This window comes from Flavobacterium sp. WG21 (assembly GCF_000335775.1).
GTDB lineage: Bacteria > Bacteroidota > Bacteroidia > Flavobacteriales > Flavobacteriaceae > Flavobacterium > Flavobacterium tructae.
This window is the reverse complement of record NZ_AMYW01000011.1, coordinates 1-57,671: the sequence shown is the minus strand read 5'-3', so window position 1 is coordinate 57,671 and position 57,671 is coordinate 1. Positions and strand designations below refer to the sequence as shown.

The 57,671-nt window shown below is 35.9% G+C and carries 50 protein-coding genes (1 of these 50 running past the window's edge); 34 read left to right on the top strand and 16 right to left on the bottom strand.

Annotated features, from left to right (window positions below; all coding sequences use genetic code 11):
* Positions 1-321, top strand: partial view of a hypothetical protein gene (locus C245_RS0110455; protein ID WP_017496546.1) — the 3' portion only. The gene continues 294 nt to the left of window position 1, outside the view; the window shows 321 of its 615 coding nt (coding positions 295-615); the start codon falls outside the window, past its left edge; the stop codon is at positions 319-321.
* 68 nt (positions 322-389) lie between these two features.
* Here the strand turns inward: C245_RS0110455 and C245_RS0110450 are convergent, their stop codons facing one another.
* Together C245_RS0110450 and C245_RS0110445 are read right to left on the bottom strand one after the other, a co-directional pair.
* Positions 390-1,433 carry an RluA family pseudouridine synthase gene (locus C245_RS0110450; RefSeq protein WP_017496545.1) on the bottom strand — a complete coding sequence of 348 codons (1,044 nt, stop codon included), beginning with the start codon at positions 1,431-1,433 and terminating at the stop codon, positions 390-392.
* A complete protein-coding gene (locus C245_RS0110445; RefSeq protein WP_017496544.1) occupies positions 1,423-2,046 on the bottom strand; it encodes a PASTA domain-containing protein in 624 nt (207 codons plus the stop codon). Before C245_RS0110445 ends, C245_RS0110450 begins: the two co-directional genes overlap by 11 nt.
* Positions 2,047-2,505: 459 nt before the next feature.
* Between C245_RS0110445 and C245_RS0110440 the strand changes: the two genes are divergently transcribed.
* The 4 genes from C245_RS0110440 (at position 2,506) to C245_RS0110425 (ending at position 5,493) form a co-directional block, all read left to right on the top strand.
* Positions 2,506-3,477 (top strand): D-alanine--D-alanine ligase, encoded by a 972-nt coding sequence (locus tag C245_RS0110440; protein ID WP_017496543.1) that lies wholly within the window; start codon positions 2,506-2,508, stop codon positions 3,475-3,477.
* Positions 3,478-3,607: 130 nt separating this feature from the next.
* A complete protein-coding gene (gene coaD / locus C245_RS0110435; RefSeq protein ID WP_017496542.1) occupies positions 3,608-4,066 on the top strand; it encodes a pantetheine-phosphate adenylyltransferase in 459 nt (152 codons plus the stop codon).
* A 32-nt stretch (positions 4,067-4,098) separates the two neighbouring features.
* Positions 4,099-4,818, top strand: coding sequence for a lipopolysaccharide core heptose(II) kinase RfaY (locus C245_RS0110430; RefSeq protein WP_017496541.1), 720 nt, complete (start codon positions 4,099-4,101; stop codon positions 4,816-4,818).
* Between the two features lie 96 nt (positions 4,819-4,914).
* Positions 4,915-5,493 carry an alkylphosphonate utilization protein gene (locus C245_RS0110425; RefSeq protein ID WP_017496540.1) on the top strand — a complete coding sequence of 193 codons (579 nt, stop codon included), beginning with the start codon at positions 4,915-4,917 and terminating at the stop codon, positions 5,491-5,493.
* A 312-nt stretch (positions 5,494-5,805) separates the two neighbouring features.
* Here C245_RS0110425 and C245_RS0110420 read toward each other — a convergent pair whose 3' ends face one another.
* From C245_RS0110420 to C245_RS0110405, 4 genes are all read right to left on the bottom strand, one after another.
* Positions 5,806-6,252, bottom strand: a complete 447-nt coding sequence (locus C245_RS0110420) for a hypothetical protein (protein ID WP_017496539.1) — start codon at positions 6,250-6,252, stop codon at positions 5,806-5,808.
* A gap of 309 nt (positions 6,253-6,561) precedes the next feature.
* On the bottom strand, positions 6,562-7,911 hold the full coding sequence (locus C245_RS0110415) for a DEAD/DEAH box helicase (RefSeq protein WP_017496538.1): 1,350 nt from the start codon (positions 7,909-7,911) through the stop codon (positions 6,562-6,564).
* A 218-nt stretch (positions 7,912-8,129) separates the two neighbouring features.
* The gene (locus C245_RS0110410) at positions 8,130-9,014 is read right to left on the bottom strand and encodes a dihydrodipicolinate synthase family protein (protein WP_017496537.1); all 885 of its coding nucleotides are present in this window, start codon (positions 9,012-9,014) and stop codon (positions 8,130-8,132) included.
* A 19-nt stretch (positions 9,015-9,033) separates the two neighbouring features.
* Positions 9,034-9,492, bottom strand: a complete 459-nt coding sequence (locus C245_RS0110405) for a cupin domain-containing protein (protein WP_230000545.1) — start codon at positions 9,490-9,492, stop codon at positions 9,034-9,036.
* Positions 9,493-9,591: 99 nt separating this feature from the next.
* Between C245_RS0110405 and C245_RS0110400 the strand changes: the two genes are divergently transcribed.
* From C245_RS0110400 to C245_RS0110380, 3 genes are all read left to right on the top strand, one after another.
* On the top strand, positions 9,592-11,004 hold the full coding sequence (locus C245_RS0110400; protein WP_017496535.1) for a PLP-dependent aminotransferase family protein: 1,413 nt from the start codon (positions 9,592-9,594) through the stop codon (positions 11,002-11,004).
* A gap of 266 nt (positions 11,005-11,270) precedes the next feature.
* Complete coding sequence (locus tag C245_RS0110395) at positions 11,271-12,998, top strand: M14 family metallopeptidase (protein WP_026109992.1); 1,728 nt, start codon at positions 11,271-11,273, stop codon at positions 12,996-12,998.
* Positions 12,999-13,818: 820 nt separating this feature from the next.
* Positions 13,819-14,313 carry a hypothetical protein gene (locus C245_RS0110380; RefSeq protein WP_017496533.1) on the top strand — a complete coding sequence of 165 codons (495 nt, stop codon included), beginning with the start codon at positions 13,819-13,821 and terminating at the stop codon, positions 14,311-14,313.
* A 123-nt stretch (positions 14,314-14,436) separates the two neighbouring features.
* Here the strand turns inward: C245_RS0110380 and C245_RS0110375 are convergent, their stop codons facing one another.
* Positions 14,437-14,667 carry a DUF4287 domain-containing protein gene (locus C245_RS0110375; protein WP_026109991.1) on the bottom strand — a complete coding sequence of 77 codons (231 nt, stop codon included), beginning with the start codon at positions 14,665-14,667 and terminating at the stop codon, positions 14,437-14,439.
* A gap of 261 nt (positions 14,668-14,928) precedes the next feature.
* Complete coding sequence (locus C245_RS0110370) at positions 14,929-15,537, bottom strand: NUDIX hydrolase (protein ID WP_017496531.1); 609 nt, start codon at positions 15,535-15,537, stop codon at positions 14,929-14,931.
* 7 nt (positions 15,538-15,544) lie between these two features.
* Here C245_RS0110370 and pyrE point away from each other — a divergent pair, with 7 nt between their 5' ends.
* Together pyrE and C245_RS0110360 are read left to right on the top strand one after the other, a co-directional pair.
* On the top strand, positions 15,545-16,195 hold the full coding sequence (gene pyrE, locus C245_RS0110365) for an orotate phosphoribosyltransferase (protein ID WP_017496530.1): 651 nt from the start codon (positions 15,545-15,547) through the stop codon (positions 16,193-16,195).
* A gap of 189 nt (positions 16,196-16,384) precedes the next feature.
* Entirely contained in the window at positions 16,385-16,777 is a 393-nt protein-coding gene (locus tag C245_RS0110360) for a hypothetical protein (protein ID WP_017496529.1), read from the top strand.
* 155 nt (positions 16,778-16,932) lie between these two features.
* Here the strand turns inward: C245_RS0110360 and C245_RS0110355 are convergent, their stop codons facing one another.
* Positions 16,933-17,661: a biotin--[acetyl-CoA-carboxylase] ligase gene (locus C245_RS0110355; protein ID WP_017496528.1), complete on the bottom strand. Its 729-nt coding sequence runs from the start codon at positions 17,659-17,661 to the stop codon at positions 16,933-16,935.
* 93 nt (positions 17,662-17,754) lie between these two features.
* On the opposite strand from C245_RS0110355, the gene rsfS reads away from it, so the two are divergent.
* From rsfS to C245_RS0110320, 7 genes are all read left to right on the top strand, one after another.
* On the top strand, positions 17,755-18,126 hold the full coding sequence (gene rsfS / locus C245_RS0110350; protein ID WP_017496527.1) for a ribosome silencing factor: 372 nt from the start codon (positions 17,755-17,757) through the stop codon (positions 18,124-18,126).
* Positions 18,127-18,141: 15 nt separating this feature from the next.
* Positions 18,142-20,067 (top strand): ATP-dependent zinc metalloprotease FtsH, encoded by a 1,926-nt coding sequence (gene ftsH / locus C245_RS0110345; protein WP_017496526.1) that lies wholly within the window; start codon positions 18,142-18,144, stop codon positions 20,065-20,067.
* A 115-nt stretch (positions 20,068-20,182) separates the two neighbouring features.
* Positions 20,183-20,788: a lactate utilization protein B/C gene (locus C245_RS0110340; protein ID WP_017496525.1), complete on the top strand. Its 606-nt coding sequence runs from the start codon at positions 20,183-20,185 to the stop codon at positions 20,786-20,788.
* Between the two features lies 1 nt (position 20,789).
* Entirely contained in the window at positions 20,790-21,677 is an 888-nt protein-coding gene (locus C245_RS0110335; protein ID WP_017496524.1) for a phosphatidate cytidylyltransferase, read from the top strand.
* Entirely contained in the window at positions 21,667-22,320 is a 654-nt protein-coding gene (locus tag C245_RS0110330; protein WP_017496523.1) for a phosphatidylserine decarboxylase family protein, read from the top strand. The genes C245_RS0110335 and C245_RS0110330 overlap by 11 nt, the downstream gene beginning before the upstream one ends.
* Positions 22,320-22,589: an acyl-CoA-binding protein gene (locus tag C245_RS0110325; RefSeq protein WP_017496522.1), complete on the top strand. Its 270-nt coding sequence runs from the start codon at positions 22,320-22,322 to the stop codon at positions 22,587-22,589. Before C245_RS0110330 ends, C245_RS0110325 begins: the two co-directional genes overlap by 1 nt.
* Before the next feature lie 8 nt (positions 22,590-22,597).
* A complete protein-coding gene (locus C245_RS0110320; RefSeq protein WP_026109990.1) occupies positions 22,598-23,395 on the top strand; it encodes a superoxide dismutase in 798 nt (265 codons plus the stop codon).
* 138 nt (positions 23,396-23,533) lie between these two features.
* On the opposite strand, the gene C245_RS0110315 is transcribed toward C245_RS0110320, so the two are convergent.
* Positions 23,534-25,327, bottom strand: coding sequence for an alpha-amylase family protein (locus C245_RS0110315; RefSeq protein WP_369770053.1), 1,794 nt, complete (start codon positions 25,325-25,327; stop codon positions 23,534-23,536).
* A gap of 409 nt (positions 25,328-25,736) precedes the next feature.
* Here C245_RS0110315 and C245_RS0110310 point away from each other — a divergent pair, with 409 nt between their 5' ends.
* The 6 genes from C245_RS0110310 (at position 25,737) to C245_RS0110285 (ending at position 34,182) form a co-directional block, all read left to right on the top strand.
* Positions 25,737-27,407, top strand: a complete 1,671-nt coding sequence (locus C245_RS0110310) for an OstA-like protein (RefSeq protein ID WP_123923505.1) — start codon at positions 25,737-25,739, stop codon at positions 27,405-27,407.
* A gap of 85 nt (positions 27,408-27,492) precedes the next feature.
* Positions 27,493-28,689 carry an aspartate aminotransferase family protein gene (locus tag C245_RS0110305; RefSeq protein ID WP_017496518.1) on the top strand — a complete coding sequence of 399 codons (1,197 nt, stop codon included), beginning with the start codon at positions 27,493-27,495 and terminating at the stop codon, positions 28,687-28,689.
* A gap of 208 nt (positions 28,690-28,897) precedes the next feature.
* On the top strand, positions 28,898-30,295 hold the full coding sequence (locus tag C245_RS0110300) for a tetratricopeptide repeat protein (RefSeq protein WP_017496517.1): 1,398 nt from the start codon (positions 28,898-28,900) through the stop codon (positions 30,293-30,295).
* Positions 30,295-31,044, top strand: a complete 750-nt coding sequence (locus C245_RS0110295; RefSeq protein WP_017496516.1) for a shikimate dehydrogenase — start codon at positions 30,295-30,297, stop codon at positions 31,042-31,044. Before C245_RS0110300 ends, C245_RS0110295 begins: the two co-directional genes overlap by 1 nt.
* A gap of 352 nt (positions 31,045-31,396) precedes the next feature.
* Entirely contained in the window at positions 31,397-33,388 is a 1,992-nt protein-coding gene (locus C245_RS0110290; protein WP_017496515.1) for a DUF349 domain-containing protein, read from the top strand.
* 374 nt (positions 33,389-33,762) lie between these two features.
* Positions 33,763-34,182 carry an OsmC family protein gene (locus C245_RS0110285; protein WP_017496514.1) on the top strand — a complete coding sequence of 140 codons (420 nt, stop codon included), beginning with the start codon at positions 33,763-33,765 and terminating at the stop codon, positions 34,180-34,182.
* 172 nt (positions 34,183-34,354) lie between these two features.
* On the opposite strand, the gene C245_RS0110280 is transcribed toward C245_RS0110285, so the two are convergent.
* Positions 34,355-35,623, bottom strand: a complete 1,269-nt coding sequence (locus C245_RS0110280) for a lipopolysaccharide assembly protein LapB (RefSeq protein ID WP_017496513.1) — start codon at positions 35,621-35,623, stop codon at positions 34,355-34,357.
* Between the two features lie 43 nt (positions 35,624-35,666).
* Complete coding sequence (gene gyrA / locus C245_RS0110275; RefSeq protein ID WP_017496512.1) at positions 35,667-38,315, bottom strand: DNA gyrase subunit A; 2,649 nt, start codon at positions 38,313-38,315, stop codon at positions 35,667-35,669.
* 257 nt (positions 38,316-38,572) lie between these two features.
* On the opposite strand from gyrA, the gene C245_RS0110270 reads away from it, so the two are divergent.
* The 6 genes from C245_RS0110270 (at position 38,573) to C245_RS0110245 (ending at position 45,947) form a co-directional block, all read left to right on the top strand.
* Complete coding sequence (locus tag C245_RS0110270; RefSeq protein ID WP_017496511.1) at positions 38,573-41,119, top strand: ATP-dependent Clp protease ATP-binding subunit; 2,547 nt, start codon at positions 38,573-38,575, stop codon at positions 41,117-41,119.
* Positions 41,120-41,259: 140 nt separating this feature from the next.
* Positions 41,260-42,627, top strand: coding sequence for a 30S ribosomal protein S6--L-glutamate ligase (gene rimK / locus C245_RS0110265; protein ID WP_017496510.1), 1,368 nt, complete (start codon positions 41,260-41,262; stop codon positions 42,625-42,627).
* Positions 42,628-42,744: 117 nt separating this feature from the next.
* A complete protein-coding gene (locus C245_RS0110260; protein WP_026109988.1) occupies positions 42,745-43,263 on the top strand; it encodes a DUF421 domain-containing protein in 519 nt (172 codons plus the stop codon).
* Positions 43,264-43,684: 421 nt separating this feature from the next.
* Positions 43,685-44,020 (top strand): PadR family transcriptional regulator, encoded by a 336-nt coding sequence (locus C245_RS0110255; protein ID WP_017496508.1) that lies wholly within the window; start codon positions 43,685-43,687, stop codon positions 44,018-44,020.
* Positions 44,017-44,634 (top strand): HAAS domain-containing protein, encoded by a 618-nt coding sequence (locus C245_RS0110250; RefSeq protein ID WP_017496507.1) that lies wholly within the window; start codon positions 44,017-44,019, stop codon positions 44,632-44,634. Before C245_RS0110255 ends, C245_RS0110250 begins: the two co-directional genes overlap by 4 nt.
* Positions 44,631-45,947: a serine hydrolase gene (locus C245_RS0110245; RefSeq protein WP_017496506.1), complete on the top strand. Its 1,317-nt coding sequence runs from the start codon at positions 44,631-44,633 to the stop codon at positions 45,945-45,947. Before C245_RS0110250 ends, C245_RS0110245 begins: the two co-directional genes overlap by 4 nt.
* A gap of 104 nt (positions 45,948-46,051) precedes the next feature.
* On the opposite strand, the gene C245_RS0110240 is transcribed toward C245_RS0110245, so the two are convergent.
* The 4 genes from C245_RS0110240 to hutH form a co-directional block, all read right to left on the bottom strand.
* The gene (locus C245_RS0110240) at positions 46,052-47,419 is read right to left on the bottom strand and encodes an SMI1/KNR4 family protein (protein WP_017496505.1); all 1,368 of its coding nucleotides are present in this window, start codon (positions 47,417-47,419) and stop codon (positions 46,052-46,054) included.
* A gap of 161 nt (positions 47,420-47,580) precedes the next feature.
* On the bottom strand, positions 47,581-48,921 hold the full coding sequence (locus C245_RS0110235; protein WP_017496504.1) for an inorganic phosphate transporter: 1,341 nt from the start codon (positions 48,919-48,921) through the stop codon (positions 47,581-47,583).
* 31 nt (positions 48,922-48,952) lie between these two features.
* Positions 48,953-49,597 carry a DUF47 domain-containing protein gene (locus C245_RS0110230; RefSeq protein WP_017496503.1) on the bottom strand — a complete coding sequence of 215 codons (645 nt, stop codon included), beginning with the start codon at positions 49,595-49,597 and terminating at the stop codon, positions 48,953-48,955.
* A gap of 48 nt (positions 49,598-49,645) precedes the next feature.
* On the bottom strand, positions 49,646-51,160 hold the full coding sequence (hutH, locus tag C245_RS0110225) for a histidine ammonia-lyase (RefSeq protein ID WP_017496502.1): 1,515 nt from the start codon (positions 51,158-51,160) through the stop codon (positions 49,646-49,648).
* A gap of 728 nt (positions 51,161-51,888) precedes the next feature.
* Between hutH and thrA the strand changes: the two genes are divergently transcribed.
* The 5 genes from thrA to C245_RS22915 all read left to right on the top strand — a co-directional run.
* On the top strand, positions 51,889-54,336 hold the full coding sequence (thrA, locus tag C245_RS0110215) for a bifunctional aspartate kinase/homoserine dehydrogenase I (protein ID WP_017496500.1): 2,448 nt from the start codon (positions 51,889-51,891) through the stop codon (positions 54,334-54,336).
* A gap of 135 nt (positions 54,337-54,471) precedes the next feature.
* A complete protein-coding gene (locus tag C245_RS0110210; RefSeq protein WP_017496499.1) occupies positions 54,472-55,392 on the top strand; it encodes a homoserine kinase in 921 nt (306 codons plus the stop codon).
* Positions 55,393-55,403: 11 nt separating this feature from the next.
* The gene (locus C245_RS0110205) at positions 55,404-55,871 is read left to right on the top strand and encodes a hypothetical protein (RefSeq protein ID WP_017496498.1); all 468 of its coding nucleotides are present in this window, start codon (positions 55,404-55,406) and stop codon (positions 55,869-55,871) included.
* A gap of 146 nt (positions 55,872-56,017) precedes the next feature.
* Entirely contained in the window at positions 56,018-57,307 is a 1,290-nt protein-coding gene (thrC, locus tag C245_RS0110200) for a threonine synthase (RefSeq protein ID WP_017496497.1), read from the top strand.
* Between the two features lie 135 nt (positions 57,308-57,442).
* Positions 57,443-57,671, top strand: a 229-nt coding sequence (locus tag C245_RS22915; RefSeq protein ID WP_035746507.1) for a hypothetical protein, incomplete at its 3' end; no start/stop codon positions are given.

Here is a 57,671-nt window from a genome sequence, read left to right as displayed (position 1 = left end):
CGGGAAAATTACATTCGGGCTTATCTGTACACAATTGATAAAAATATCATTATCGGAAGAGGTGTTTATCATAAAAACAATGATGAATATGGCAAACGCGGCGGTCCATCCCTATTTAAGAAACCAATGCAACTGGAAAACAACAAATGGTATACGGTGAAAATCAGAGTTTCAAACAATCAGTTGTACTTTGCTGTCAACAATCAAACGTTCTTAGAGTGTTCCGTCGAAAAAAGCAATCTAAATCAGCAAGGCCAACTAGGTTTCATAACCAACGGACAAGCCAAAATAACCGATTTAACGATTAAAACAATTCCATAAAAAAAGCTCCATTAGGAGCTTTCTTTTTATAATAAATTATCTAATTTTCTAATCGACAAATTATCCAATTAATTTTCTTCATCATCTACATTGTGCGATTTCACATAATTACGCCATTTCTCGATACAATCCTGAAAATCCTGAGGCAGTTCCGTATCAAAACGCATCATTTCACCTGTATTTGGATGTACAAAACCAAGTGTTTTAGCATGCAGCGCCTGACGTGGTAATGCTTTAAAACAGTTTTCGATAAACTGTTTGTATTTGGTAAATGTAGTTCCTTTTAAAATTAAATGACCTCCGTAACGTTCATCATTAAACAACGGATGCCCAATATGCTTCATATGAGCACGAATCTGGTGTGTTCTTCCGGTTTCCAGTTTACAGGAAATCAAAGTCACATAACCAAAACGTTCCAGTACTTTATAATGCGTAATGGCAGGCTTTCCTATTTCAGGATCTGCGAAAACAGCCATTTGCATGCGGTCTTTTAAATGTCTGGCAAGGTTTCCTTCTATCGTTCCGAATTCTTCCGCTACATTCCCCCAAACAAGAGCAATATACTCGCGTTCTGAGGTTTTGGCTTCAAATTGTTTGGCCAAATGTGTCATTGCCGCTTCGGTTTTTGCCACTACCAAAAGTCCGGACGTATCCTTATCAATTCGGTGTACCAAGCCCGGGCGTTCACTACTGTTCATTGGCAAATTATCAAAATGATGTGCCAGCGCATTCACTAGTGTTCCGGTATAATTCCCGTGCCCCGGATGCACCACCATTCCCGGCTCTTTGTTGATTAACAACAAAGCATCGTCTTCATATACAATGTTCAACGGAATATCTTCCGGCAAAACATGGTTTTCAAAAGGAGGATGCGACAACATCACCGTCACCACATCAAACGGTTTTACTTTATAATTTGATTTAACCGGAATATCATTCACAAAAATGTTTCCTTCAGTAGCGGCGTTCTGAATTTTATTTCGTGTCGCATTCTGAATCAAATTCATTAAATATTTGTCAATACGCAAAAGCGCCTGACCTTTAGGGACTTCAAATCTGAAGTGTTCGAACAATTCGTCTTCCAGATCTAAATTTTCAGTATTATTGCTCATCATTAGTTTTTTCAGTAGTTGGCGCAGCTACACTGTCTACAGCCTGCCCTTCATCTTCATAAGTTGCTTTTCCATCTCCTAAAACCAAGTCAATTTTAGAAGCTTTCAACACGCGATCTCCTACTTTTAAGTTTCTTCCTTTATAACGCATCTCCAAAACCATATCTTTCCCTAAGTTTGGAATATAAGTAATAGTTCCTGCTTCAAGCCCTAAAGCTTTTAGCGTTGGAACCGCCTCACGATAAGTTTTCTCAATTAAATCAGGTATTTTAACCGATGAGAATCCTGATGCATTAATTTTAATATATATTTTTCTTCCCACTTTTACTTTTGTTCCTGGCAGAGGATCCTGCTCAACAACACTGTATTTTGGGAATTCACTTCGATAATCAACGCTGTCCAAAAGTACATAATCCAGGTCCAGTTCATCCAGTTTTGACTCTACTTGCTCCTCAGTCAGTTTAGCTAAATTCGGAACAGTAACCTCATTACCATGATCAGTTGTAAAAGTCAACCAATGCATAAACAAATAGCCTAAAACGGCAATTATAGCAGCCGCACTTAATACTTGCACAAAAAATACCCGGCTCGTTAAATACTTACGTAAACTCATAAATTTATTTTTATTAGTCGCAAAGATAAAGCTATTTCGTTTCAAAAAAAATGATAATTTTGTTTTAGACAAGAAAGTCGTTTGATTGCCATTCTTATGGAAAATAAAGCGCTTTGCAATTTTAATTTTTAGAAGCTCTTTCCTGCTGTCCGCTGTATCTTTTGCGTCCGCTATCGCGTACACAAAAGGATGCCGCTCCCATCAGGGCTAGGGTTTTAGGTTCTGCCACTGGTGTCAAACTAAGTAGAGTCGAAGTTCAACAAACAGGGCTTCGACTCCGCTCAGCCCGACAAACAAACGAACAAAACAAACTGTCAGACTGAGCGAAGTCGAAGTTCAGCCCGACAAACAAACGAATAAAACAAACTGTCAGACTGAGCGAAGTCGAAGTTCAGCCCGACAAAAAACAACGATTAAACAAATACACAAATAAACGGTTAAACACATAAACATCACAAAATGAAAAACATAGCCATTATCATGGGCGGGTATTCAAGCGAATATAAAATTTCGTTAATCAGCGGAAACGTGGTACATCAATATCTTGACAAAACAAAATACAACGGATTCCGTATTCATATTTTCAAAGAAAAATGGGTTTATGTAGACGAAAACAACGCCGAATTTACCATTGATAAAAACGATTTTTCAGTAACCGTAAACGATCAAAAAATTACTTTCGACTGTGTTTTCAATGCCATTCACGGAACTCCGGGCGAAGACGGTTTAATGCAGGCTTATTTTGAGTTACTAGGGATTCCACAATCTTCCTGCGACTACTATCAGGCTGCATTAACCTTCAATAAACGTGATTTATTATCGGTTTTAAAACCATACGGAATCAAAACGGCAATTTCGTATTACCTAAATAAAGGCGATGTAATCCATACTGACGAAATCGTTAAGAAAGTAGGTTTACCATGTTTTGTTAAACCAAACAAAGCAGGTTCCAGCTTCGGAATTTCAAAAGTAAAAACAGAGGCCGAACTTCCAATTGCAATCGAAGTAGCATACAAAGAAGACAACGAAATCATCATCGAAAGTTTCCTTGACGGAACCGAAGTTTCAGTAGGAGTAATCAATTATCAGGGAGAAATTAAAGTTTTACCTATTACCGAAATTGTATCTGATAATGACTTCTTCGATTACGAGGCCAAATACGAAGGAAAATCACAGGAAATTACTCCTGCCCGAATTTCTGACGAATTAACTCAAAAAGTAAGCGAAACAGCAAAACGTGCCTACGAAGTCTTAAAAATGAAAGGTTTCTCCAGAAGCGAATTCATTATTGTAGACAACGAACCTTATATGCTCGAAATGAATACCATTCCGGGTTTAACCACCGAAAGTTTGATTCCACAGCAAGCCCACGCAGCAGGAATTTCACTGGAAGATTTATTTACCAATGCGATTGAGTTAGCTTTAAAATAGTCACAAAGAAGCAAAGGTACAAAGGTACAAAGGTTTACTTGCTACTTCAATTAATGAAGTTTTTTTAATCAAAAGACAAAGCCTCTGATCCTTTGCACCTTTGAATCTATGCCCCTCAAAAACAAAAAAAATGCGAAAAGCCCTATTCCCCGGATCATTTGACCCCATTACACTGGGACACGAAGACATCATCAAAAGAGGAATTCCTTTATTTGATGAAATCGTTATTGCCATTGGTGTCAACGCCGAAAAAAAATACATGTTTTCACTCGAAGAAAGAAAACGTTTTATAGAAGAAACTTTTAAAGATGAACCAAAAGTTTCAGTGATCACTTATGAAGGATTAACCATTGATCTGGCCAAAAAACTTAAAGCTAATTTCATCCTGAGAGGCTTACGCAATCCTGCCGATTTTGAATTCGAAAAAGCGATTGCACACACCAACAGGAAATTGTCTAAAATAGAAACCGTATTTCTACTAACAGCTGCAAGTACATCATTTATTAGTTCAAGCATAGTACGTGATGTATTACGTCATGGCGGAGAATATGAAATGCTGGTTCCGGATGCGGTTAGGGTGAAGAAATAAAACAACAATGTATTCAGTCTAAAATATTTCAAATGGTCGGTGAAAATATTCGTGGAAACTCAAAAATATATGCGGTAACAAAAAGGTTATTAGAAAACCAGGGAGACAGACCAAATGCCAATATTTATATTTGTGAAGATGAAAAAAATGTCAAATACATTTTAAAACACTTTTACAGCAAAACACCCGTATCATTTATAGGATATAGCAAACACAACCATTATGGACGCAGAAGAGATGGAAGTCACAGAGTTTTTAATGAAATTCAGAAAAAAAACAGCCAATATCCATTTTTACTAAAACATATTGAGCGAATAAAACATAAAAATAAATGGCTAATAATTTTAGAATACATTGAAGGAAGTACTTTATCTGAATTTGTTAAAATAAATCATTCCAAAGATTTCAATAAAGTAAACAATGCCATTGAACAATTCGGTCTGGAACTAAAAAATTGGCATTCATCAGAATTTGCGCATGGTGATCCACACTTAGATAATGTAATGATATCTGACAAAAATGATGACAATTATATCATTAAATTAATTGATTACGGGCAGTTACATCATCCAGATTTTCACTACTGCAAAAAAGTAAACTGCTACAAAGACAAGAATAAAAGAATAAATGAAGATCTCAAAAACACAAACAATAAGTTAGGAAATGGTTTTTTAAAAGGCTTGATAGATTTGGAAAACGCCCTTAATATTCCAAATCAATTATCATCGATTTTTAAAAAAGCATATTACTGACCTCTTCATTTGAATCAACTTTTATCGTACAAAACACAAACTTGTTACTTATCTTAATTATAAGTAATTTCGCCTTTTTAAAACAAACAATAAATAATGAGCATCGAAAGAGAATTAAACAAACGCAGCGGATCTAAATGCGAGCTTTGCGGAGCGGAGGAAAACCTAAAAGTATACCAGGTACTGCCAACTCAAAAAGGCGGAATTGATGAAGCTATATTTGCCTGCAATACCTGTATAGACCAAATTGAAAATCCGGATAATGTTGATTTAAACCACTGGAGATGTCTTAATGACAGTATGTGGAATGAAAACGTTGCCGTACAGGTTGTAGCCTGGAGAATGTTAAGCCGTATGCGTGCTGCAGGTTGGCCACAGGAATTACTGGATATGATGTATTTAGACGAAGATACGCTGGCATGGGCCAGCGCCACTGGCGAAGGTGAAGACGACGAAAATAAAATCGTTCATCGTGACAGTAACGGTGTAATTTTAGAACACGGAGATTCAGTAGTTTTAATTAAAGATCTTAAAGTAAAAGGATCGAGCATGGTGGCCAAACAAGGAACTGCTGTACGTAACATCCGTTTAGACCATGAAAACGCCGAATACATTGAAGGAAAAGTTGACGGTCAGCAAATCGTGATTATTACCCAATACGTGAAGAAAATATAGTTTTTTTTGAGGTTCTAAGCTGCTGAGTCGTTAAGGTACTAAGTTTTTTACTTTTACTCTCAAAGCCACAACTGAAACTTGAAACCTTAAACAAATATAATTTTAGGAACAGAGGTTCAGAGTTACAAAGGGACAAAGCTCTTTTGAGGTACTAAGGTTCTAAGATGCTGAGTTGCTAAGTTTTTTTAGCTTTTACTCTCAAAGCCATAACTTGAAACTTGAAACTTGAAACAAAAATAACCTGAAACCTGAAAACAAAAAAAAAGGCTATTCAAAATCTGAATAGCCTTTTTTAGTGATTTACAATTAAACCTATTTTTGGAATAATTTATTGATCTGATCTTTTACAAATGGCTCAGAAACACTGCTTGTTGCAGCAGCAGCCTCTTTTGAAGAAACCATGAACTGAACCGTAGCTTTTTCCGGAACAACACTTCCTGTGTAGTGCAACCAGATATAGTTATTCGGTAATTCTAATTTAATATCATACAAAGGGCTTGCCGTGAAACCATTCATGATAATGTTGTAAAGACTCGCGTAATCATTGTTAACATTCTTAAATGTAAATTTTCTTAGACTTGATGATTCATCATCGTTTTGTATACTGGTATAATACACCGTATACTCATCTCCAATTTTCTGAATGTAATTGTTATTTACTTTTCCTAATTTTTCAACCGGTACAGTTTCAATAACTTTAATTTGTGCAAAAGACACAACACTAAACAACAAAATAGCAATCGTAATAATTCTTTTCATAATTAATTTGGGGTTTATTATTTACGGGCACAAGAAACGCAGAAAATATGATAAATTAAAGCCTTCGTCCTTATTTTTTATTCCCCTGTAATCTCCCTTAACAAGACATCTTTAAAGAACAATAAAACCACAAATCAAAACACTGAAAAACAGCTAATTAAAAACTAAAACACCTCAAAAACAGGATTAAAAACACTCAAAGTCCTTATTGATTTACGGTAATTTCAGACTCAAAACTTCATTTAAATTCTGAACTCTTACAAAGATTCCCATAAAAAACATCTGCCAAAAAAGATAGAGCCGGAAAGATTACCTCTCCTCCTCTTTCTTGACCACTTTGCGGGCAACTTCAATTTTGAATTTCTTGCCCTTCATTTTTTCGTCTTTAATATTTTTAAGCAAATCTTTTACCTTATTGTATTTAACAGCAGCAAACGATACAAAATCCTTTACTTCAATAAGCCCCAAATCTCCTTTTTCAAGTTTTCCTTTTTGAGAAAAGAAACCAACAATATCTATTTTATTCAATTTGGTTTTCTTTCCGCCGCTAATATAAATGGTTTGAAATTGAGGTGGTTTTGGCAAAACTGTAGTGCTGGCAACCTCTAAAACCTCCATTCCGTAATCAATATAATCCAGTTGCTTTTCACTTTCGTGAACAATAATATAGGCTGTTCCTGAAGCCTGCATACGTGCCGTACGACCATTTCGGTGCGTGAATTCATCTTCTTTTAAAGGTAAATGATAATGAATAACGTGTTTCATTTCCGGAATATCCAATCCACGTGCGGCCAAATCGGTAGTAATCAGATAACTCATACTTCCGTTTCTAAACTGAATCAGTGCACGCTCACGTTCCTCCTGATCCATTCCGCCATGATAATAGGTAGCATAAATTCCTTTTTCGTTTAAAGTATCACTAATGCGTTCTGCTGCATCACGATGATTACAGAAAATAATAGCGGACTGTGATTTCAATGAACAGATCAAATTGAACAAACTGTCCAGTTTATCCTTAGCGGGTGAAACCACCATTTTCATCGAAAGATTTGTTTTTTCTTCCTCTTCCGGAATAAAATCCAAAACAGTTGGATTGACTACTCTGGTATATCTTGGAATCTCAATATCAGAAGTCGCTGAAACCAAAACACGTTTGTTCAGTTTCGTTAACTTTCCAATAATATATGACATTTGCTCATGAAAACCAAGCTGCAAAGACTTATCAAACTCATCCAGAACCAAAGTCTGAATTTTATCGGTGCGGAAAGTATCCCGGTCAATATGATCGGCAATTCTACCCGGAGTTCCAATCAAAACTGCCGGAGGATTGCTTAAATTTTTAATCTCAGTATCAATAGAGTGACCTCCGTAGCAAATATTTACTTTATAGGAAGTCCCCATTTTCTTCCAAACCTGCTCAATCTGCAAACCTAATTCACGGGAAGGCACTAAAATTAAACATTGAACCGAAAGAATTTCAGGCTGTAACAACTCTAAAATAGGCAGTAAAAAAGCTAGTGTTTTTCCTGATCCTGTTGGAGAAAGCAGTAAAACATTATTATCGTTCAAAATAGCATCCTGCGCTACCTCTTGCATTTCATTTAGACTCTCAATTCCTAAATTCGAAAGTATATTGTTGGAATGGTGTTTTTTATTCATTTTGCAAAAGTAGTCAAAATACTTTTTTGTTTCAGGTTTTGTTTGTTTCGGGTTTCAGATCTCAACTATTTGACAATTTAACCGCAAAGTACGTTAAGATTTTTTTAATTTAGAAAGCGTTGACAAGGGCAATGAACGCAAAGCTTTGCGTTCATTGCCCTTGTATAAACCATGCTTTACAAAACTTAGCGTACTTTGCGGTTAAAAAAATTAATCCATTACTGTTCTATTTCCTTTAAGATCAACTTAAAATCTTCAATTTCAGTTGCGGTTAATGGTTTTAGCGGGCTTCTTAAAAAACCACCCTCTATTCCCTGAATTTCCAAACCTGCCTTGATTGCTCGTGGCAAACCTTTGTTAACGATAAACTTTAAAAGATTCAATTGTTTGTAAAATACTTTTTGCGCAGCCTCTAAATCATTGTTCTCAATCGCATGATACAAATCCAGATTCAATTTCGGAATTAAATTGGGCGCAGCCGTACACCAGCCTGTAGCTCCTGCAGAAAATGCAGCCAATGCCAACGGATTTGAGCCGTTAAAAAAAGCAACATCATCGCCCAATTCCCGCTTTAAATAATGCATTCTCTGAACATCTCCGGTACTTTCTTTTATCATCGTGACATTAGCAATCTCAAGAAGTCTTTTTAATAAAGCGGGCGACATATCTACTCCCCCCGTTGCAGGGTTATTGTAAGCCATTATCGGAATCGAAATTTGCTTCGCTACTGCATCAAAATGCTGAACAATTTCATCATCTGTAAGCTTCCAGTAACTCATCGGGATAATCATTACGGCAGCGGCACCTGATTTTTCGGCAAATTTAGCATGATAAATGGTTTTCTCTGTCGTCAGGTTTGATACGCCAACCAAAACCGGAACTCTGCCACTAACCTGTTCGATTGTTGCCACAGTAATAGCTTCTTTTTCCTCATCTGACAAATAAGGCATAACTCCGGTACTTCCAAGCGGGGCGACAGCGTGACAACCGGAAACAATTAAACGTTCCAGTAGTTTTTTATATAAAGCAATATCTACTTTTTCATTTTGATCAAATGGAGTAATCGGATAAGCAATAATGCCCTTGAATAGATTGTTTTTCATGTTTTTCAATTGTTTTAAATTAAAGATCCCTGCCTTCTTCTTCTCTTAATGCCACACCTAAATTCTGAAGCTGCGGTGCATTCTCGCAAGCAATATATTTCGCCGATGCTTCACTGCTTAAATTTTGATGCCTGTGCCAAGCCCAACTCGGAATGTAAACAGCATCGCCTGCTTTCCACTCTACTTTTATATCCTCAATCTCGGTATACCCATGCCCTTCAATTACATAAATAACGGTTTCATACGTATGACGATGTCTGTTTGTCAATTGATCCGGTAATAAACCGCCAATGGTCATACTCACGTTTTTACTTGGAAGATCTACAAAGAAAACCGGATGTTTTCGCTCGGTAGAAAATTGATTGTGAACTCCGGCTTGCTCTACATTTTTGTGAATTAATTTTTCAGGCATCACAAAAGTGGGTCTGGCAAAAGTTTCGTGAAAATCTTTTGAAGAAAATTGTTTTTTAGTTTCCATAACTTTAATAATTATTGTGTTTTGCATTATTGCTCCACAAAATTATCTTAACTTTGGACTACTCAACTGATACAGTTTTAACATAAACAAATAGTCCAGATGTTACGACCTTGGCAATTAGAAATTCAACTCAACACAAATGATGCAAAAGCCATTTATCTACAAATCGCTGATGCAATCATCGAAGCCATTCAAACCGGAATGCTCAACAGCGGTAATGCACTGCCCGGCAGCCGGCAGCTTGCAGGCTTGCTAAAAGTGAACCGAAATACTGTTATTGAAGCTTTAGACGTCTTAATTGCCGAAGGCTGGCTCATTACATTGGAAAGGAAAGGAACTTTCGTAGCCGATATTCTGCCATTGGCTTCCAAAAACATCGATCAAAAGCAAAAACCAAATTATACTGAGGAACAAAAACAGCCTCTTATTGTTTTTGATGATGGAATCCCCGATAGTCGAATTGCACCAATGAACGAACTCGCCAGAGCTTACCGACAGATTTTTAATCGCAAATCGCGTTGGCAGATCATGGGATACAGTACCGAGTACGGAAATCTGGAATTTCGAAAAGCCATTGTGCAGATGCTCAATTTTAAAAGAGGAATGAATGTCACTCCGGACCAAATTTGCATCACACGTGGAAGCCAGATGGCAATGTACCTAACCTCCAACTGTTTACTATCAAAAGACGATTACGTAATGGTCGAAAACCCGGGGTATCAGGCCGCTTGGGAAACATTTCAAAGCAGTGGAGCTAAATTACTGCCAATAAATGTCGACAAAGACGGCTTGCTGATTGATGAGGTCGAAGCTTATCTGACAAAATTCAACAACATAAAAGCCATATACGTAACACCGCATCATCAATTTCCAACTACGGTTACCCTGAGTCTCAAACGAAGATTAAAACTCATCCAATTGTCCAATCAATACGGTTTTACCATTATCGAAGACGATTACGATCATGAATTTCATTTCGGACAAAGACCTATTCTTCCTATTTCAAGTTACAGCAATGCCAAAAACACGGTTTATATTGGAACACTGAGCAAAATTGTTGCACCTGCCTTACGAATCGGATATTTGGTAAGTGATCGTGAAACCATTTTAAAAGTGGGTAAACACCGAAAAATAATTGATGTACAAGGTGACAACATTATGGAAGAAGCCGTTTTACAGCTCATAAACGAAGGCGAGATTAAAAGACATCTCAAACGAACAACCCTTATTTACAAAGCAAAACGCGACTATTTTGAAACGATTTGCAACAAATACCTCAAAGACAAAACCACTTTTACCAAACCCGAAGGAGGCCTGGCATTTTGGATAGTTCCTAACTCGCCAGTTGATATTTCTCAAATTGCGGACAAACTACTCTTAAAAGGGATCAAAATAATAACACCCGAGAAATTCAGTTTTAACAAACCTGTGCAAGGATTTAGGCTTGGTTATGCCTCATTAACCGAGAAACAAATCGAAGACGGAATCGTCGAGCTTGCTAAGCTGTTGTGAGTTTTGTTTGTTTCAGGTTTCAGGTTTCGAATGAAGGTAAAAGATTAACCGCAAAGAACGCTAAGTTTTTTACTATCTGGGATTTTATAAAAACGCTAAGTTACCAAAGCTTTGTGATAGACTTTGCGAACTTTGCGTAAACCTTTGCGTCTTTGCGGTAAAGTCTGCGCAAAGTTTAATCACATTTCTATATGAAACCTGAAACTTGAAACCTGAAACTCGAAACAAAAAACCTATATTTGATTCTTGCTAACAAAACCAAAACCATGAAACTTTTTACATTTCTCTTTTCACTTTTCACTCTAACCCTTTTCGCTCAAAACAATAAAAAATACGAAACTTTCTTTGAAAAAGGAAATGGAAATCAGTCCGCTTCGTATCAGGAAACAATTCAGTATTACCAACTTTTAGCACGTGATTTTGCGACGATTCAAATTAAAGAAATGGGGCTAACTGATTCCGGTGAGCCATTACACATGATCACTTACAATCCTGACAAAGAGTTTGATTTTGAGAAAATTCAAAAGAACAAAGCAGTGCTTTTCATCAATAATGGCATTCATGCCGGAGAACCTGACGGAATCGATGCCACCATGCAATTCTACAGAGATCTGGCAACAGGAAAGATAAAAGCTCCTAAAAACACTGTTTTGGTTACGATTCCGGTTTACAATATTGGCGGCGCTTTGAACCGAAATTCGACCACAAGAGCCAATCAGGATGGTCCTGAAATTTATGGTTTCAGAGGAAATGCCCGCAACTACGACCTCAATCGTGATTTGATGAAATCTGATACGCGAAACACCAAGAGCTTTGTAGAAATTTTTCAGAAAATAAATCCCGACGTTTTTATTGACAATCACGTGAGTAACGGTTCTGATTATCAATACAAATTAACCTATATCATGACACAGCACAACAAACTGGGAACCGTGTTGGGTGATTTTATGAATAGCGAAATGATGCCGGCTCTGGTCAAAGATCTACAACAAAAGAAAATTGAAACAACACCATACGTAGATTCATTTAAAGATACTCCCGACAAAGGTTTTGGTCAGTTTGTCGATAGTCCACGATATACAACGGGTTATACTTCACTATTCAACACCATTGGTTTTGTCGTTGAAACACACATGCTGAAAAAATATGCCGAACGTGTAAAAATGACTTACGAATACACCAAATCGACTTTAGATTATACCGATGCCAATTACCAAAAAATCAAGGAACTCCGGGTAAAAAATCTGGAACAATATCAAGCTAAGAAAAACTATACTCTAAAATGGGAGCTGGACAGTACAAAAGCCACCACCTTTTCGTTCTTGGGTTATGAAGCAGCTTACAAAAAAAGCGAGGCAACAACCGGAGATCGCTTGTACTACGATCGAAGCAAACCGTATAAAAAAGAGGTTCCTTATATCAAAGAATTCAAATCAGTAAAAGAGGTTGTTATACCTTCTGCTTATATCATTCCGCGTGGTTACTGGAACATTATTGACCTTTTAAAGAACAATAATATTTCGTTTACCCAACTCAAAAACGACACCATCATTGATGTGGAAAGCTACAAAATTGCCGATTTTAAAACCGTTCCATCCGCTTACGAAGGGCACTATTTACACCGAAATACAACGGTAACTTCTAAAATCGTTAAAATGGCTTTCGCCAAAGGAGATTACATCATTCCAACCAATCAAAAAGGTGTAAAATATATCCTGGAAGCCTTTGAACCCGAAGGAGTTGATTCGTTTTTTAATTGGAATTTCTTTGATACTATTTTACAACAAAAAGAACACTATTCCAGTTATATTTTTGAAGATACCGCTGCTAAACTCCTAAAAGAAAACACAACTTTAAAAGCCGAACTGGAAAACAAAAAACAAACTGATCCGGAATTTGCTAAAAATCCGGAGGCACAGTTAGACTGGATTTATAAACATTCTGCCTATTATGAAAAGGCGCATTTGCAGTATCCTGTTTATCGAATACTGTGATATTTAACCGCAAAGAACCCTAAGTTTTTTCTATGAGTTGAGAAAACGTTAAGATCGCAAAGCTTTGAGTTCACGCTAACAAAAACATAGAATCAAAAGCACTAAAAAAGCCTAATAAACATACATTTATTAGGCTTTTTAAAATTATGGAAGGGTAAAACTTATTTATCCTTCACTATTTCCTCCAAAATTACGCTTTCTCATTTTCAACCCAAACCAAACGTCCGCAAGGCCTTTTATTTGCTTCATAAATCTAAATCAACTTGTCTAATGGATTAAAATTGAAACCATACTTAAAATCTAAATATCAGCGACTAAAATTAAGGAGATGCTCCAAATTTTTATATTTCGCTCCGCTGGAGCTTTTGATACCTGGAAACTACATTAGCTAAAAACATTTTTCTCCTCTGGTGCAATTCCTCAAAAAAAAAAACGGGACTGAAAGCCCAAAAAGCAACAGCACAGTGCAACGCACTGCAAACGGAATAAAAAATAGATTCCGCCCTGAAAAGGCAAAAGCAAACAAAAACAAAGTATATCCTTAGAGAGAATAACTCGCCTTATACGAAAACACTACACAAAACTTCGGAAATATATTCTCGTTGAGACGAGACTTTCGCTACTGTAGAACTTAATACTATTTACACTTCATTTATCCCCTTTTACACCACATTATTGCTAAGATTCTCCTAAAAAAAGAGGTTTTAAACATCGATGATTGGTCCTGATTAATCAAAAAACATTCAGATTATCAAACTGTTCATTTATATTTGTTAAAACTATAACCATACCATTAAACCAATTTAAACCAAAAACCATAATGAATACCTCTTTTTATCTCGAGGGCTTTCAAAAAGCCGCCGACCGTCTCGATCAAAAAACATTAGACGAAAAATCAATCGAAGTTGCAGTTGGCCTATACTTAGACTCCGTATTCCTAAAACTGTACAAAAGATCATGGTCAACCAATCCACAGGAAGCACTGACAGCCGAATCACGAATTTTCTTTTCAATTTGGGTTAATGACTCTGGTATCGAAAAACAAAGAATGATGTACAACATCCACGCTTTAAAGCTTAGAAAATTTAAAGTTTATACTATCGAGAGTCGAAAATTTGCCGAAGTCTTTAGAAAATCGTTTAAAAAGTACGAAGAAATCTGGCCAAATGTAACTACAAATCATGGCCCGTTAACCCTAATGGAAGGCTGGGTAACATTAAATTCCGAGAACTTTCAGGAAGAGATTACAGAACTCACTCATAAATTCTTAAAAATTGAGTACCTAATCGACGACGCTTTCTATCAGTTTGAATAATCGATAATTATCAAAATTCTGCTCGTGAACGCATTTATTTCAAAGTTTAAAACCCTAAAAAAAGAACGGCTTCACGAGCAAAAATTCAAATTTCAACTTTTACTTTTGTAATAGCTAAACCTTTTACTGGCTATTTTCGTCTTTAATACCTTTTAGTAAAGCATAAATTGCCATTGCATGACCTTGCCCTAATTCAAAATCTGCTTTAAGCCAGTTTACAATATCTCCGGCTTTTACTTCAGGCTTGAGTTTTCCTTCCTGAGTAAATGCTTTTTGTTCTGCCAAAGCCCTAAATTCGGCCGGACCATTGCCCGTTTTTTCTCTGATTGTTTTTAAATACGCTTGAAATGACATAAAAGTTCGTTTAATTGATTCATCGACAAACGAAAATACAATTAAAATCAAAACATTACCAAGATTATTCTTAGCTTTTACTGTAAAAACAACTATAAGTAGCGAATAGAACTCTACCAGTGAAGTGGCTCGCATAATCCTACAGCATCTCAATAAGAGAACGTATAGGCTGTGGTGCCCTCCCCTCTTATCAGGATGATGGCACGCCTAATTAAAAGGGGTAAAAAATTATCAGGAAATGATGAGGTAGTATTTTTTCCCTTACTCTACTTTAATTTCACTTTCCTCTTCAAATAACAGCTTAATGTTTTCGTAAGAGTTTTTCAAAGCTTCTTTTATTTGTTCCGGATTTAACCACGCCACTTTTTCGATACCTTCTTCAGCCTGACCATGAGGAATCCCTTCAAAGTCTGTATGCATTTCAAACCAATGTGTGATTTTGAGTTTGTATTTTCCGTTACGCTTAAAAACATGATACGTTTTTTGAAGTTTATTGGTAATACGGAGCTGGCTCACGCCTGTTTCTTCTTCCACCTCACGAATAGCCGTAGCCTCGATTTCTTCCCCCTTCTCGATTCCGCCCTTAGGCAAATCCCACTTTCCATTTCTGAAGATAAATAAAACCTCGCCTCTTTTATTGTACACAAAACCTCCCCCAGCTTTACTTACAGGAATTTTTGCCTTTAAGGTCTTCATAATCTCCTTTTCGTCAGGATGATACAAATAAGCTTTTTGAATTTTATTTTGAAAGATTTTCACTATAAGCTGCTCGATATCAATACTCTCTAACAAGAATAATTGAAAATTAGTCTCTCTCGAGATTTCATTTGTCAAAAAAAGTGGTTTGTCGTTCACAAAAACTTTATACATTTGTACTATGATTTTTAATAAAGATACTGCCGAAAAAACAGCCGAATTGCTTTTGCAAATAAATGCAATTAAATTGAATCCCGAAAATCCTTTTACATGGGCTTCAGGTTGGAAATCTCCTATTTATTGTGATAATAGGTTAATTCTTTCATTTCCAAGCATCCGAAACTACGTTCGTGATGAATTTGCGAAAAATATAGAAAAACAATTTGGAAAACCGGATGTCATTGCCGGAGTTGCTACCGGAGCAATTGGAGTTGGAATTCTTGTGGCCGAAAGCCTTGGATTACCTTTCGTATATGTGCGTCCTGAAGCTAAAAAACACGGAAGACAAAATCAGGTAGAAGGTTTTTTACAAAAAGGTCAAAATGTTGTTGTAGTAGAAGATTTAATCAGTACCGGTAACAGTAGTTTGATGGCTGTGGAAGCTTTACGCAACGAAGGAGCTAATATTAAAGGAATGGCCGCCATTTTTACCTATGGTTTTAATGTTGCCGAAGAAAACTTTAAAAATGCCAATATCGATTTGTATACCTTAAGTAATTACGAAAACTTACTGGATTTGGCGGTTCAAAAACAATACATCAGCGAAGAACAACAGTCTACCCTGCAAGAATGGAACGTGAGTCCATCAACCTGGGGACAGGAGGCGGAGTAATTGCAGATTGCAGATTTTAGATTGCAGATTTTTTAAAAAATTGCTTCGCTCTTTTTGAAATTTGGAATTAAAAAATTGGAACTTATTAAAAAATCCAGCTTTGCGAACCTTGCGTTTGTAAACACAAAGAAAATCAAAATCCCTAGCGCCCTTTGCGGTTAAATAAAAATTAAAAAAATAAATTAATATATGAACTTAGAAAGTCCAAAAGTTACCGTTCAGAAATCAGCTCAGGATTTATTTGACTTATTGACTGACGTAAAGAATTTCGAAAAATTAATGCCGGATAATATTGCTAAATTTGAAGTAATTGGCGAAGACGCTTTTATTTTTGGATTGAAAGGCATGCCGGAAATAAAACTTAAAATGAAAGACAAAACCGCGCCAAGCAAAATTGTTCTAGGAGCTGCGAGCGATAAACTTCCATTTACCTTAACTTCAAATATCGATAGCGTTTCTGGTTCAGAAAGTGCCGTTCAATTGTTTTTTGAAGGCGAATTCAATGCTATGATGGCTATGATGATCAAAGGCCCAATCAGCAAATTCATCGAAACTTTAGCAAACAATATGACTAAACTTTAATAATGATTAATTATTAATTGTGAATTATAAATGAAAGCCTGATTTAACGATCAGGCTTTTTTATTTTTTCTTTCCTAAAAAACCTCCAAACCTTTGCACCTTTGAACCTCTAAAAAAAAACTTAGAACCTTAGCAACTCAGAACCTCAGAACCTTCTAATAAAGCATCTGAATCTCCTTAATATCAAACTCTGAAACGGAATCATCTTCCAACAGAATTTGAATCCTGCCTACAGGTGATACTCCCTGAATGATTCCCATAAAGTTTTGATTCTCGAGGTTTTTAAATGGCATTGGAACACCTTTTCGGAACAATGAATTAAAATAAACAGACCATAAATGTTTAGAATTAACTTCCCATGCTCCTATCATCTCTTTCATTTTCCCGACAATCAAATAAGGTAAAAGTTCTTTCTCAAAACTACTGCCCGAAATCACTGCCAATGAAGAAGCATTTGGAAGTTCATCAAAATTAGTCTGATTGACATTTAACCCCAATCCAACAACTGACACAATCCTGCCATCACTTTTGAGGGTATTTTCAATAAGTATGCCACCAATTTTCTTATTGTATGACATAATGTCGTTTGGCCATTTTATACTTAAATCAGGAATATTTAGAGATTTTAGCACCTCAATTACACTTAAAGACACTATAAGGCTAAGGTTAAAAACATGCTCATTATTAAAGACAAAATCTCTCACCAAAACACTCATAATTAAGTTTTTACCCACCTCAGATTGCCACTTAGCCCCCATCTGCCCCCTGCCTTTTGTCTGATTTTCAGCCGTTACTACAGTAAAATTTTCCAGTTCATCCTGACTTGACAATGATTTAAGGAAATCGTTTGTAGAATCTATGGCATCGAGTTTGATTAGTTTCATTTAAGTAATTTAAATAACTTAATTTAATATTTTGTTAAGGTTCAAAAATAATCACAAAATTTGGTAACTTTACAAATTCATATAAAATAATTCATGGCGAAAAAGACTGTTAATAATGATGTTCTATTGGCGAACATAATCAAAGGGATTGAAGAAGTAAAAGGAAATGATATCGATATTCTTGACTTAAGAGAAATAGACACTGCAGTTTGTGACTATTTTGTCATTTGCAACGGAAGTTCAAATACCCAAGTTAATGCCATTGTAAATTCAATTCAAAAAACTGTATCAAAAGATTTAAAGGATAAACCCTGGCATGTAGAAGGAACCGATAATGCGGAATGGGTTCTTATGGACTATGTACACATTGTAGTGCATGTTTTCCAAAAACACATTCGAGAATATTACAACATCGAAAGCCTTTGGGGTGATGCCAAAATAACTACAATCGAAAACAAATACTAAAGAAAATTTCTTCTAATGGCTAAAGATAATAATCCAAATCCGAGTAAATTTAAAATAAGTCCCTGGTTAATATATACTGCAATACTTCTGGTTTTTTTATTTATAAGTTTTGCAACCGGTGGATCAAACTTAAGCGAACCTGCTCAATTAACTTCTTCTAAATTCAACACTTTATTAGAAAAAGGGCAAATTGAAAAAGTAATCGTTTATAACAAAGCTGAAGCTGAAGTATATTTAAACGCTGCGGCTCTTAAAGACGCGGCTAATAAAAAAGTAGCTAAAGATATTTTTGACAGACCTAATAAAGGCCCTCATTATACTTTAGAAATTGGTAACGATCAAATCTTCCAGACAAAGCTTGAAAAAGCAGTTGGCGAAGGCAAACTGAAAGATTTTAATTTCTTACAGAAAAACAACTGGAGCGACATTTTAATCAGTCTGCTACCAATCATTATTATTATTGGTGTGTGGATTTTCATTATGCGTAAAATGTCAGGTGGTGCCGGTGGCGGTGGCGGACAAATTTTCAACATTGGAAAATCGAAAGCTAAGTTGTTTGATGAGAAAACCGACATTAAAACTACATTCAAAGATGTAGCTGGTTTAGAAGGCGCAAAAGAAGAAATACAAGAAATTGTAGAATTCTTAAAAAACCCTGAAAAATACACTAATCTTGGAGGTAAAATCCCAAAAGGAGCCTTATTAGTAGGTCCTCCGGGAACAGGTAAAACATTATTAGCAAAAGCAGTTGCAGGTGAAGCTCAGGTTCCGTTCTTCTCTTTATCAGGATCTGATTTCGTTGAAATGTTCGTAGGTGTTGGTGCTTCACGTGTACGTGATTTATTCAAACAAGCCAAAGAAAAATCTCCTGCTATTATCTTTATCGACGAAATTGATGCTGTTGGTAGAGCAAGAGGAAAAAGTAATATGTCAGGCGGAAATGACGAAAGAGAAAACACATTGAACCAATTACTAACAGAAATGGACGGTTTTGGTACCAACTCTAACGTAATTGTTCTGGCTGCAACCAACAGAGCCGATGTACTTGACAAAGCTTTAATGCGTGCAGGACGTTTCGACAGACAAATCTTTGTTGACTTACCGGACATTCGTGAAAGAGCAGAAATTTTCGCAGTTCACTTAGCACCTATCAAAAAAGTAGAAGGTCTTGATCTTGATTTCTTAGCCAAACAAACTCCTGGTTTCTCTGGTGCCGATATTGCTAATGTTTGTAACGAAGCTGCCCTGATTGCTGCCCGTAACAACAAAACCGCTGTAGACAAACAAGATTTCCTTGATGCTGTAGACAGAATCATTGGCGGACTTGAAAAGAAAAACAAAATCATTACACCGGAAGAAAAAAGAGCTATCGCTATTCACGAAGCTGGTCACGCGACTGTAAGCTGGATGTTAGAGCATGCTGCACCGCTAATCAAAGTAACGATTGTTCCTCGCGGACAAAGTTTAGGAGCAGCCTGGTACTTACCGGAAGAAAGACAAATCGTCAGAACCGATCAAATGTTAGACGAAATGTGTGCTACTATGGGCGGAAGAGCTGCTGAAAAAGTAACTTTTGACAGAATTTCTACCGGAGCATTAAGCGATTTAGAAAAAGTTACACGTCAGGCTCGTGCTATGGTAACGATCTATGGATTGAATGATAAAATTGGAAATGTTACGTATTACGATTCAAGCGGTCAAAGCGAATACAATTTTTCAAAACCATATTCTGACGAAACTGCAAAAATCATTGACAAAGAAATCTCAGAATTAATTGAAGGTCAGTACCAACGAGCCATTGAAATTCTTGAAGAAAATAAAGACAAGCTAAATCAACTAGCTGACATATTAATTGAAAAAGAAGTTATTTTTAAAGATGACTTAGAAGCTATCTTCGGAAAACGCACTTTTGATAAAAATTTAGAAGAAGTGGTTTCATAGATAATTCAGTAAATATGTAATATTTTTTAAAATCTTAATTCAAAACACCCTTTTGAATTAAGATTTTTTTTATCTTTGAACGTTTTCAATTAACATGTAAAGTATTTCATATAAAATGAATTTTTTCAAAAAAATATTTGGTTCCAGCGAGCCAGCTTCTGATGAAGAACATGAAAGTGAATACGGGGCAAACCAAGCTCCTGACAGTCATTTATCTATCGATGAAAGATTCATTTTTAATTTCAAAAAAAATGGAGGTAAGTTCTTGTATTGCGAAAACAAACAGGAGGTTGCTGAACAATTTGAAAACATTTTAGAAGAAAACGACTGGTTCGAAAACGAAGTTTTGTGTTATGAACCTGCTCTTTTTAGTTTGCTTGAAGAAAATAAACTGCTTTATCTTTCGCCAAGGAATCCAAAATTTTTACTTGCCACTTGCGAGAATCTGATTGCTGACGAAGGTTCTATTTTATTCTCATCTAAACAAATCAGACAGGACAAACCAAACGAATTGCCTGCAAACATTGTTATTATTGCTACAACAAGTCAGATACTTTCCATCAAAAGCGATGGTCTAAGCGCGATCAAACGCAAGTACGAAAGAGACTACCCTACTAATATTACCACAATAAAATATTTCGAAAAAGCAAAAGAAGAAGATTTTACGCAATACGGAAGTGTTGCCAAAAACTTGTATTTATTGCTCTTAGAAGATCTTTAAGATGAACGAAACACTCAAGAGAACCATTTCTGGTGCTGTTTATATCGCTTTATTACTAACTTCTATTCTGTTTTCTACCGAAAGCTTTATTATTCTTTTTGGCATCTTTCTCATTATAGCCACTTATGAATTCTGTAATTTAGTTGGGATCAATAAAGTTTTTTCAATTTTATTTGTTTCCCTGTTTTATAGCGCAGTTGCTTTAATCAGTTTTTACAAAACTGAAACTGAAAACTATATTAGCAAAACATTTAAAGAGAATATTATAATTACTGTGGATACCGAAAAGCTTTTTTCGGCACTGCTCATCATTACCTTAATTGTATCCGTAAAATGTATTGTATTTTTATTTGATGACACACAAATCATCAGTAAAACATCCAAATACGTTTATTTACTTGGATATGTAACACTCCCTTTTCTTTTTATCACTAAAATTTCATTTGGCATCAAAGATTACAATCCAAAAATCATCATTGGATTGTTCGTTTTAATCTGGACCAATGACACCTTTGCCTATTTAGTCGGAAAATCAATGGGAAAACATAAATTGTTTGAACGTATTTCACCTAAAAAAACAATTGAAGGTTTCCTTGGCGGAGTAGTTTTTGCTGCCTTTGCCGGATTTTTAATCTCAAAACTATACATACAGCCAAAAGCAGATTTTAGTACTAAATCCATTCTTATCTGGATGATTATTGCTTTAATCGTTAGTATCTTCGGAACTATTGGGGATTTAATTGAATCCAAATTCAAAAGAGTTGCTGGAGTAAAAGACAGCGGTTCCATTATGCCGGGTCACGGAGGCGTATTAGATCGACTAGATAGTGTTATATTTGTAGCACCAATTATATTTTTATTTTATCAAATTTTATATTATGTTTCATAAAGAAGGAGGCCCATCCATTTTGTTAGGTACTGTTTTCGCAGTAGCTGTACTTTTAATTGCTGAAAAATTCATTGATATCAATTGGCTAAGAATAGTAGTTCAGCTAGCTGGTTTATTAGTATTAATTATCATTCTGCAATTTTTTAGAAATCCAAAAAGAATCGCAATCAGAAACAGCGATCACATTCTTGCTCCTGTAGACGGGAAAGTCGTGGTTATTGAAGAAGTTTATGAAGGAGAGTTTTTTAAAGACAAACGTCTTCAGGTATCTATTTTCATGTCACCAATTAATGTACACGTTACGCGTTACGCAATGGACGGTATTATCAAATTTAGTAAATACCACCCTGGAAAGTTTTTAGTTGCCTGGCATCCAAAAGCAAGCGAAGAAAACGAAAGAACAACGGTTGTAATCGAAAATGAAACTTTTGGACAAGTATTGTACAGACAAATTGCAGGAGCTTTGGCGCGTAGAATCGTAAATTACGCTAAAGAAGGAATGCAGGTTGTTCAGGGGACAGATGCCGGATTTATAAAATTTGGTTCAAGAGTAGATTTATTTTTACCTTTAGGTACTCCAATCAATGTAGTATTAAACCAAAAAGCCATTGGTGGAAAAACCATCATCGCTACAAAAGCTTAATGACTGAAAAAGATTTAGATACTCGTTTTTCAGAGGCCGTTGAGACCGCTTTACAAATGACTCAGGCTACACTGCCGCAAGACGTGCAGTTAAGACTTTATGCCTATTACAAACAAGCAACTTTTGGAACAGCTGTGTACAATCAATCGGATAATTTTGATTTACGAAATGCTTTCAAAACAAATGCCTGGATGCAAATAAGTCATCTTACAGCTGAGGAGGCCAAAGAAAACTATATCGCAATCATTAATTCACTAACATCAAAATAACTAACATTATGAAGAAAAACATTACTCGTTTTAGCATTTTGACTTCATTTTTTCTATTATTTTCATGTAATGACAATAAGTTAACCGAAGTGGTAGAGGTTCCTTTGCCAACAAAAGAAGAAAAAATCACCATTGGATCTCCAAATGATGTAAAAGCAGACCCAGGTTCTTTTGAATTGACAAAACTGCCATTTTCTTATGATGCTTTGGCTCCTGCAATAAGAACTCTTACTCTGGAAACACATTATTCAAAACATTATTTAACTTATACCAACAATTTCAACAAAGAAATTGTAAATACGGAGTTTGAAAATCTGCCTATTGAAGATATTCTTAAAAAAATGGACCTTAGCAATGCCAAGCTTCGTCAAAATGCAGGTGGATACTACAATCATACGCTTTATTTTAATATTCTGACGCCAAAAGAACAAACTCCAAAAGACACTTTAGCGGGTTCGATCAATAAAGAGTTTGGTTCTCTAAGCAATCTAACCAGCCAGTTCAAAGGTCAGGCAACCAAACAATTTGGATCCGGATGGGTTTGGCTGATTGTCGACAGAGCCGGAAAACTTCAGATAACAACTACTGAAAATCAGGACAATCCTTTAATGAAAAACGCGCTGATTCCCGGAACTCCAATTTTAGGAATCGATCTTTGGGAACATGCTTACTATCTGGATTACCAAAACAGAAAAGGAAGTTATATTGATGCTTTTTATCAGCATATTAACTGGGAAAAAGTAAACGAAAATTACATCGAAGCTTTGAAAAAAGTCAAAAAAAGTATAAATCATAAAAAAAGCTGATACTACATTTTAAGTATCAGCTTTTTTTATCTATTTGCTTTTACCCTTTCAGGGTAATAATCACTTTTAATTTTTCTCATAGTGCGTTACACCATGCTGATGTTTTCAGGCTTTCAGCCTTTTTTAGAAGTTTTCGCACTACTTCAATTCATAAATAAATGACTCCGAAGGCATTATTCTCACCCTCACCACTCCTTCACCATTATTTACTTTTAATTGCACGATATTCTCCTCGTACAATTGATCCTTAAGATCATAAACTCCATCTCTTAAGCCCCATTTTAAAATAATATCCGAAGGAATCTTCAAATCAAACTCACTTGTTTTTTCTGAAGAAAAATTAGTCACGATGATCAGTTTTTGATGCTCTGACCAACGTACATACGAATAAATTAAATCGTCGTAACCTCTATTATTTTGACGATTTACACTTTGAATTTCCTGGAAACTTCCCATTAAAGCAGGGCTTTTAAGGGAGAAATTTAGCAATTTCTTATAAAAATCACGCAGCTTCTTTTCTGAATCCGAAAGCTGCCCGCCATCAAACTTCCCTTCATTCATCCAACGTTGATGATTTGGCACTCCAATATAATCAAATATCGATGTTCTGGAACGCGTTCCAAAACCGGCATTCTCATTTGCTGCCTCACCTACTTCCTGTCCAAAGTAAACCATAGTTGGAGCCGTACTAATTGTCGCAGAAACCACCATTAACGGTTTTCCACGTTCGGGAGTTCCTGCAAATTCTGAGCTAGCTAATCGCTGCTCGTCATGATTGTCTAAAAAATGCAACATATTATGCTCAATATCTTCCATTCCTTTCTGAATATCCGATAATCCATCCGGCAGTGATTTTCCGCGAATAATATCTTTCAGCTTATCATAAGTTTCCACTTTATCATAGAGATAGTCCATTTTCCCCAAACGAATATAATTACGATATTCCTTTGGATTGTAAACTTCTGCCAATAAAAAGGCATTTGGATTTTTCATCTTAATTGCCGAATTCATATAACTCCAAAATTCGTAGGGTACCATCTCCGCCATATCATAACGGAAACCATCTACCCCTTTGTCAATCCAATACAAAGCAATAGACCTAAACTTTTTCCAGGAATCCGGAACGTCTTTATCCTGCCAAAAAGCAAAATGTTCCTGATACGTTTTTTGATCAAATCCTGCAGGAAGTTCCATAAAATCCTTTGAACCGTCAGGACGAATTCCATAATTTACTTTCACCGTTTCATACCAGTCGTTTTGGTCAGGCTTCGCTTTTCTGGAACCATTTCCAGTCCATTTTGCAGGACTTTCATTAAATACCCCGTCTACAAGTACATTTTTCTCTCCATTTAACGGAATATCTCCACTCGGTATTTCAAAATGATTGTTTGGGATATAGTAAAAATTATTATCTCGTTTATATTCCATATTCACATCATCATCGGCCCCAAAATCTCTTACTCCCGCCGGATTACTTTTACCTTCATATTTTCTTGCAATATGATTGGGTACAATATCAATAATCAGCTTTAGTCCGGCTTTGTGCGTACGTCCGATTAACGCTTCAAACTCCTGCAATCTGTTTGCCGGATTCACCGCTAAATCGGGATTTACATTGTAATAATCTTTTACAGCATACGGAGATCCTGCACGGCCTTTTACCACTTCCGGATCATCATCTGAAATTCCATACGCCTTATAATCCCCCACCAATGCATGATGCGGAACACCTGTATACCAAATATGGGTAACGCCTAAATCCTTAATTTCATGCAGCGCTTTATCTGTAAAATCATTAAATTTTCCAACACCATTTTCCTCGATCGTCCCCCATGGCTTATTAGTGGTGTTTTTATTTCCAAATAAACGCGTAAAAACCTGATAGACTACAATCTTATTCTCTTTAGGAGTCTTTTCTTTACTTGTATTCATTTTTAGATCTTTGGTTTTACATGCCGAAAACAGCAGAACCACAGCAAGTCCCGCAACAAAAAAATTCTTATTTATCATATTTACGTTATAATCAGATTGATCTCCAAATCGGAAATAATATTCCCGATTCTGAAAACCATTTCCTAAATTTAGACTAATTTTTAAATTCACGGAAACCTAAAAATCTTTTTTGTTTGGATAGAAGTACAAAATCATCAACTACAACGTAAGAGTACTCCGTTTTGTTGATAAATTAAGCTCAAAACCAAACGAGCATTTTTTCATCAAATTGATTTAGATTTTTTCATTAAAACCTATCCATCCATTCAAAAAATCCGTATTAATAAATTAATCTTAATATCCATAAAGGTTATAACCTTTTTCATAAATTTGACAAAAATTTAATCCATTGAAGAAATTACTATTTTTCATATCCTTTTGTTTGCTTTTTTTAAGCGTACAAGATCTTTTTGCTCAAAAACCTAAAACAATAATTGTTGAAAACGCTGATTTTCAAGAAATCAACGAAAACGAAATACCGGGTGCTTTACTGCTAACCGGAAATGTAAAAGTGAATCATGACGGGGTTGTACTGACCTGTAATAAAGCTTATTTCTTTCAAAAAGAAAATTACCTTAAAGCTTTTGGAAATGTGCAATTGGTACAAGGCGACACCTTATTTCTAAACAGCAAATATGCCGAATACAGTGGTAATGTAAAAAAAGCTTTTGCGACCGGTGACGCTGTCATGAGTTCGCCCGATGCCACTTTAAGTACGGATACGATAAACTTTGACCGAAATATTCAGCAGGTATTTTACAACACCAAAGGAACTATCATCAACAAAGACAATACATTGGTTAGTAAATCAGGAAGGTATTTTGTGACCGAGAAAAAGTTTCAGTTCCTGACTGCAGTTACGATTACCAATCCAAAATATGTGATCAAATCAAATCATTTAGATTACTACAGCAACTCAGGACACTCTTATTTGCTCGGCCCTTCAACCATTACCAGTAAATCCAATTATATTTATACGGAAAGGGGTTTTTATGACACCAAGAAGAATCTTGCACATTTTTTACGGAAATCTTACATCAAATACGATGATCGCCTCATAGAAGGAGACAGTTTATACTACAATCGAAATATCGAATTTGCCTCTGCCACCCGAAATGTAAAAATCACGGACTCTATCAATCGTGGCATTGTAAAAGGCCATTATGCCGAGATTTACAAACTCAAAGATTCGATGTTTGTAACCAAAAGAGCCGTTGCCATTAATCTGGTCGAAAAAGATTCGGTTTATATTCACGGAAAAAAACTGATGGTTACCGGAAAAGAAGGTGAACGTATTTTAAGGGCTTACAACAATGTACGTTTTTACAAAATAGACATGAGTGGGAAATGTGATTCTATCCATTCCAATTCCAAGACCGCTTTGACAAAACTAATTGGCAACCCGATTCTTTGGAACGGAGAAAGCCAAATCACAGGAGATGTCATGCATCTTATTGGTGATAAAAACACTAAAAAACTAGATTCCTTAAAAGTCCTCAACAACACCTTTATAGTCTCGCGGGATACCCTCGGAACCGGTTACAATCAGGTCAAGGGACTCAATTTGTTTGGAAAATTCAGGGAAGGAAAATTACATGATGTCGACGTTATCAAAAACACCGAGGTAATCTATTACATGCGAAATGATGACAATGAGCTAATTGGCATCAATAAAAATGTAAGCAGTAAAATCAATCTGATTATCGAAAATAACGATATTGAAACCATCACATTTTTTAACAAAGTCGACGGTGACGTATATCCCGAAGCCGATTTACCTGAAAATGCCCGTAAATTAAAAGGCTTGCGCTGGCGTGGCGACGAACGAATAAAGTCGAAAGACGATATTTTTACGGCTGAAGACAATGAAATGAACGATAAATTAATCCAGGAAGGAAAAGACGAGGAGGCTAAAGATAAAAACGTACCTCTAAAAGTAAGAAAAGAAACGCTGGATTACGGCAAAAAGAAACCCGCAGTAAAGACCACTACAAACGCTAAGAGTAAGACTAAAAAATAGTTTTCAGTCGCAGTTTTTTACCCAACTGTAAACTGAGACTAAACTCAGAACCTTAGAACCTTAGCAACTTAGAACCTTAAAAAAAATGAATCCAGAATTTATAAAATACCAGGCACAAACTTCACCATACCCTTTAGGAATGGAGGTTTCTCATGCTATTGGCTCCTATATCTATGACACTAACGATAAAAAATATTTAGATTTTGTAGCAGGTGTTTCTGCTTGTACACTTGGGCATCAGCATCCAAGAGTCAATCAGGCGATTAAAGATCAATTGGACAAGTATTCACATGTAATGGTTTATGGCGAATACTCTCAAAGTCCGGCTGTGGAGTATTGTAAGCTCATGGCCTCACTCCTGCCTGAATCACTAAGCAAAACTTACCTGGTAAACTCAGGAACAGAAGCGATTGAAGGAGCTCTGAAGTTAGCTAAACGAGCAACAGGACGTAGTCAGCTTATTTCGTGTCATAATGCCTATCACGGCAATACTATGGGATCTATGAGTGTTATGGGTTTTGAGGAGCGTAAACAAGCCTTCAGACCTCTTCTTCCCGATGTTGACTTCATTACCTTTAATAACGAGGAAGATTTACAAAAAATAACCACCAGAACTGCGGCTATACTTTTAGAAACCATTCAGGGAGGTGCCGGATTTATTGAACCGCATGACAATTTTCTGCAAAAAGTAAGAAAACGCTGTGACGAAGTTGGCGCTATGATGATCGTTGACGAAATCCAACCTGGTTTTGGGAGAACGGGAAAACTATTTGGTTTTCAAACCTATGACGTTATTCCCGATATAGTAGTTATGGGAAAAGGTATGGGTGGCGGAATGCCGGTAGGCGCTTTTACAGCATCGGCAGAAAAAATGGATCTGTTGACCGAAAATCCTAAATTGGGGCATATCACTACTTTCGGAGGTCATCCTGTCATTGCGTCAGCATGTCTGGCTACTTTGCAGGAATTAACTGAAACAAATCTAATGGAAGAGACCTTAGAGAAAGAAAAACTCTTCCGATCGCTTTTGGTACATCCTTTGATAAAGGAAGTTAGAGGAAAAGGATTAATGCTTGCCGCCATGACCGAAACTGCCGAAATTACCAATCAGGTTATTTTGAACTGTCAGGACAAAGGGCTCATTTTATTCTGGTTGCTGTTTGAAGGATGCGCGATACGAATAACACCTCCTTTAACAATTTCTGAAGAGGAAATCAAAGAAGGTTGTGCCATAATCTTAAACGTTATGGATGAAATCCTGAAAAAGGAGCAAGAAGTTTAATTAAAACAAATCGGGATAGGAAATCCCTATCATCAGATAAAATAACAACTCCCTAATCTTCTCATAAATCAGAAGATTAGGACTAAAAACAGAATCGGAATTCTGTCCATATTGTTAATTAAATTGTTCAAAACAATTAATTTCCTTTCCCCACAGCAATAATATGGTTGCCTAAATTTATAACAGGCTAATTTCAAATAAAGACAGTATGCAATTAAGCAACGAAGAAGAAGATTATAACCTATCCCTATCCAAATTTGAGTCAATGTTGAAAACAAACAAAGTACTCTTTTTTGATTCTGAAGAATTCGAAGAAATTATTCTTCATTATTTAGACATAGGTAAGGCTAATTTAGCAAAGAAGGCCCTGAAACTTGCATTAGACCAACACCCAAAATCTACAGGCTTAAAATTAGTACAAGTAGAAATGTTGGTTTACGACGATAAACTGGAAATCGCCGAGAAACTCTTAAATGAGTTGTATGCAATCGAACCTAACAACGAGGAAATTTACATTCAGAAAGCGAATATCTGTTCTAAAAGAGATCAACACGAAAAAGCGGTAGAATTACTTAAAATTGCCCTGCAATTTACAGATGACTACGCAGACGTTTACAACTTGATTGGAATGGAATATCTTTTTATGGATAACCTCGAGATGGCAAAAGACAGTTTCATCAAATGTCTTGAAGAAGATTTAGAAGATCAGTCTGCCCTTTATAACGTGGTGTATTGTTTTGAATTTTTAGATCAAAATCAGGAAGCCATTGTTTATCTAAACGATTACATCAACAAAAATCCATACAGCGAAATTGCCTGGCATCAGCTTGGGCGTTTGCATTATGGGGTAAAAGAATACGAAAACGCGATTCGCGCTTTTGATTATGCCACACTTATCGACGATGAGTTCCTTGGTGCCTTTATGGAAAAAGCAAAAGCCTACGAGCGTTTAAAAAAGTACCATGAAGCAATCGAAAGTTACAACCGCACGATTGAGCTAGACGATGCAACTTCTTATGCTTTACTGCGCATTGGAAAATGCTATGAAAAACTAGGGAATTTGGTAAAAGCCTTGCAATATTACAATCAGACCGTACATGAAGATCCGCTTTTAGACAAAGGATGGATTGCCATTACTGACTTTCATATGCGCCAGAAAAATTTTCAAAAAGCCCTGTTCTTTGTTAATAAAGCATTAGCAATCGACAATCAGAATCGTTTGTACTGGAAGCGTTACGCCACCATCAACAAACAAATGAACTTTTTTGAAGAGGCAGAATTTGGATACAGAAAAGCAGTAGAATTTGGAGATTATGCGCTGGATACCTGGTTATTCTGGGTTGACATTCTTCAGTTCTTAGGAGAATTTGACAGTGCGATTCAAACTTTATTACAGGCGACGGAATATTTTCCGGAAGAAAACGAAATCGAATACCGATTGGCCGGCTTGTATTTTATGACTCAGGACACTACTAAAGCTAAATTTCACTTAAGCAATGGTTTACGTTTAAACTTTGACAATTACATTCTAATCGAAGATTTGTTCCCGGTAGTCTGGTCAAAGAAAACAGTTAAAAACTACATTGAAAAACACAGAAAACAATAATGATTGATACTTTAAGAAGACGTTTTGGCTTGTTGGGCCGTAATATTAGTTACTCTTTTTCAAAAGGATATTTTACAGAAAAATTCAGTGATGAAGTTTTCGCCGGCAACAGCTACGAAAATTTTGACATCTCTGAAATTAACTATTTCACTGAATTGGTAAAAAACAATCCCGATTTGAAAGGTTTAAATGTTACGATCCCGTACAAAGAACAAGTCATTCCATTCTTAGATAAACTTTCAAAAAAAGCAGCCTTAATAGGTGCAGTAAACACTATTAAATTTACCAAAAGCGGAAAATTAAAAGGATACAACACGGATTACTACGGCTTTAAAAAATCGTTAGAACCGCTGCTCGAACTTCATCATAAAAAAGCACTGATTCTGGGAACAGGAGGCGCTTCTAAGGGAGTTGCATTTGCTCTTGATGAATTAGGTATACTCTATACTTTTGTTTCAAGAGAAGCCAAAGATAACATCATCGATTACAACTTAATTAACGCTACTACTTTTGATAATTTTCAGATTATCATTAACTGTACACCTGTTGGAACAATACCTGACACCGATGCTTGTCCTGATATTCCATATGAGTTCTTTACAGACAAACATATTGCCTACGACCTAATTTACAATCCGGCAGAAACGGAATTTTTAAAGAGAGCCAAACAAAAAGGTGCTGTAATAAAAAATGGTTACGACATGCTTATTTTTCAGGCTGAAAAGGCATGGAAAATCTGGAATAAGTAAAAAAGGCTACAACAGAACATTACTTTAAATATTTAACCCGACAAGTGTCAAAACCTGTCGGGTTAACTTTTTTTATACAATACCCACCCTATTTCTCCATTTCAAATCAAAATAAAACGAAGAAAGGTGCCTTCCGGTGTCATTTTACTTTTAAATTTCTAAAAATTTCAGCAATTCATAATTTAAATAAACTTCAAGAAATCTCCAAAAAAGCCCTTATCATATCTTTAAATTAAAGCAATAATTAAGAATTTCACTGTAAAATAACGTATAAACAAACGATTTATTTTGTAGTTAGAAACACCTTTACTATCTTTCGCTCTCTTTAAAATAAAAACCTTATACATTAAAAATGTTAGAAGAAAAGAATGATAACCTGCAAGAAGCAGACGGAAAATTAGAAATCGACATTAACGATTCTACTGAGAATAATGCAATCGAAACGGCTGATACCGATGCAGTACCCGAAAATACAATTTCGAATGATGAGATTGAATCAGAAAGTACTGTTGAAACTACTGAAGCCAATCATCAAACTGCATTAGATGCCATAACCAATTCGAATGCCGAAGAAAGTGAAGATGAGACGCTTAAAGAGCGTCATGAAATTCCTATGCAGGATTATGATACTTTTTCTTTGGATGCACTTGTTGATGAACTGAAAAAACTGATTAATACGGACAAAGTTATGTCTGTAAAAGATCATATCGAAGAAATCAAGAAGTCGTTTTTATTACAATACAATCACTTTATAGAAGAGAAAAAAGAAGAATTCAATGCTTCAAAACAAGATCCGAATGAAGAATTCGAATACCACTCTCCTTTAAAATCTAAATTCGACGAGTATTATAATGTTTTTAGAGAAAAAAGAAATGCTCATTTTAAACATTTACAAACTAATCTAAAATCAAATTTAGACAACAGACTTGCCATCGTTGAAGAGCTTAAAGAGCTCATCAATCCGCAGGAGAACATCAAGGATACACTTAAACATTTTAATGATTTAAGAGAAAGATGGAAGAATGCAGGTGCAATTCCGAAAGACAAATACAATCACGTTTGGAATAATTACCATTTTCATGTAGAGAATTTTTATGATTACCTCCATTTGGATCGCGAGGCGAGAGATTTGGATTTCAAACACAATCTGGAACAAAAACAAAAAATAGTTGCCCGTGTTGAAGAATTGGTTGACGAAACCGATATCAGCAAGGCATTCCGCGAATTACAAGATCTACACAGAATCTGGAAAGAAGATATCGGGCCGGTTTCTAAAGAACACCGTGATACGATCTGGAACAGATTTAGTGAACTGACTAAAAAAATTCACGACAAAAGAGAAGTTTTGTTTGAAAACCAAAGAGCAAACGAACAAAATAATCTCGAGATCAAAAAAGAGATCATTGCCAAAATTGAGGTTTTAGGAACCGAGAAGGTAAACTCTCACTCCCAATGGCTGGTACAGATTCAGAAAGTAGAAGCACTAAGAAATGAGTTTTTTGCTGCCGGTAAAGTGCCTTCAGAAGTGAATGAAGAAACCTGGGCTGCGTTTAAAACTGCCGTTAGAAACTTTAATGCTTTTAAAAATTCATTTTATAAAGACATTAAAAAGGATCAAAACGACAATTTAAACAAAAAAATGGCTCTTGTAGCAAAGGCCAAAGAACTACAGGAAAGCACTGATTTTACCGCCACTACTCCAATCATGAAGCAAATTCAGGAAGAGTGGAAACAAATTGGTCACGTTCCTAAAAAATATTCTGATAAAATCTGGAAAGAATTTAAAGATGCCTGCAATCACTATTTTGATAAATTAAAAGAGCACAAATCAGAGGAAAACGTTGATGAAGTAGCTGCTTTCGATAATAAAAAAGCATATTTAGACATCTTGAGAGCTTATCAGCTAACCGGTGATCACAAAACCGATCTGGATGCCATCAAAGCACATATCGAAATCTGGAAAGGCTACGGAAAAGTACCTTTCGCAAGACGTCATATCGAAGGGAAATTCAATAAAATCTTAGATGCCCTTTTCGAAAAACTAAGTCTGAGCAAAAAAGAAACTGAAATGATGCGTTTCTCGAACCGAATCGATTCTCTGTCTGACAGTAATGACACTCGTAAATTAGACAACGAAAAGATTTTCTTAATGCGTAAAATTGAAGAAGTTCAGAACGAAATTTTCCAATTGGAGAATAACATTCAGTTCTTTGCCAATACAAAAAATGCTAAAAAAGAGAACTCAATTGTTCTCGAGGTTCGCAAAAACATCGCAATCCACAAGGAAAGCTTAGAAGTTTGGAAAGAAAAACTAAAGCAATTGCGTAACTTAAATCAAGAGTAGATTAATCACTCTAATAATAGGTTGAGAGAAATCAAAACCACTTTAACATAAAACTGTAGTGATTCATTTCATTGCAGTTTTTTTTTAACCGCAAAGGGCGCAAGGTTTTTTATATACTGCGTCATACATTACGTGAAGTTCGCAAAGCTTTATCTGCAGACAGCTTTGCGAACTTTGCGTTTGTCAACACAATCTAAATTAAAAAACCTTGCGCCCTTTGCGGTTAAATTCATTCGGCTATAAAGCCTTAAACTTAACACTACAATTAAACTTCATAAAACAATTCTGTAAAATATTGATTATATTTGATAAACACATTATTTACTGACAATCAACAAAATACCAAATAAATTATTAATTCAAATCACAACACGATGAAATTTACAAGAAAAGCGCATGCCAACTGGAAAGGAACAGGCATGGAAGGAACAGGAACCATCAGCACTCAAAGCACCACATTAGACAATGCACAATTATCGTTTAAAACCAGATTTGCAGATGGCGTTGGAACAAATCCCGAAGAACTTATTGCTGCAGCTCATTCCGGCTGTTTTACGATGCAATTAAGCTTTTTACTAAACGAAGGTGGCTACACAGCCGATGATCTAACCACGGAAGCCACAGTAACCTTTGAAGACGGCTCTATCACCTTGATTCATTTAGATCTAAAAGGAAAAGTGCCATCCATTTCATCAGAGGAATTTGAAAAAACAGCAGCAAAAGCAAAAGAAATCTGCCCGATTTCTAAACTTTTAAACACTACTATTACATTGTCAGTTACACTAATCGCTTAAAAAAATTCCAAATTTCAAATTCCAATAATTCTAGATATCATTGAAATTTGGAATTTGTTTGTTTTCTTTAGGTATTGAGCTTTTATATATCCCAATAAAAAAATTCCAAACTCCAATAAAAAATATTATTGGAATTTGGAATTTTAAATTATTGAGTATTAACTCTCGTTAATTACATTGTAGCTTTCAATGCTTTTGCTTCAGCAGTCATTTCTAAAGCTTTGTAAACCCCTAATAAAGTTTTAGAAACATCCTCATTTTTAGGATCTAACTCATTTGCTTTTTTAAGGTAAGGAATAACCCCTCTGAAAACATTCTCTCTTTGTGCTTTCAATACATCGTAACGCTTCATATCTTTAGCAGTAGTTCCCAATTTATTCATTTCATCAATGATTGGTTTTTCAGCTTCTAATTTTAATGCTGCAAGGTTAAGATAAGCATTTGCATATTTTGGATTGATTTCGATTGCTTTTAAGTAATATTTCTCTGCATCAACAGTGTTTTTTGCATTAGCACTAATTACTCCTAAGTTAAAAACTAAATCAGCATTGTTTGGGTCTTTCTGCAAAGCCTCACCTACTAATTTTTTGTATGTTTCATAGTCTTTAGACTCAAGGTAAAGGTTCGCTTCTGTTAAAATCAAAGAAGAATCTTCCGGATTTGCTTTTCTTGCATCTGCAATCGCTTTTTTAGCATCTTCACTACGTCCTTTTTGAACTAGAATTAAAGCTAAGTTTTTGTAAACTTCACCTCTTTTAGAAGGGATAGCTTCTGTTTTAGGCTTTTCGTGAGTTCCTAATTTTACAGCTAAATCTCTATCTTTAGCATTGTTAAAACCATCTTCATTACCAGAAATTTTATTTACAGCTGTAAAACTTGTTCCTTTTCCTGAATAATTTAATTTTTTCAACTCTTCGTACATTGGTAAAGCAAGATCAAAATCCTGAGCATTTACTGCTGTAGAAGCTGCATAGTACAAATTAATTGTATCTTTTTTGTCTAACAAGTAAGCATCATACAATTTTTTTGCTCCATCAGCATGTTTGCTTGCTTGAGAATCAGCAATAGCTGCATTGATCAGCTTTCCTTTAATTTCAGTAATAGAAGCTGCCGCCTGAGTAGAGAATTTAACCTTTCCTGAAGTTTTTTCAGTATCAATTAATTTTTGATAAGTCTCAGCAGCCAAAGAAAGATTTTTTCCTTCTTCTACTTTTTTATTTGCTAAATCTAAATAAGCGTTACCTTTTACAAAATAGTATTGCGCTTGTTCAACATCTTTAGCATTTACAATCAAGTTTTCAGCATCTTTTAATATCGCAAGTGCTCCATGAGCATCTCCGCCTTTTAATGCTTTCTCAGCACTCTTTATCTGATCCTTTTGAGCAAAAGTAGCTACTGAAATCAATAATGCTGACGCAAGTATTACATATTTACTTTTCATAATATTCAATTTGTGTATTTAATTTTAAGTGGTTTATTTTCTATTATTCTTCTGATTCTTCGTCATCAGAATCGCCTTCGTCTTCAGATTCATCGTCTGCAACTTCATCGTCGTCATCCTCATCTTCAACTACACCTTCGTCTTCAAGAACTTCTAAATCCGGTTTTACTCTTTCAATAGCCGATTCAATAACATTACCATCTTCGTCTACAACAACCTCGGCAACATCATCTTTCATAACTTTTGTTACAGCAGCAATAGAATCTTTACCTTTTAAGTTAATCAATCGAACTCCTTGCGTAGCACGACCCATTACACGTAAATCTTCAATAGCCATTCTGATCGTTAATCCGGACTTATTGATAATCATTAAATCATCCGCATCCGTTACAGCATTGATAGAGATCAACTTACCAGTTTTATCGGTGATGTTAAGAGTTTTAACTCCTTTACCTCCACGATTTGTAATTCTGTACACATCTTCACCATCATCGTCTACTAATTTGGTACGTTTTCCGTATCCATTCTCCGTTACAACCAAGATTTGTGAATCGTTAACATTTTCTCTATCGATGGTTACCATACCAATTACTTCATCGGTATCGTCTTTTAAAGTAATTCCGCGAACTCCTGAAGCCGTTCTTCCCATAGGACGTGTTTTGGTTTCCTCAAAACGAACCAGTTTACCGGATTTAACTGCCAGAATAATTTGGCTGTCTCCGTTGGTTAATTTTGCTTCAAGTAACTCATCACCTTCTTTAATTGTAATGGCAGCAACACCATTTACCCTTGGTTTAGAGTATTTTTCTAAAGAAGTTTTCTTCACCTGACCTTGTTTAGTTACCATTACAAGATTATGGCTGTTGATATAATCTTTATCTTTTAGGTCTTGCGTACAAATGAAAGCTTTTACTTTATCATCGCTTTCAATGTTTACCAGGTTCTGAATTGCTCTACCTTTTGCCGTTTTACTTCCTTCCGGAATTTCGTATACACGCATCCAGAAACATTTTCCTTTTTGCGTAAAGAACATCATATACTGGTGGTTAGTTGCCACGAACATGTGCTCAAGGAAATCCTGATCTCTTGTTCCGGCACTTTTTTGCCCAACTCCTCCTCTGTTCTGAGTTTTATATTCGGTAAGGTTAGTACGTTTGATGTAACCGGCATGCGAAATCGTAATGACTACATTTTCATCGGCAATTAAATCTTCGATACTTACATCTCCTCCTGCATATTCTATTGTAGAACGACGATCGTCTCCGTATTTCTCACGGATTTCTTCAAGCTCTTCTTTGATTAAATTCGTTCTTAAATTTACATCGGCCAATAAGGCTTTCAAATGTTCGATTAACTTCATCAATTCCTCAAACTCAGCTCTTAACTTATCTTGTTCCAGACCTGTTAACTGACGCAGACGCATTTCTACAATGGCACGTGCCTGAATATCTGATAAATTGAATCTTTCGATTAATTTTTCACGGGCCTCTTCAGTATTTTTAGAACCTCTAATGATTGCAATTACTTCGTCAATATTATCTGAAGCAATAATTAATCCTTCTAAGATATGAGCTCTTTCTTCTGCTTTACGCAATTCAAACTGCGTTCTGCGAACTACTACATCATGACGGTGCTCAATAAAATAATGAATCATATCTTTTAGATTCAGCATCTGTGGGCGCCCTTTTACCAATGCAATATTATTTACACTGAAAGAAGATTGTAGTGATGTATACTTATATAAGGTATTTAATACTACGTTTGGTGTAGCATCACGTTTTAAGATATAAACGATACGCATACCATTTCTATCCGACTCGTCACGAATATTCGCAATACCTTCGATTTTTTTATCGTTAACTAAATCAGCTGTACGCTTGATCATTTCAGCTTTGTTTACCTGATATGGAATCTCGGTCACGATAATACATTCTCTTCCGTCTACTTCTTCAAAACCAACTTTAGCACGCATTACAATACGTCCTCTACCGGTTTTAAAAGCCTCACGAACTCCTTCATAACCATATATTACACCTCCGGTTGGAAAATCCGGGGCTTTAATATGCGTCATTAATTCGTCAACTTCAATATCATTATTATCAAGATACGCTAATGTACCATTGATTACTTCGGTTAAATTGTGTGGCGGCATATTGGTTGCCATACCCACTGCAATACCTGTAGCTCCGTTTACTAATAAAGTAGGAACTCTTGTTGGCATTACTTTAGGCTCATATAAAGTATCGTCAAAGTTCAATTGAAAGTCAACTGTTTCTTTTTCGATATCTGCCATAATATCTTCAGAGATTTTGCGCATTCTGGCCTCGGTATAACGCATTGCTGCCGGACTGTCACCATCAACAGAACCAAAGTTACCCTGACCATCCACTAATAAATATCGCATACTCCATTCCTGAGCCATACGTACCATCGCATCATATACAGAGGTATCTCCGTGCGGGTGATACTTACCCAGAACCTCTCCTACGATTCTTGCAGATTTTTTGTGGGCAGATCTTGATGTTACTCCTAAGTCATACATTCCGTAAAGAACTCTTCGATGCACTGGTTTCAAGCCATCTCTAACATCTGGAAGCGCTCTCGATACAATTACTGACATCGAATAATCGATGTAAGCTGATTTCATTTCATCTTCTATGTTAATAGGAATTAACTTTTCTCCTTCAGACATAAGTTGTTATATTAAATAATTATATTAGTTTCAAAGCGTGCCAAGATACGTTTTTTTGAAATTTTTTCAGCTATTTACCTACACTTATTTCAATGATTTATTAACAACTTTATTTTACGTTTTAGTTAATAAATTAAGCGTATTTTAACGCTTTTATTGTTATTTTTTTTGTCACTTAGCTGTCAGGAGATCCTGAAGGGTACGGTTTTTGTTTTTCAAACAGTAATTCACTAAATTTACAATACCAATTATATATTATGGATGATAATTTTTCACCAAGAGTAAAAGATGTTATTACCTACAGTAAAGAGGAAGCCTTACGTTTGGGCCACGACTTTATTGGTACTGAGCATCTAATGCTGGGCATTTTAAGAGATGGAAACGGAAAAGCTATTCATATACTTAATAACCTTGCAGTCGATTTAGATCATTTACGCAGGAAAGTAGAAATACTGAGTCCGGCCAATCAAAGCGTTGAAGTAAATGCCGAAAAGAAAAACCTTCATCTTACGCGTCAGGCGGAAAGAGCCCTGAAGACCACTTTTCTGGAAGCTAAAGTATTTCAAAGCTCGTCAATTAGCACAGCGCACCTGCTTCTATGCATCTTACGAAACGAAAACGATCCAACAACCAAGCTATTGAATAAACTAAAAATAGATTATGACATAGCTAAAGAACAATATTTAAATATGACTCCAAACGAAGAAGAATTCTTAGAAAACTTGCCAAGAAACGAATCGTATAATGACGATTCAGGACAAGATGACAGTCTTAAAGAAAGTAGTTTTAACAATCCCGCCAATAAGTCAAACAAAAAATCCAAAACTCCGGTACTGGACAATTTTGGGAGAGATTTAACAGAAATGGCAGAGGAAGGAAAACTAGATCCGGTTGTAGGACGCGAGAAAGAAATTGAACGTGTTTCTCAAATTCTAAGCCGTAGAAAAAAGAACAACCCTCTTCTTATCGGAGAGCCTGGAGTTGGTAAATCTGCTATTGCAGAAGGTCTGGCGTTGCGTATTATCCAGAAAAAAGTTTCCCGTATTCTTTTTCACAAACGTGTCGTTACACTTGACCTTGCCAGCTTAGTGGCCGGAACAAAATACCGTGGTCAGTTTGAAGAAAGAATGAAAGCCGTTATGAACGAATTGGAGAAAAACGACGATATCATTCTTTTCATTGACGAAATTCACACTATCGTTGGTGCTGGTGGAGCAACAGGTTCACTTGATGCTTCGAACATGTTCAAACCTGCTTTAGCAAGAGGCGAAATCCAATGTATTGGAGCTACAACTCTTGACGAATACAGACAATACATTGAAAAAGATGGCGCCCTTGAAAGACGTTTTCAAAAAGTAATTGTAGAACCAACTTCTGTTGAGGAAACAATTGCAATCTTAAACAATGTAAAAGACAAATACGAAGATCACCACAATGTAACTTACACCCAAGAAGCTATTGAAGCCTGTGTTAAATTAACAAACAGATATATGTCTGAGCGTTTCTTACCAGACAAAGCTATTGATGCTCTTGACGAAGCAGGATCTCGCGTACATATTACCAACATTGATGTTCCGAAGCAAATCTTAGATTTGGAGCGTCAGCTGGAAGAAGTTCGCGAAATGAAAAACATGGTGGTTAAAAAACAGAAATACGAAGAAGCAGCCAAACTTCGCGACGATGAAAAACGCATCGAGAAAGACCTGGCTGTTGCTCAGGAACAATGGGAAGAAGACTCTAAAAACAACCGAATTGAAGTTACAGAAGATAACGTAGCCGATGTTGTTTCAATGATGACCGGAATTCCTGTTAACCGTATTGCGCAAACAGAAAGCAACAAATTAGCCCAATTACCTGAATTGATTCAGAATAAAGTAATCGGACAAAACGAAGCTGTTTTAAAAATTGCACGTTCTATTCAGCGTAACAGAGCCGGACTTAAAGATCCGAACAAACCAATTGGTTCGTTTATCTTCTTAGGTCAGACGGGAGTTGGTAAAACACAATTGGCAAAAGTATTAGCAAAAGAATTGTTTGATTCAGAAGATGCGTTAATCCGTATCGATATGAGTGAATACATGGAAAAATTTGCGATCTCCCGTTTAGTTGGAGCGCCTCCGGGATATGTAGGATACGAAGAAGGTGGTCAATTGACTGAAAAAGTTCGCAGAAAACCATACTGTGTAGTTCTTTTAGACGAAATCGAAAAAGCGCATCCGGATGTATTCAATATGATGCTTCAGGTTTTGGATGATGGATATTTGACGGATAGTTTAGGTCGTAAAATCGACTTTAAAAACACGATCATCATCATGACTTCTAACGTTGGAGCACGTCAATTGAAAGATTTCGGTCAAGGTGTAGGATTCGGAACTGCCGCTAAAGTGGCTCAGGCCGATGAAAACTCAAAAAGCATTATCGAAAATGCATTGAAGAAAACTTTTGCACCTGAATTCTTAAACAGAATTGACGATGTAATTGTATTCAACGCTTTAGAAAAAGCCGACATTGATTTGATTATCGAAATTGAACTTAAAAAACTATACACTCGTATTGCAGAATTAGGATACACCTTAAGTCTTACAGATAAAGCAAAAGCCTTTATTGCAGAAAAAGGTTTCGACAGACAATTTGGCGCAAGACCTCTAAAAAGAGCGATTCAAAAATATGTTGAAGATGTATTAGCCGAGGAGATCATCACTTCAAAAATACATTCAGGTGATGAAATCTTAATGGACCTTAAAGATGATTCTCAGGAACTTTCTGTAGAAATCCATAAAGCCGAAGAGCCAACGAATCAATAGATTACTTTAAATTTATAACAAGAATAACATACCCGTTACGTTTTCATAACATAACGGGTATTTTTTTTAAATAATTTGCTACCTTTAATAAAAGCAAATAGCTATTTTTGGCCATTAAATTCTATAATAAAAAACAACGTATGCTTCAAAACAAAGTCATTTTAGGTAGCGAAGAATGGTGCTCATTTCCAGAACTAGGAATCCCGACAATCAAGGCTCGTGTGGATTCCGGTGCCAAAACTTCGGCAATGCACGCTATAAACATAGCTCCTTTTATAAAAAATGATGCCAATTGGGTAAAATTCGACATTAACCCAATTCAGAATAATATTAAAACCATCATTCACTGTGAAGCTCCGTTGGTTGACAAAAGAATTGTAAAAAGTTCAAGCGGATTTAGAGAACATCGTTATGTTATTCAGACGCATTTAAAAATTGGAGATATCAAATGGCCAATTGAAATGACACTGACTAACAGAGATTCTATGGGTTTCCGAATGCTTTTAGGCCGTGAAGCCATGAGCGGACGTGTACTGGTTGATCCCGAAGAAAAATATCTTTTAGGACAACCAAGCCCCGAAGCCTTAAAAGAACTTTATCAAAACTCTGAAAAAGCAAGTTCAGGGCTAAGAATCGGAGTTTTAGCCAGTAATCCTGAATTGTACAGCAATAAAAGAATCATGGAAGCCGGTGAAATGCGCGGACATGAAATGCATTTTTTGAACATCAAAGAATGTTATATGAAACTGGATGCCAAAACTCCGGAAATTCATTATCGTGGCGGAAAAATATTAAATCAGTTTGATGCCATTATTCCAAGAATCCGACCAAGCATTACTTTTTATGGCTGTGCCTTAACCCGTCAGTTTGAAGCATTGAAGGTTTTTGTGCTGAACTCAGCTACTGCTATTACCCAATCACGTGATAAGCTTTACTCTTTGCAACTTCTTTTAAACAGCGGAATCGATATTCCAACGACCGGATTTGCTAATTCTCCACTCGATACCGATAATTTAATCAAGATGGTTGGAGGTTCTCCTTTAATCGTAAAATTGCTGGAAGGAACTCAGGGAAAAGGTGTTGTTTTAGCCGAAACCAAAAAAGCTGCAGAAAGTGTTATCAATGCCTTTAAGAGCTTAAATGCCAATATACTTGTTCAGGAATTCATTAAAGAAGCAAACGGAAAAGACATTCGTTGTTTTGTTATCGACGGTAAGGTGGTAGCTGCCATTCAGCGTGAAGCAATGCCGGGTGAATTCAGAGCCAATATCCATTTAGGAGGAACCGCATCTGTCATAAAAGTAACTGCCGAAGAGAAAAAAATAGCCATAAAAGCCGCAAAAGCTATGGATTTAAAAGTAGCTGGTGTTGATATAATTCGTTCTTCTAAAGGACCATTATTACTTGAAGTAAACTCTTCTCCGGGACTTGAAGGAATTGAAGGCGCTACCAACAAAGATGTTGCAGGGGAAATGATTAAAGCCATCGAAAAGAACTTTAAATTATAATCGCTTCTTTTTCAATAAAAATATTCATTTAGACCTAATGTCTAAACATTAATTTAGCAACTTTGTTGAGGTTTTACTTTGACAAAGTTTTTTTTTAATCCAAAAATCCTAAAGAAAATGATACTATCCTCTTATTTAGATATTATTTTAAGAAGTCTATCCGTCTATTTTTTCATGACTATTGCTTTGAGAATTTTCGGCAAAAAAGAACTTTCTCAGTTAAACACTGCTGATATTATTCTGATTTTATTAATTAGTAACTCCGTTCAAAATGCAATGGTTGGTCCGGATACCAGTCTTTGGGGAGGTTTGGTTGCTGCATTGGCTTTGTTTATCATTAACTACATTATCAAAAAACTAACGCACAAATACAAGGGGATAAGCAATTTACTACTGGACAAACCTGAAATCCTGATTCATAACGGTGAACTCGATTTTAAAACCTTAAGCAAACTAGACATTTCACACGAAGAATTAAAAGAAGCTGCACGTGAACATGGTCTCGAGCATTTAACTGATGTGAAACTTGCCATGCTGGAAATTGACGGCACGATAAGCATTATTTCAAAAGACAAACAGAATCTTAAACAAACACATTACAAGCGAAAACACAATAGAAAGAATTTGCAAAAATAACCCCAGCAATACCAACAACTGTCGCTGCTACGCTTTAGCTATGCGAAGGAAATCTGCTTTCTTTACACATTCATCTCTATTCGTAAAAAATTACACTTTTATACATTAAACTTTAGCACGCAGATTTGGCAGATTTTGCAGATTTTTTTTAATTATTCAGTCTATTCCTGGGTCATGCTAAGGAAATCTGTTTCCTATACACATTCTTTTCCAAGCGTAAAACTATGCATCTATATGCTAAACATTGACTCTCAGATTTTATAGATTTCTTTTATCACCGTCCTCACACTTTGCGATGTAACAATTCAGCACCAAAACAAACACAATCATAAGTATTTAAAAACCATAAAGTTAGATATTTGTATCAAAAAACTTAACTACATACTTTGTTATACTATGTATTTTGTTATACATTAGCCACATGAACGAAACATTTGTAACAAACTGGAAGTCTCAGGTAAAGAAAGGTACTTTAACCTTTATAATCCTTAATGTGCTTAAAAATCACGAGTACTATGGTTATGAACTTATCGAACAAATAAGAAAACATACCGAAATAGAAATTGCAGAGGGAACGCTATACCCATTGATGAACCGATTAAAAACAGAAGAACTCGTAGATTCAAAATGGGTCGAACAGGAAACCGGAATTCCAAGGAAATACTATTCTTTAACCGAAGCCGGCATCGCAACTTTGAGCCAAATGAATATTTACTGGGAAAATCTCGAAAAATCAATTAAAAAAATCATTCAATGAGAATAGAAGATATCAAATTCGAACAAAAAGCTTCGCAACGCATTTACAACAATTACATGAAGCGCATCAAAAAAACAACCGCTTCATTACCCAAAATAGATCAGGACGACATTTATATGGAATTTAACAGCCATATTTTTGAAACCATTCAACACCGAAACGGTACAAACGAGCTGGATGCTCTTTTAGACAGCATCGAAAAATTAGGTTCCCCTGAAGAGGTTTTAAAGCCTCTTATTGCCGATAAAAAACTGGAACAGGCTACTAAAACCTTCAACCCTGTTCATGTTTTCAAGGCTTTGGCGTTAAACATTACCAATGGTATTTCATACATCTTTTTCTCGATTTTATACCTCTTCTTGTTTGGTTTTGTATTCCTGATTTTTGCAAAAATCCTAAATCCTACTCAGGTAGGTCTTTATATGCAAAAAGAGTCCTTCTCGGTTTTTGTACTTGGCATAATGAGTCCCGAAGACCAAATTAAAAACCAGGCTTATGAAGCTCTTGGTCACTGGTTTATTCCTTTTCTGTTATTGTTAACCCTATTGTCTTATTTTATTATAACCCTATTATTAAAACTCAAAAATTCAATCAATCAAAAAACAACTTTATGAAAAAAATCACCAGCATCTGTTTCATCGCTCTTATCACGACGAGCGGTTTTTCCCAAACTTTCAATTCCAAAAGACTCGACAGTCTGTTTACTCTTTTAGAAAAGAACAACAAATACATGGGAAGCATTGCCATATCTGAGAACGGAAAAACAATTTACACTAAATCTATTGGTTTTGATGACATTGCCAGCGCAAAAAAATCAAGTATCCAGACCAAATACCGAATTGGCTCGATCTCTAAAACATTCACAGCATCCTTAATTCTTAAAGCGGTAGAAGAAAACAAAATCAATTTAAACCAAACGATTGACAAGTATTTCCCAACGGTAAAAAATGCAAAAACCATTACCATTAGCCATTTATTAAACCACAGGAGCGGTATACATGATTTTACTAACGATGACGATTACTTAAAATGGAACACTCAGTTTCAGTCCAGAGCCAAAATGATTGAACGCATTTCTGCCGGGACCATCGTTTTTGAACCTGATACAAAAGGCCAGTACAGCAATTCCAACTACATACTGTTGTCATACATATTGGAAGACATTTACAAGAAGTCTTATGGCGAAATTTTAAGCTTGAAGATCACAAAGCCTTTGCATTTAAAAAACACTTATTTGGGCGGTAAAATCAACCTGAACAACAACGAATGTAATTCTTATACCCTTGAAGGAAAATGGAACAAAGAAAGCGAAACAGATGCTTCAATTCCGCTTGGAGCCGGAGCTGTGGTTTCTAATCCTACTGATTTGAACCTTTTCTATGAAAGTCTTTTTGCCGGAAAAGTAGTTTCTATAGCGCATTTAAATCAAATGAAAACTATTAAGGACAAATTCGGAATGGGTCTTTTTGAATTTCCATATTACGACAGAAAAAGTTACGGACATACTGGAGGAATTGACGGTTTCAGATCTGTTGCAGGCTATTTCCCAAATGAAAAATTAGCTTTAGCCCTAACTTCAAACGGAATGGGCTACGACAACAACAATATCATGTTATGCGCACTGAATTCGTATTTCAACAGACCCTTTACAATGCCGGTTTTTAGCACTGTTGAGATCACATCCACAACTCTGGATTTATACGCCGGAACTTACGGCAGCCCACAGATTCCGTTAAAAATTACTATTTCCCAAAAGAACAATGTTCTAATTGCTCAGGCTACAGGTCAACCCTCTTTTCCCATGGAAGCTGCTGCAATAAACATATTTAAATTTGACACGGCGGGGATTGTTCTGGAGTTTAATTCTGAGAAGAAAGAAATGACTCTAAAACAAGGCGGGAAAGATTATTTGTTTACAAAAGAATAAAATTTACTGCTTGCTGAATAAAAAATAAAAAAGCTGGTTTCCTGAATCGAAACCAGCTTTTTGTATTCTTGAAATAACCATTAACTTACTCTAATATCACCACTTTAAAAATCAACATTTGCTTTTAAAATGCTTTTATTGTTTAAACCATATGTTTTCAGCCTGTGATTGAGATTTACCAAAATATAATCTTTTTCTTTCGGGAATTTTTCAGCAATCCATTTATAATGTTTCAAAAGCCTTTTATCCTCTACCCCATCCAATGCCTGCAAAGTAGTATGAATAACTCTATTTGAACTATCCTGAAGCCCTTCTATAAAAACACTGATATATTCCTTTTTATTTCCCATTTGACCAAGTGCATAATAAGCACTCACTCGTATTTCTTCACTTTTATTAGACGTAAACGGAATGATAATAGCCCCATAATCCAACTTTGTTTCTTTTAACAAATACGTACAAAATCTAAACGTTTCGTCATCTTTAATCGTATCAGCATTGGCTTTTATAACCTCTAACCAGTCTGCACTTTTGCCTTTCGCATACCAAAATACAAACTGAAACACAGTCAGCAAACTCTGTTTAGAAAAATCGACTAAATAAGGCTTTGACCTTTCATAATCAAACTTAGTAAGAATTTGAAGTATTGTTTTTTGAATTTCTCCTGAACTTATTTTATACTGTTCTTCTAAAACACTAAGAGTCTCAGCATCTAATGCCTCTTTTTTTAAGATTCCGTTGAGACATTCTTCCTTAGTTTCATCATCCTCTGCCGAAAAATACACTTCTAAAATGTAAGCTGACAATCCGCCTAATGTATATCGGAACAAATCTGGTTCCTTTGCCATTGTACTTTCGGGTATAATTCCATCAAGCCAACGTTCGTACCAATTTAAAAAATTAGATTCAAAAGTAAAAAAGGGTTTCTGCCTGTCGATATCAATATTAACCACCCGTCCTTTAAATTCCCCATTTAAAACAAGTCCGTAATAATAAGAACAACCCTGACTCACAATTGGCAATATTCCGGCAAACATTTTACCAAGTTCCTCATCAAAATCTTCACGAGAAATATCGTCATTCTCGTCAATATTTTGCGTCAGTTCTGTCCAGAATTCATCACTCATTTTTGGATAAATTCTACAATTCTGCTTTAAGCAATTTTCGGGATTACTATAGACAAATTCCTCCAGATTTTTCCCAAAAGGAAATATTCCATAGGACGGTCCTGCAGCAGCATCCTGATCAGATTTTCCACCATTACCAATGTGAAGCAAAAAGGCTTTATAATCCTCCGGAAGCTCCAAATTATACTCGGTTTCAAAATGGATAATCTGATCGGCACTAACTGTTTTTCCAATCTTATATTTATGACTTGACGCTCCAAAAACCTTTAAAGCTTTGTCTTCATTTTTCGCGATGATCAGCTTCTTTTTTATTCTTTCTATCTGATTCAATAACTCTGTTTTCAATCTGTATTTCTTTCTTTATTTATTTTTAAGTAAATATAAATACATTATAATTCAAAACGGTCATACGTAACAAACAAAAAAGCCGATTTCAAATTGAAATCGGCTTTAAAATATTTCGACAAAATGTGATTTACCTCTCACATTTTACAATAATCATTTTACTAAATAAACACACTCAATACAAAGTAAACCAAACCAGCCAATAAAGCCGAAATAGGAATAGTTAGTATCCACGCCCAGATTAAACTAACGGTAACTCCCCAACGAACAGCAGAAACACGTTTTGTTAATCCAACTCCAATAATAGAACCCGTAATCGTGTGTGTTGTACTTACCGGAATTTTTAAGTGTTCTGTAAAATAAAGTGTTAAAGCTCCTGCAGTTTCAGCTGCAACTCCTTCAAACGAACTTACTTTTGTGATTTTGGAACCCATTGTTTTTACAATTTTCCATCCACCACTCAAAGTTCCCGCTGCAATTGCAGAATAACAAGCCAAAGGAATCCATCCCGGCATTACTCCTTTTACACCTAAATCATCGTTTGGTAAAACAACATCTAACCAAGAATCCATATGCACACCAGGATTAGTGTTGATATAAACCGCTACTGCAGCTGCAATAATACCCATTACTTTTTGAGAATCATTCCCTCCGTGACCTAAACTAAAGGCTGCAGAAGACAATAATTGCATTTTTTTCAAAGCAGCATCTGCCTGATGAAGATTCAAACTACTGAATATCAAACAAAACAAACTTACGGTTAAGATGATAAAAGCAACTAAAAACCATTTAATATTGTGCGGATCAAAAGCTACACTCCAAAAATGAGATTCAAAACGTGGTTTTCCATGCTCAACAATCTCTGAATAAGGAATCATTAAACTGCTCACCATCCAGATTGTCGCAATCATCAGTGCTACAGTAAATATTTTTGGTCCAATACTTTTACGCGAAGCATTCAACAACCAGATCGAAATCAAATAAGAAGCCAATGCTCCCAATAATGGCGCCAACACAATAAAAGCAATAATAATAAGTACTCCTGAAGGCATTGCTCCTTCTTTACCAGCCTTGTACCAGCTTACGATTTCGTACCAGTAATGAGTTGTTCCGTCTTCGCCCACATATCCTGAAAATCCATGTACAGCGATCGCATGAGCAATTGCTGCTCCGGCAAAACCACCAATCAGCGTATGAGAAGAACTTGAAGGAATTCCTAACCACCAAGTCAATAAATTCCAACAAATAGCTGCAATAACTCCTGCGAGGATTACAACAAGGTTAATTTCCATGGTGTGCGCTGTTTTAGCAACGGTATCAGCAACACCAAATCCAAAAACCCAATAGGCCAGAAAGTTAAAAAATGCTGCCCAAAGAACGGCCTGAAAAGGCGTCAGAACCTTGGTCGCAACAACAGTCGCTATAGCATTTGCCGCATCATGAAAACCGTTGATGTAATCAAAAATTAAAGCTAATACTATAATAATTATAAGTAGCGTCATAAATTATAACTTCAGAATGAAATAAATTGAATTAAGAATGTTTTACAGAAATAGATTCCAGTATGTTCGCAACACTCTTACATTTGTCTGTTGCTGATTCTAAAACAGATAACACTTCTTTATACTTAATAATGTTTTTTGCGTCTGTTTCGTTTTCAAAAATTTCAAAAACTGCTTTATTATAAACGTTATCCGACTTGTTCTCCAGTTTATTAATTCTGGCACAAGCTTCTTTGATAATGTTCATGTTTTTTAAGTTACTTAACTCTTTTACAGCACTATCGATATTCTGACAAGCTTCAAGGTTAATTTCAGTCATTTTTCTGATTGACTTTGTAATCTTATCTACCTGATATAATTTCATTCTGCTTGCCGCACCATGAAGGTAATCGGCAACGTTATCAATTGAAGTAATCAATGTATGAATATCCTCTCTGTCAAATGGAGTAATAAAATTTCTACTCAATTCAAGATTGGTTTGACGTGTAATGTCTTCTCCTTTTTGCTCTAACTCATCTATTTTTTGAAAAAGAACTTCTCTTTCTTTCAATGGAAGGTTTACAGCTTCGTGTAAATTAGAAGCTAACTCAATTAAATTGCTTGAAGCCTCTTCAAAAAGTGGAAAGAATTTCTTGTCTTTCGGCACTAAAAATTGGAAAATACTGTTTATTGACATTTTTATATTTTTGATAGTGCAAAATTACTTCAATATTATTTTGCCATGTTAAGCCATTGTTAACAAATCGTTTTCAATTTGAAAACTGTCAAGGAATTCAACTGTTTTTTTAATATCATAATGCAGGATTCTGTCTTCTTTAACCAAAGGCACCACTTCTCTGTAACTGCTTAAGAATGTTTCAATAAAATCACTTGATTTTAAAGGTTCTCTGTAAGCAATCGCCTGTGAAGCGTTCATTAATTCGATGGCTAAAATACGCTCCAGGTTGTCCATAACACGCAATGCTTTTGTAGCTCCGTTTGCTCCCATACTCACGTGATCTTCCTGTCCGTTACTTGAAACAATACTATCTATACTCGAAGGTGTAGCCAATTGTTTGTTCTGACTTGCGATACTTGCCGCTGTATATTGCGGAATCATAAATCCTGAATTCAATCCCGGATTATCCACCAAGAATGCCGGAAGATTACGCAATCCTGAAATTAACTGATAGGTTCTTCTTTCAGAAATACTACCCAATTCTGCCAAAGCAATTGCCATGAAATCCAAAGCCAAAGCTAAAGGCTGTCCGTGGAAATTCCCTCCTGAGATAATCTGATCTGCTTCTATGAAGATATTAGGATTGTCGGTAACGGAGTTAATTTCGGTTTTGAATACTTTTCTAACATAATCAATCGCATCTTTTGAAGCACCGTGAACCTGAGGCATACAACGGAAAGAATACGGATCTTGTACGTGTTTTTTCTCCTGAGCAATAATCTCACTTCCGTCTAAAAATTCAGTAAGGCGCTGTGCTGTTACAATCTGTCCTTTGTGAGGACGTATAAAATGGATCAATTCGTTAAAAGGCTCAATTCTTCCATCAAAACCTTCTAATGAAATAGCTCCGATCAAATCTGCCAAATAAGAATATTTGTAAGCTTTTAATAAAATATGTGCTCCGTACGCACTCATGAACTGAGTTCCGTTTAACAAAGCCAAACCTTCTTTAGACTGTAAAACAATTGGCTCCCAGTTAAAGTGTTTTAAAACTTCGGCTGCGGCTGTTTTTTTACCTTCAAAAAGAACTTCACCCTCACCTAATAAAGGTAACGATAAATGTGCTAAAGGTGCCAAATCTCCTGAAGCCCCTAAGGATCCCTGAGTATAAATCACCGGAAGAATATCATTATTGTAAAAATCTACTAAACGCTCTAAAGTTTGCAATTGAACTCCTGAATGTCCATAACTCAAAGATTGGATCTTAAGCAACAGCATCAATTTTACAATTTCAGCCGGAACCTCTTCTCCTGTTCCGCAAGCATGCGATTTTACAAGATTCTCCTGAAGCTGAGATAAATTTTCATTCGAAATTTTCACATTACAAAGCGAGCCAAAACCAGTGTTGATTCCGTAAATAGGTTCAGAATGTGAAGCCATTTTTTTATCGAGATAATCACGGCATTTTTGAACGTTTACTTTTGCCTCTTCTGATAATTCAAGCGTTTTCTGATTGACAATAATTTCCTGTAAAGCTTCTAAACTTAGGGTTTCTGTGCTGATATAATGGATTTCTTTCATGCTGTTTAAAATTTAAGACTTCAAAATTCAGCAAATCAATATTAAAAAGCAACATTTATTCCTAATAATTAAAAAATGATTCTCACGAATTCCCCGATTTTGCTCTTTTCACAATAGTAATCCGGCAAAACCAAGGACATCTTTTTATCCTAATAAGGTACCTCTATTTTTTAACAAGAAAACGACAAAAGCAATTAATTCCTACCGATTTTATAGACTAATGACGTTTTTAGATGTTTTTCAAGATTAAAAATCAGACTATTAAGCACATCTCTTTTAAAGATAAGTTCCAATAATTATATGAATCCATCAATTTAACACACACAATTCTGACAAAAAGCTCAATATTGATTTGCTGAATTTTGAATTTTTAAAATATTCATAAAAAGACCGGAAAGATTTTTAACTTTTATAAAAAACTGTACTTTTGAAAAACCAAAATGAAAAGTAACAGCGTAAAATATCATTCTACACTAACAACTCAAACCAGAGTTGCAATCGCTGCTATTACAATTTCAACTACAACAACTACTACCCCTTAGGGGTATACATTTTACATATCACTCAGGTTACCTAGTACTTTTTTCTAAGAAGAAGAGAGTTATTGGATACATAAAAAACATTTACAAAGAAAAAAAATAGTCGCAGTTTTCAGTTTCAGTTCACAGTTGATAACCTTTGAACCTTTGTTACTAAAAATCTTTGCGCCTTATTAAAAAACATCAAAAATGAAAGTATTAAAATTTGGCGGAACTTCGGTTGCCAATGCACAAAATATAAAACTAGTTCTCGAAATAATCAATCAAAAATCAAAGCAGGACCAATTGGTTGTTGTAGTATCAGCTTTAAGCAAAGTTACTGATTTACTGCAATTGGCAGCAGCAAAAGCCGCCGCTAATGACGAAAGCTTCAGAGAAATTGTTGCTGAAATCGAGAAAAAACACCTTGACACTTTAAAAGAATTAATTCCGGTTAGCGAACAAAGCAGTTTACTGAGCCATGTAAAAAGAATCATCAATCATTTAGAAACTTTATTAGACGGCTGTTTCTTACTGGGTGAATTATCTCCCAGAACTGCCGATACTATTTTAAGTTTTGGAGAGCTGCTTTCGTCTTACATCATTGCTCAGGCGTATCAGCAAATTGATAAAAATGCGGTTTACAAAGACAGTCGCGAACTGATTAAAACCAACAATAACTTTGGAAAAGCCGTCGTAAATTTCGAAGTTTCCAACCAATTGATAAGAACGTATTTTGCCGAAAATCAGTCTAAAATTAGTATTCTTCCAGGGTTTATTTCTCAAACTCTTGACGGAATCGCTACTACCTTAGGCCGTGGAGGTTCTGATTATACCGCTGCCATAGTTGCCGGAGCACTTGAAGCAGAACAATTAGAAATCTGGACTGACGTGAATGGAATGTTTACGGCCAATCCAAAAATTGTTAAACAGGCCCACCCTATTGCTACGATCTCTTATCAGGAAGCGATGGAGTTATCGCATTTTGGCGCCAAAGTGCTGTATCCACCAACAATTCAGCCCGTTTTAAGAAAAAACATTCCAATTTTAATCAAAAACACTTTTGAACCGGAAGCTGAAGGAACCTTAATTTCAGATCAGGTTTTGTCAAAAGATACGGTTGTAAAAGGAATCAGTCATATCGATAATATTTCATTAGTAACCCTTGAAGGTCCCGGAATGATTGGAGTTTCAGGTTCATCGAAACGTTTGTTTGAAGTACTGTCTCAGGAAAAAATCAACGTTATTTTTATTACTCAGGCTTCTTCTGAGCATTCGATCTGTATCGGAATTCTGAATTCGGATGCGGATAATGCCGAGGCTGCCATCAACAGAGCTTTTGAAGTAGAGATTTCACAAAACAAAATCGATCCTTGTATTGTCGAAAAAGACCTGTGCATTATCGCTTTGGTGGGCGAAAACATGAAGAACCATCAGGGTTTAAGCGGCAGAATGTTTAGCACTTTAGGAAAAAACAATGTCAACATACGCGCCATTGCACAAGGAGCTTCTGAACGTAATATTTCTACTGTAATCAACGAAAGAGATGTTAAGAAAGCACTGAACACTTTACACGAAAACTTCTTTGAAGAAAACACCAAACAGCTCAATTTGTTTGTGATGGGTGTTGGAAATGTGGGTGAAAAATTCATCGAGCAAATTCACAATCAAAGGAAGTTTCTAAAAGACAACCTGAAAATCAATGTTCGTGTGATCGCTTTGTCTAATTCCCGAAAAATGCTTTTTGACGAGGATGGAATTTCATTAAAAGACTGGCAATCGGCTTTGGATAAAGGTGAAAATGCTAATAAAGAAGCTTTCATCACTCGTGCGAAGGAATTAAACCTGCGTAACAGCATTTTTGTTGATATTACTGCAAATGCAAACGTGTCTGAAACCTACGAAAATTTCTTAAAACAAAGTATTGCCGTGGTGACTTGCAACAAAATTGCCTGCTCGTCTGCCTATGACAATTATAAAAAATTAAAGAATTTATCCCGTCAATACAACGCTCCGTTTTTATTTGAAACCAATGTTGGAGCGGGATTGCCAATTATTGATACCGTGAAAAACTTAATCGCTTCAGGTGATAAAGTGCATAAAATTCAGGCGGTTCTATCCGGAAGTCTGAACTTCATATTCAACAATTTCGATAAAGACAATTCTTTTCATGATGTGGTAAAAGAAGCCGGAGTACAAGGTTTCACAGAGCCGGACCCGAAAATTGACTTAAGCGGAATCGACGTAGCCCGTAAAATCCTGATCCTGATCCGCGAAAGCGGTTATGAAATGGATATTGACGCAATTGCCAACGAATCTTTCCTGCCAGCCGAATGTCTTGCCACAACTAACAACGAAGATTTCTTTGCTTCTTTAACGCAACATGCTCCTCATTTTTCAAAAATCTATGACGAAGCGTTAAGCAAAGATTCCAGATTGAAGTATGTAGCACAATTTGAAAACGGAAAAGCAAGCGTTGGTCTGCAATTCATCCCGAAAGAGCATCCTTTTTACAATTTAGAAGGAAAAGACAATATTGTACTTTTCTATACCGATCGTTACGTAGATCAGCCTCTGTTGATCAAAGGCGCCGGAGCGGGTGCAGCCGTTACCGCATCGGGAATTTTTGCGGATGTAATTAGAATTGGAAACATTTAATGAGGTACAAAGGCTCAAAGGTGCAAAGGGACAAAGTTAAAAACCTTTGAGCCTATGAACCTTTGCCTCTCTGAACCTATAAAAAAGGCAAAACCTTTGTTCCTTTGAACCTTTGCCACTTTGAACCTATAACAAATGACACAAATTAAACTATTTTGCCCGGCCACAATCGCGAATCTTTCGTGTGGATTTGATGTACTAGGGCTTTGCTTAGACAATGCGGGCGATGAAATGATCGTTCGAAAAGTAGCTCAAAAAGGAGTTCGAATCACCAAAATTGAGGGAGCCGATTTGCCTTTAGAAACGGAGAAAAACGTTTCCGGAGTTGCGGCTTTGGCCATGTTGGAGACACTTGATGTAGATTGCGGCTTCGAAATCGAAATTTATAAACACATTAAAGCCGGAAGCGGAATCGGAAGCAGTGCTGCTAGTTCTGCGGGAGCGGTTTTTGGAATCAATGAATTGCTTGGAAGACCTTATTCCCGCAAAGATTTGGTGCAATTTGCCATGCAGGGTGAAAAACTGGCCAGCGGAAACGCTCATGCCGACAATGTCGCTCCTGCCCTTTTGGGCGGTTTTACGCTCGTAAGAAGTTACGCCCCCTTAGACATTATCCGAATTGACAGCCCGGAGGAATTGTTCGCTACGGTGGTACATCCACAAATCGAATTGAAAACTTCGGATGCACGCTCGGTACTGAAACAAAACGTTTCTCTGAAAAGTGCCATCATGCAATGGGGAAATGTGGGCGGATTAGTCGCTGGATTATACACCAAAGATTACGATTTAATCGGACGTTCGCTTCATGACGAAATCGTTGAGCCTTTAAGAAGTGTTTTAATTCCAGGTTTCGACCAAATCAAACAAACGGCTCTTGAAAACGGTGCTTTAGGTTCCGGAATCTCAGGTTCTGGCCCGTCGATTTTTGCTTTAAGCAGAGGAAAAGAAACCGCCAATCAAATCGCCAAAGCCATGAGCGACGTTTACGAAAAAATGAATTTACCATATGAAATTCATGTTTCTAAAATTAATCCTGATGGTGTTAGAGTTTTGTAATCGTATAAATCATGGATGAAATAACAAAAGAGGAGCAAATTGAAAATTGGTTGAGAATTGGTTTAAGTCAGCCTCAAGACAGACTTTCTGAAATTTTTTATTTTGATAGAAGAGACAATCAGTTTTTCTCCATTCTTGTTGCAGATTATTTTCATTTTGACAAGAATTATAATATCCCGAAAAATGCTGTTTCAAGCTATCCTGAAAGTACTTTAATTGTATTAGCAGATAGAATGAAACGAATTGAGAATGTTGATAAATCAATTATTACATTAAGCAGAACCAAAAAAGGTGAAGATAGTACCGATGAATATTTAAATCGAAAGATGGAGGCTTTTTTAAATTTAAATTCAATAGATATTACAACAGCAACGATTTGGGAAGTTGATGAAATTGGAAGTGTGACTATTAACTTATTAGAAGACGAATCAGAAATTGATATAAAAAAGCAAAAAAGTTGGTGGGAATTTTGGAGATAAAAGCAACCAAAATAATTTACAAAAACAATAAATTGTCGATATCATAAATCATTAAATAAAAATATTTTAAATAATTACAGGCTTCGTTTTTTTACGCAAGGCAAAAAGCTTAAAGCCTACTGCCTAAAGCCTAAAGCAAAAAACCAATGAAATACTACAGTTTAAACCATAATGCCCCAAAGGTTTCGTTTCAGGAAGCCGTAATACAAGGACTCGCGAGTGATAAAGGATTATATTTCCCTGAAAACATCACTCCTTTAGACCCTTCGTTTTTTGATGAAATTGAAAATTTAAGCCACGAGCATATTGCTTTTGAAGCGATCAAACAATTCGTTGGCGATGAAATACCGGCAGACAAATTAAAAGAAATCATTGCGGATACTTTGGTTTTTGATTTTCCGGTAGTGAAAGTCGAAAACGGAATCTACTCCTTAGAGTTATTCCACGGCCCAACCATGGCGTTTAAAGACGTTGGCGCACGTTTTATGTCACGCTGTCTGGGGTATTTTAACAGAGACAATAAAGACGCTAAAAACACTGTTCTTGTAGCTACTTCCGGAGATACAGGCGGAGCGGTTGCGAGCGGATTTTTAGGTGTTGACGGCGTCGATGTGGTGATTTTATATCCGTCAGGAAAGGTGAGCGACATTCAAGAGAAACAATTGACCACTTTAGGACAAAACATAAAAGCGCTGGAAGTTGACGGTGTTTTTGACGATTGCCAGGATATGGTAAAAAAAGCGTTTTTAGATGAAACTTTAGCACACAAGAACCTGACTTCGGCGAATTCTATTAATATTGCCCGATGGCTGCCACAAATGTTCTATTTTTTCTTTGCTTACAAAACTTTGAAAAGCCAAAACAAACCATTGGTTTTTTCTTGCCCAAGCGGTAACTTCGGAAATATCTGTGCCGGAATCATGGCAAAGAGATTAGGATTACCAATTGAACATTTTGTAGCATCCACCAACGTAAACGATACTGTACCAAGATTCTTAGAAAACGGAAAATACGACCCAAAACCTTCTAAAGCCACAATCTCTAACGCGATGGACGTTGGAAACCCAAGCAACTTTATCCGTATTCAGGAATTGTACAACAACGACTTAAAAGCGTTCGAAAAAGACTTCTCCTCTTATAGTTATACCGATGAAGAAACACTTCTTGCTCTAAAAAATATTTATAACACAAACGGTTATATCGCAGAACCTCACGGTGCTGTTGGTTATCTAGGTTTGAAGAAAGAACTGGAGAAACACCCCAACGCCATTGGTATTTTCTTAGAAACAGCACACCCTATTAAGTTCTTAGATGTGGTTGAACCGGCTTTAGGGATTACTCTTCCGATTCCTGCTCAAATTGAGAGTGTTATTAATGAGGAGAAAGTTTGTGTGAAGATTGGGAATTATGAGGAGTTGAAGAGTTTCTTGGGATAATATTTTATTCTTTTATATAATTTAAAAGCCACGTTTTACATTGATTATTTCTTGTAATTTGTGGTTTTTATTTAATTGTTTTTTGTAAACGAAATTATTATGTTTACAAAACCAAAAATATTTAATAATTAAAGCATGAATAAGTTAAAAAATAATTTTTTTCCATTAATTTTTATTGTCATTGGCATATACTTGTTATTTATACCACAAGTTTTAGTACTAAAAAATGAAATGTTTTTCGCTCTCACAAAAGCCTTTTCACAAGCTTTTATAATAGCTGGAATTATTTTGTATTTATTACAAACAATTCAAAATAGATTAGCAAGGATAGAAGATCAATTAGAAATCAACAAAGATAATAATG

Coding starts and splice junctions, on each gene's coding strand:
- C245_RS0110400 (WP_017496535.1), top strand. CDS start 9,592: ATGTTACGACCTTGGCAATTAGAAATTCAACTCAACACAAATGATGCA.
- C245_RS0110395 (WP_026109992.1), top strand. CDS start 11,271: ATGAAACTTTTTACATTTCTCTTTTCACTTTTCACTCTAACCCTTTTC.
- C245_RS0110295 (WP_017496516.1), top strand. CDS start 30,295: ATGATTGATACTTTAAGAAGACGTTTTGGCTTGTTGGGCCGTAATATT.
- thrA (WP_017496500.1), top strand. CDS start 51,889: ATGAAAGTATTAAAATTTGGCGGAACTTCGGTTGCCAATGCACAAAAT.
- C245_RS0110250 (WP_017496507.1), top strand. CDS start 44,017: ATGAGAATAGAAGATATCAAATTCGAACAAAAAGCTTCGCAACGCATT.
- coaD (WP_017496542.1), top strand. CDS start 3,608: ATGCGAAAAGCCCTATTCCCCGGATCATTTGACCCCATTACACTGGGA.
- C245_RS0110315 (WP_369770053.1), bottom strand. CDS start 25,327: ATGAATACAAGTAAAGAAAAGACTCCTAAAGAGAATAAGATTGTAGTC.
- C245_RS0110285 (WP_017496514.1), top strand. CDS start 33,763: ATGAAATTTACAAGAAAAGCGCATGCCAACTGGAAAGGAACAGGCATG.
- C245_RS0110280 (WP_017496513.1), bottom strand. CDS start 35,623: ATGAAAAGTAAATATGTAATACTTGCGTCAGCATTATTGATTTCAGTA.
- C245_RS0110340 (WP_017496525.1), top strand. CDS start 20,183: ATGAATTTTTTCAAAAAAATATTTGGTTCCAGCGAGCCAGCTTCTGAT.
- pyrE (WP_017496530.1), top strand. CDS start 15,545: ATGATTTTTAATAAAGATACTGCCGAAAAAACAGCCGAATTGCTTTTG.
- rsfS (WP_017496527.1), top strand. CDS start 17,755: ATGGCGAAAAAGACTGTTAATAATGATGTTCTATTGGCGAACATAATC.
- C245_RS0110440 (WP_017496543.1), top strand. CDS start 2,506: ATGAAAAACATAGCCATTATCATGGGCGGGTATTCAAGCGAATATAAA.
- C245_RS0110410 (WP_017496537.1), bottom strand. CDS start 9,014: ATGAAAAACAATCTATTCAAGGGCATTATTGCTTATCCGATTACTCCA.
- C245_RS0110445 (WP_017496544.1), bottom strand. CDS start 2,046: ATGAGTTTACGTAAGTATTTAACGAGCCGGGTATTTTTTGTGCAAGTA.
- C245_RS0110425 (WP_017496540.1), top strand. CDS start 4,915: ATGAGCATCGAAAGAGAATTAAACAAACGCAGCGGATCTAAATGCGAG.
- hutH (WP_017496502.1), bottom strand. CDS start 51,160: ATGAAAGAAATCCATTATATCAGCACAGAAACCCTAAGTTTAGAAGCT.
- C245_RS0110230 (WP_017496503.1), bottom strand. CDS start 49,597: ATGTCAATAAACAGTATTTTCCAATTTTTAGTGCCGAAAGACAAGAAA.
- C245_RS0110430 (WP_017496541.1), top strand. CDS start 4,099: ATGGTCGGTGAAAATATTCGTGGAAACTCAAAAATATATGCGGTAACA.
- C245_RS0110290 (WP_017496515.1), top strand. CDS start 31,397: ATGTTAGAAGAAAAGAATGATAACCTGCAAGAAGCAGACGGAAAATTA.
- C245_RS0110260 (WP_026109988.1), top strand. CDS start 42,745: ATGATACTATCCTCTTATTTAGATATTATTTTAAGAAGTCTATCCGTC.
- C245_RS0110375 (WP_026109991.1), bottom strand. CDS start 14,667: ATGTCATTTCAAGCGTATTTAAAAACAATCAGAGAAAAAACGGGCAAT.
- C245_RS0110360 (WP_017496529.1), top strand. CDS start 16,385: ATGAACTTAGAAAGTCCAAAAGTTACCGTTCAGAAATCAGCTCAGGAT.
- C245_RS0110305 (WP_017496518.1), top strand. CDS start 27,493: ATGAATCCAGAATTTATAAAATACCAGGCACAAACTTCACCATACCCT.
- ftsH (WP_017496526.1), top strand. CDS start 18,142: ATGGCTAAAGATAATAATCCAAATCCGAGTAAATTTAAAATAAGTCCC.
- C245_RS0110270 (WP_017496511.1), top strand. CDS start 38,573: ATGGATGATAATTTTTCACCAAGAGTAAAAGATGTTATTACCTACAGT.
- C245_RS0110420 (WP_017496539.1), bottom strand. CDS start 6,252: ATGAAAAGAATTATTACGATTGCTATTTTGTTGTTTAGTGTTGTGTCT.
- C245_RS0110235 (WP_017496504.1), bottom strand. CDS start 48,921: ATGACGCTACTTATAATTATTATAGTATTAGCTTTAATTTTTGATTAC.
- C245_RS0110370 (WP_017496531.1), bottom strand. CDS start 15,537: ATGTATAAAGTTTTTGTGAACGACAAACCACTTTTTTTGACAAATGAA.
- C245_RS0110320 (WP_026109990.1), top strand. CDS start 22,598: ATGAAGAAAAACATTACTCGTTTTAGCATTTTGACTTCATTTTTTCTA.
- gyrA (WP_017496512.1), bottom strand. CDS start 38,315: ATGTCTGAAGGAGAAAAGTTAATTCCTATTAACATAGAAGATGAAATG.
- rimK (WP_017496510.1), top strand. CDS start 41,260: ATGCTTCAAAACAAAGTCATTTTAGGTAGCGAAGAATGGTGCTCATTT.
- C245_RS0110415 (WP_017496538.1), bottom strand. CDS start 7,911: ATGAATAAAAAACACCATTCCAACAATATACTTTCGAATTTAGGAATT.
- C245_RS0110335 (WP_017496524.1), top strand. CDS start 20,790: ATGAACGAAACACTCAAGAGAACCATTTCTGGTGCTGTTTATATCGCT.
- C245_RS0110210 (WP_017496499.1), top strand. CDS start 54,472: ATGACACAAATTAAACTATTTTGCCCGGCCACAATCGCGAATCTTTCG.
- C245_RS0110405 (WP_230000545.1), bottom strand. CDS start 9,492: ATGGAAACTAAAAAACAATTTTCTTCAAAAGATTTTCACGAAACTTTT.
- thrC (WP_017496497.1), top strand. CDS start 56,018: ATGAAATACTACAGTTTAAACCATAATGCCCCAAAGGTTTCGTTTCAG.
- C245_RS0110245 (WP_017496506.1), top strand. CDS start 44,631: ATGAAAAAAATCACCAGCATCTGTTTCATCGCTCTTATCACGACGAGC.
- C245_RS0110300 (WP_017496517.1), top strand. CDS start 28,898: ATGCAATTAAGCAACGAAGAAGAAGATTATAACCTATCCCTATCCAAA.
- C245_RS0110325 (WP_017496522.1), top strand. CDS start 22,320: ATGACTGAAAAAGATTTAGATACTCGTTTTTCAGAGGCCGTTGAGACC.
- C245_RS0110255 (WP_017496508.1), top strand. CDS start 43,685: ATGAACGAAACATTTGTAACAAACTGGAAGTCTCAGGTAAAGAAAGGT.
- C245_RS0110355 (WP_017496528.1), bottom strand. CDS start 17,661: ATGAAACTAATCAAACTCGATGCCATAGATTCTACAAACGATTTCCTT.
- C245_RS0110380 (WP_017496533.1), top strand. CDS start 13,819: ATGAATACCTCTTTTTATCTCGAGGGCTTTCAAAAAGCCGCCGACCGT.
- C245_RS0110205 (WP_017496498.1), top strand. CDS start 55,404: ATGGATGAAATAACAAAAGAGGAGCAAATTGAAAATTGGTTGAGAATT.
- C245_RS0110330 (WP_017496523.1), top strand. CDS start 21,667: ATGTTTCATAAAGAAGGAGGCCCATCCATTTTGTTAGGTACTGTTTTC.
- C245_RS0110450 (WP_017496545.1), bottom strand. CDS start 1,433: ATGAGCAATAATACTGAAAATTTAGATCTGGAAGACGAATTGTTCGAA.